This is a genomic window from Streptomyces sp. NPDC059851 (assembly GCF_042732005.1).
Lineage (GTDB): Bacteria > Actinomycetota > Actinomycetes > Streptomycetales > Streptomycetaceae > Streptomyces.
The window spans coordinates 56080-110058 of sequence record NZ_JBHWJJ010000009.1 but is presented as its reverse complement, the minus strand read 5'-3'; the positions used below and the strand labels follow the sequence as shown (position 1 = coordinate 110058).

Sequence of the window (53979 nt, the reverse complement as noted above, 5' to 3'; positions counted from 1 at the left end):
ACCAGGTCGGGTGGGGTGGGGGTGCCCGCCAGCAGGGAGAGGGGGGAATCGGGGCCGCCGCACAGGTCGGCGCCGTCGAGGGAACGGTCCACCTCCAGGGCCGTCGCCAGGCGGGCCGGGCCTTTGGCCAGTTCCTTGTCGCTTCTGGCTGAAAGTCGACGTTTGCGAGCCAGGTCGCTGCCCACGACGATCTCTCCCGCGCGCAGCAGCACCCCGCTCGCACGGCCCGGTGGACCGCACACCAGGTTGAGGCTGAACCACATGCCGTAGATGAAGTAGACGTACGCGTGTCCGGGCGGGCCGAACATCGATGCGTTGCGCTCGGTGCGGCCGCGGTAGGCGTGGGAGCCGGGATCGGCCTCGCCCTCGTACGCCTCGACCTCCGTGATGCGCAGTTCGATGGGGCCCTCGGGCGTACGACGGACCAGGATGCGGCCGAGGAGGTCCGGGGCCACCGTGAGGACCGGCCGGTCGAAGAAGGACCGGGGCAGGGGCGTACGGTCGGTGCGCGCGCTCATCCGGTCGAGCGTAGTGGAGCGGGCACGCCTGCAACCGGGGCCTAAGGTTCCGCGTTGGTAAGGGTTAGTCGAACGAGTCCTTCAAGGGGAGTCAGACATGGGGTTCAAGAAGCTGTTCGCCGCACTGGGTGCCGGTGGTGCCTCGGTGGACACGATCATCACCGAGCCGAACGTCGTGCCTGGCGGGATCGTCCAGGGTGAGGTCCGCATCCAGGGCGGCTCCGTGGAGCAGCAGATCGAGGGCCTGTCCCTGGGGCTGCAGGCACGGGTCGAGGTCGAGGGCGGCGACCAGGAGTACAAGCAGGACGTCGTCTTCACGAAGCAGCGCCTCGGCGGTGCCTTCAAGGTGCAGCCCGGCGCCCTGCACGTGGTGCCGTTCGGGCTGGAGATCCCCGCGGAGACCCCGATCACCCACTTCGAGGGTCAGCACCTGCACGGAATGAACATCGGTGTGAGCACCGAGCTGGAGATCGCGCGGGCCGTGGACGCCGGCGACCTCGACCCGATCAACGTCCACCCGGTGCCGGCGCAGCAGGCGATCCTCGACGGCTTCCGCCGGCTGGGCTTCACCTTCCGCAGCGCGGACATGGAGCGCGGGCACATCCGCGGCACCCGGCAGACGCTGCCCTTCTACCAGGAGATCGAGTTCCTGCCGCCGGCGCAGTACCGCGGTCTGAACCAGGTCGAGCTGACCTTCGTCTCGGACGGCAGAGAGATGGACGTCGTCCTGGAGATGGACAAGAAGTCGGGCTTGTTCACGGAGGGCAGCGACACCTACCGCTGCTTCCAGGTGGGCCTGCAGTCGTACCAGGGGACCGACTGGGCGGCTTACCTCAACGAGTGGATCGCGTCCGTGGGTTCGCAGCGCAACTGGTTCTAGGCTCGGGCCGGGTGCCGGGCCAGTCCGGTCCGGTACCGGTTCGCGATCAGGAGGTTCAGCAGTGGCCGAGCAGAACAGGGCGCCTCTTCCCCACGACTTCCACCCGGAGGTCGCCGCGTTCTCGGTGGTGAGCGACGACCTGGAGCCGGGCGGGGAGCTGGGCGACGGCCAGGTGCTGCGGGGTGGGAACGTCTCGCCGCACCTGCGGTGGGAGGGCTTCCCCGCGGGGACGAAGAGCTTCGCGGTGACGTGCTTCGACCCGGACGCGCCCACGGGCAGCGGGTTCTGGCACTGGGTCCTGTTCGACTTGCCCGCCTCGGTCACCGAGCTGCCTGCGGGGGCGGGCAGCGGGAAGTTCGAGGGGCTTCCGGCCGGTGCGGTGCACGTGCGCAACGACTACGGCACGAAGGACTTCGGAGGGGCGGCCCCGCCGGCCGGGGAGCGGCACCGGTACGTGTTCACGGTGTACGCGGTGGACCAGGAGAAGCTGGGGCCGGGCGGGGACGTCTCCCCTGCTGTGGTCGGTTTCAACCTGCGCTTCCACGCGCTGGGTCGGGCGCAACTGATCGGTGAGTACGAGGCCCCCCGGAACTGACCGTTCGCCTTCCGTTTGCCCGGTCCTGGTCTGAACGCGGCCAGGACCGGGCATTTTTTATTGCGTTGTCCCGCGTGGCGCGCGCGGCCAGAGTGGTTGCGGGCCCTGCAGCCAGGGTGGTCGCGGGCCTGCGCACGGGAGGTGGGCGAGAATGCGGGACACGCTGGTGCTGAATGCGAGCTTCGAGCCGCTGTCGACGGTGACGTTGAACCGGGCCGTCGTTCTGGTGCTCCAGGACAAGGCGGTCGTCGAACAGTCGCACCCCGAACTGCGTGTCCGCGGGGCCACCATGGATCTGCCGATGCCGCGGGTGATCCGGTTGTGCCGGTACGTCCGGGTTCCCTTCCGAAGACACGCGCCTTGGTCGCGGAGGGGGGTGCTGGTCCGGGACCAGCACCGGTGCGCGTACTGCGGGAAGCGTGCGACGACCGTGGACCACGTGGTGCCGCGGGCGCAGGGCGGTGGGGACACCTGGATGAACACGGTGGCGTCCTGCGCCGAGGACAACCACCGCAAAGCGGACCGGACTCCGGCGGAGGCGGGCATGCCGCTGCTGCGCGAGCCGTTCGTGCCGTCGCCGGCGGACGCGATGCTGCTGGCCCTGGGCGTGCGCGGGCAGGAGACCCTGCCGGAGTGGCTGGCGCGCTCGGCCTAGGCTCCGGCTCATGGACTGCGTCGTGGACGGCGGGTCGCGTGCGGCGCGGCCCCCGGCCGGGGCGCCTACCGGGCGGCGGCCCGTCCCTCGGGTGAGGGGCGGGCCACCGTCGTCTCGGTGCGGGCGGGATCAGTGCAGCAGCAGCTGGACGATGGCGACGGTGCCGACCACGACGATGACTGCGCGGAGGGCCGTGGGCGGCAGGCGGCGGCCGACCTTTGCGCCGATCTGGCCGCCTATGGTCGAGCCGACGGCGATGAGGACGACGGCCGTCCAGTCGAAGTCGGCGACGAAGAGGAAGAAGACGGCGGCGATACCGTTGACGAGGGCGGCGATGACGTTCTTGACGGCGTTGATGCGCTGTATGTCGTCCTGGAGCAGCAGCCCCATCAGGGCGAGGTAGAGCACGCCTTGGGCGGCGCCGAAGTAGCCGCCGTACGCGCTGGCCGTCAGCATCCCGCCGAGGAGGACGGGCCCGCCGTCGGGATGGCCTCCGTCCCGGCCCGCGGCTTCCTGGCGGCGGCGCAGGGCCGCGGCGAGGCGGGGCTGGAGGACGACGAGGACGAGTGCGAGTCCGATGAGGACGGGCACGATCGTGTCGAAGGACTCCGAGGGCAGGGTGAGGAGCAGGACGGCGCCGGCGAGTCCGCCGATGAGCGAGACGGCTCCGAGGCGGATGATGCGGCGGCGCTGGCCGCGGAGTTCCTTGCGGTAGCCGAAGGCTCCGCTGAGCGAACCGGGCACCAGGCCGAGGGTGTTGGACACGTTGGCGGTGACCGGGCTGAGTCCGGTGGCGAGGAGCACCGGGAAGGTGATGAGGGTTCCGGAGCCGACGATGGTGTTGATGGTGCCGGCGCCGACGCCGGCCGCGAACACGGCGAGTGATTCCCAGATGGACATGGACATGGACCGGGCCATCCCCTTTGCATGAGTGAGACGCCTCCCCGCCATGAAGGTCGAGGGGCCTCACTGATCATGCAGGAGGGGACGGGCCGTCGGGTCCGGGGGGTCAGTCGATCGGGGGCTGTTCGCGGCGTTCCGTGCCGTTGTTCCCGTTGTGTCCGTGGCTGCCGTTGGTGGTTCCGTTGGTAGATCCGTTTCCGGCGGTCTTCGCGGTGTTCAGCGGGTTGAAGCCCGAACCGCCGTTCACGGGGCCGAAGTTGCCCATGGCACCGGAGAGGCCCTTGAGGGCGTCACCGATTTCGCTGGGGACGATCCAGAGCTTGTTGGCGTCGCCTTCGGCGAGCTTCGGCAGCATCTGGAGGTACTGGTAGGCGAGGAGCTTCTGGTCGGCGTCACCGGCGTGGATGGACTCGAAGACCGTACGGATGGCCTGGGCCTCGCCCTCGGCCTTGAGGGCGGCGGCCTTGGCCTCACCCTCGGCGCGCAGGATGGCGGACTGCTTCTCGCCCTCGGCCTTGAGGATTTCGGACTGGCGGACGCCCTCGGCCTGGAGGATGGAGGCGCGCTTGTCGCGGTCGGCGCGCATCTGCTTCTCCATCGAGTCCTGGATGGAGGTCGGCGGGTCGATGGCCTTGAGCTCGACGCGGTTGACGCGGATGCCCCACTTGCCGGTGGCCTCGTCGAGGACGCCGCGCAGGGCCGCGTTGATCTCCTCGCGGGAGGTCAGGGTCCGCTCCAGGTCCATGCCGCCGATGATGTTGCGCAGGGTGGTGACGGTGAGCTGCTCGATGGCCTGGATGTAGCTGGCGACCTCGTACGTCGCGGCGCGGGCGTCGGTCACCTGGTAGTAGATGACGGTGTCGATGTTGACGACCAGGTTGTCCTGGGTGATGACCGGCTGCGGCGGGAACGGCACGACCTGCTCGCGGAGGTCGATGCGGTTGCGGATGGAATCGATGAACGGGACCACGATGTTGAGGCCCGCGTTGAGCGTGCGGGTGTAGCGGCCGAACCGCTCGACGATGGCTGCGCTGGCCTGCGGGATCACCTGGATCGTCTTGACCAGTGCGATGAAGACCAGAACCACCAGAATGATCAGGACGATGATGATCGGTTGCATGCGGTTCCCCGTGCCCTTCCGGCTGTCTGTGCTGCCCCGTTGAAGCGGAGTCTCGCAGACCCCGGGGCCGCGGGTCGGCTGCTTGGCTCAGAAGCTCACATCACGACGGCGGTGGCTCCGTCGATCTCCACGACGTCCACCTGCTGGCCGGGTTCGAAGGTGCTGTCCGCGTCGAGGCTGCGGGCGGACCAGATGTCGCCGGCGAGTTTGATCCTGCCCCCGGTGCCGTCGACGCGTTCGACGACGAGGGCGGTTCTGCCCTTCAACGCGTCGACTCCGGTGCGGTGTTGGGGCCGCTCGCGGTGGTGGTTGGCGATCGAGCGGACGACTGCCGTGAGCGCGACCGACACGATCACGAAAACGAGGACCTGGGCGACCACTCCCCCGCCGAGGGCCGCGGTGACGGCGGCCGCGAGCGCACCGACGGCGAACATGCCGAACTCCGGCATGGCCGTCAGAACGAGCGGGATGCCCAGTCCGACCGCGCCTATGAGCCACCACACCCATGCGTCGATGTTCACATGGTCATGGTAGGTCCGGCGGGCGCGGTCGGGACAGGGTGCGCCTAACGCAGGGGCAGGCCCTGGGCGGTCCAGCGGTCGTTGTCGTGGCGCTCGACGACCAGGGGGAGGCCGAAGCAGAGGGAGAGGTTGCGCGAGGTGAGTTCGAGGTCGATGGGTCCGGCGGTCACGACCTTGCCCTGGCGGATCATCAGGACGTGCGTGAAGCCGGGGGCGATCTCCTCGACGTGGTGCGTGACCATCGCCATGGAGGGGGCGAGCGGATCGCGGGCGAGGCGGCCGAGGCGGCGTACGAGGTCCTCGCGGCCGCCGAGGTCGAGGCCGGCGGCGGGCTCGTCGAGGAGGAGCAGCTCGGGGTCGGTCATCAGGGCGCGGGCGATCAGGGTGCGCTTGCGCTCGCCCTCGGAGAGGGTGCCGAACTTCCGGTCGAGGTAGTCGGTCATGCCGAGGCGGTCGAGGAAGGCGCGGGCGCGCTGCTCGTCGATCTCCTCGTACTCCTCCTGCCAGGTCGCCGTCATGCCGTACGCGGCGGTGAGGACGGTCTGGAGGACGGTCTGCTTCTTGGGGAGCTTGTCGGCCATCGCGATGCCGGCCACGCCGATGCGGGGGCGCAGCTCGAAGACGTCAACCTTGCCGAGGGTGCTGCCGAGGATGGTGGCGGTGCCCTTGGTGGGGAAGAGGTAGCTGGACGCGATGTTGAGCAGGGTCGTCTTCCCGGCGCCGTTGGGGCCGAGGATGACCCAGCGCTCCCCTTCCTTGACCGACCAGGAGACCTGGTCCACCAGAGCCCGGCCCTCGCGGACCACGGATACGTCCACCAGCTCCAGTACATCGCTCATGAGCGCGTTGTCTCCCCTTGCAGTCTTGTTTCGTCAGTGCACCGGCCGGCGCAGCCCCAGGGGAAAACCTACGCCACTCGGGGAGCGCTCCGGGCGTCAGCCCGGCTGCGGGGCCGGATCCGGGCTGATCCGTAGAGTGGGGGGATGCTTTTCGAACCACGTTCAGGGCGGCTGGCCGCCTGGGGGAACGCGCTGCTGGCCGGTCTGGTCTCGCCCGACGAGGCCGCGATGTCGATCGTGGGCGAGGACGCCGTGCACCGGGTGGCGGGGCTGCCGGACGAGGACGCCCCGGTGGGACTGACGCTGGCGCTGGGCCGGCTGCGGAGGCTGGGGGTGACGGGGCTGCGCGTGGCGTTGCCGGTGCCGGGGCATCCGTTGGGGCTGAGCGGGCCGCCGGAGTTCAATGCGCGGGCGTTGGAGGCCGGGGAGGCGGTGGTCGCGGTGGGGGCGGCGCTGGGTCTGGTGCCGGAGGTCAGCGAGGCGGGGCCCGCGGGGGACGTGCACGTGGAGGTGGTGTGGCACTGCCTGCCGGTGCGGGACGCCCCGCCGGCGGACGTGCCGTCGCTCGGTGAGGCGGAGCGGGAGCTGGCCGAGGGGATGCGGGAGGCGACGGTCGTGCTGGCGCGGCTGGACGTGGCGGCGTCGGGGCCGGCGGCGGAGGCTGCGCTGTCGGCGTACCGGGCGCGGGCCGAGGCCGGGCGGGAGGCGCTGGCCCCCGGGTATCCGGCGCGGGCGGTGCGGGTGCTGGCGCTGGCGCAGCGGGTGGGCCTGCTGGTGTCGCTGGCGTACGAACGCGGGCACGGGGGTGCGGTGGCGGCCTCGGAGATGGCGGCGCGGGCGGAGGCCCTGCGGCCGGTGGAGCGGGTGGCGCGACGGGCGCTGGTGGCGGCGTACAACGCGGCGGTGGAGGAGCGGGAGCGCGGCTGACGTCGCAGTGGCCGGGCGGGGCGGGCCCGGTCGGGGCGGGACGCGCTGCGGAGCCCGGTGCTGCGGCCCCGCCTCCCGGGGAGAGTGGGGGAGGCGGGGCCGGCGACGGGGGCGGCGGGTCAGTGGTTGACGCCCGCGTTGCCCCAGACGCCGTTCAGCAGGCCGACGACGGTAGCGGTGTTGCCGACCACGTTCACGGGGACGTGCACGGGGGCCTGGACCAGGTTCCCGGAGGCCACGCCGGGCGAGCCCACCGCCTCGCCGCAGGCCGAGGCACCGCTGCCGTGCGCCGAGGAGACGCCGGCCCCCGCGGCGAGGAGGCCGCCAGCGATCAGGGTGATGGCCGTGGCCTTCTTGGTGTTCTTCACGTTCTCGTCCTCCAGAGCGTCTGCCGCGGCCGTCCGCCGCAGCACGCCATGGAGAACGGTCGCCCGGCGCACGGGATACGCCATGTGGGCGACATCCACCCGACAGTATGAATTCCGTAGCGGAGCCGGACGCGGGACGGGGGCCGGCCGCGGTCAGCCGGCGGTGCCGTGCCGGACCGCCCACAGGGCCGCCTGGGTGCGGTCCGCGAGGTCCAGTTTCATCAGGATGTTCGACACGTGCGTCTTGACGGTCTTCTCGGAGAGGACGAGGGCACGGGCGATCTCCCGGTTCGAGCGTCCGTCCGCGATCAGGGCGAGGACCTCCTGCTCCCGGTCGGTCAGGGAGCCGCCGCGGCCGGACGCGGGCTGCTCCTCCTGGGAGAGGAGGGCCTCGGCCACCTCGGGCTGGAGCAGGACGTGGCCGGCATGGACGGAACGGATGGCTCCGGCCAGCGCATCGGGGTCGATGTCCTTGTAGACGTATCCCGCTGCGCCCGCGCGCAGCGCGGGGACGACGGTGCGCTGCTCGGTGAAGCTGGTGACGATGAGGACCCGGGCCGGGTGGGCGAGGGCGCGCAGCCGGCGCAGGGCCTCGATGCCGTCGGTGCCCGGCATCTTGACGTCCATCAGGATCACGTCGGGCCGCAGCTCCTCGGCGCGGGCCACCCCTTCCTCCCCGTCGGCCGCCTCGCCGACCACCTCGATGTCGTCCTGGACCTCCAGGAACGTGCGCAGACCCCGCCGGACCACCTGGTGGTCGTCGACGAGCAGTACTGCGATGCGCCTCCGCCCGGGCGTGTCAGCCACCGGGCACCTCCATCTCGATCGTGGTGCCCCGGCCGGGCGCCGAGTGCACGGTGAGGCGGCCGCCGACGCCGCCGGCCCTGTCCCGCATGGAGACCAGGCCCAGGTGGCGGCCGGCCGCGCGGACCGCCCGGGGGTCGAAGCCGCGGCCGTCGTCCACGACGGTGAGGACCGCGCCCGGGCCGCGGCGGGCGAGGACGACCTCGACGCGGTCGGCGTCCGCGTGGCGCAGGGCGTTGTGGAGGGCTTCCTGCGCGACGCGGAGCAGGGCTTCCTCCTGGGAGGCGGGCAGGGCCCGTATGCCGTCGCAGGTGAAGGTGACGTGGGCGGTGTGGGCGCGGTCGAGGACGCGGACCTGGCCGCGGAGGGTGGCGACCAGCCCGTCCTCGTCGAGGCCGGCGGGGCGCAGTTCGGTGACGGCGGCGCGCAGCTCGTCGGCGGCCTCGGCGGCGAGCGCGGCGACCTCGTGGAGCTCCTCCTTGGCGCGGGCCGGGTCGCGGTCGACGAGGGCGGCGGCGGCCTGGGCGGTCAGACGGAGGGAGAACAGCTTCTGGCTGACGGCGTCGTGCAGCTCGTGGGCGAGGCGGGAGCGCTCCTCGGCGATGGTGAGCTCGCGGCTGCGCTCGTAGAGCCTGGCGTTGGTGAGGGCGATCGCCGCGTGCTGGGCGAGGAGGCCGAGGAGTTCCTCGTCCTCCTCGGTGAAGCCGCCGGGGACGCGCTTGTTGGCGAGGAAGAGGGCGCCGAGGGTCTCCTCGCCGTCCCGGATGGGCCGGCCGAGGAAGTCGGACATCTCGGGGTGCGCGGAGGGCCACCCCTCGAAGCGGGGGTCGTTGCGTACGTCGGCCAGCCGTTCGGCGCCGTCCCGGTGGAGCATCGCGGCCAGGATGCCGTGCTGACGGGGGAGCGGGCCGATGCGGCGCCACTGGTCCTCGCTGATGCCGTCGACGACGAACTGGGCGAAGCCGCCGTGGTCGTCCGGGACGCCGAGGGCCGCGTACCGGGCGTCGAGGAGCTCGCGGGCGGAGACGACGATCGTGCGCAGGACGTCGCGCACCTCCAGCCGGCGGCTCATGGCGAGCAGTGCGGTGCTCACGGCGGCGAGGCCACTGCGCGGTCCGTTGTGCATGGGGTCACCGTACTCGCGGCGCTGACCTGCGGGATCGGGCCGCGGGCCTAGGCCCGGGGTCGGGGCCGGGGTCCTCCTCGGGGAGGAGGCGGCGGGTTGATGGCCCGGACCGTGGGAGGAGGCGGGGCGGGATGAGTGGTCCGCAGGTCGCAGAAGCGTGACGGATTGAATTGCAGCGGCAACGGATGGTGAGACCGTTACGGGGCCGATGTGAGCCCGCGCATAGGACCCACATCACTTACGAAGACGCCTAGTGGAGACATAAGGGTCGCATCAGTGCTGCTCTGCGCAGCACGGGGGCCGGAATTCTGGGCCGGAGGCAGGCCCGTGATCCACTAAGCGGGATCGTACGTCACACCTTTGCACCAGAATTTTGCCGCCGCTAAGAATTGCTCTCGCCGCACGGCACCGGGGATCCCCCCGGATCCACACGGAGCCCACCTGCGGCCCCCGCGATTCGAAGAGGTTGCTAACGCATGTCCAAGACCAACATTCGTGGCCGTCGTCTGACGAAGAAGCACAAGATGTCCTTCGCCGCCGTCGCCACCGTCGGTGCCGCTGCCGTCGCCGCCACTCTCGTTCCCGGCGGTGCAGGCAACACCGGTACGGCCGAGGCCGCCGTCGCCCCCGTGGCACTGACCCAGGTCCTGGACGCGCAGACCAAGGCCGCCCAGGGCAGCCTGGCAGCGCAGCAGGCCGTCGCCGCCCAGCGCGCCCAGGACGCGGCCGCCGCGGCCAAGGCCAAGGCCGCGGCCGCGGCGAAGAAGGCGCGCGAGGCGGAGGCCGCCAGCCGTGCGGCCGCCCGGAAGCCGGTCTTCGCGAACAACCTGGACGGCTGGATCAAGGAAGCCCTCTTCATCATGAAGAAGGAGGGCATCCCGGGCACCTACGCGGGCATCCACAAGAACGTGATGCGCGAGTCCTCGGGCAACCCGCTCGCCATCAACAACTGGGACATCAACGCCAAGAACGGCGTCCCGTCCAAGGGCCTGCTCCAGGTCATCTACCCGACCTTCAAGGCCTACCACGTGCCGGGCACCAAGTTCGACCAGTACGACCCGGTCGCCAACATCGTCGCCGCCTGCAACTACGCGGCCGACCGCTACGGCACCATCGACAACGTGAACAGCGCCTACTAGGCCTCTCGCGGAAGCTTCCGCGGCACCTCTTCGAACGCCTCAGGGCGGTACCCGGATCCGGGTACCGCCCTGAGGCGCTTGTGCGTCACGGCGGGTACTGCTAGTTGCGCATGACCTCGGGCTCGTGGCGGCGCAGCAGGCGCTGGACGGCGAAGCCGCAGGCCACGCCGAGGGCGAGCAGGACGATGATGTTGAGCGTCCACTGGCCGGCCGTGGCGTCCCACAGGGGGTCGGTGTTGGTCGGGTTCTCAATGTCCCACGGCGCCATCAGCTTGCCGAGGTTCAGGGTGGTGCCGGCGGCGGCGATGGCCCAGCGGGAGGGCATCAGCCAGGCGAACTGCTCCAGGCCGGGCTTGTCGTAGAGCTGGAACAGGATGCCCGTGAACACGACCTGGACGATCGCGAACATGACCAGCAGCGGCATGGTCTTCTCGGCGGTCTTCACCAGCGAGGAGATGACGAGGCCGAACATCATCGAGGTGAAGCCGAGCGCGATGACCGAGATGCAGAGCTCGGTGGCCGGGTCCATGAACAGGCCCTCGGCGGGGAGCTTGCGCGGGGTGAAGGCGATCGCGCACATGATCGCGCACTGGAGGGCGGTGATGACGCCGAGGACGATCACCTTCGACATCAGGTACGCCGAACGGGACAGGCCCGTCGCGCGTTCCCGCTCGTAGATGACCCGCTCCTTGATCAGCTCTCGGACCGAGTTGGCGGACCCGGAGAAGCACATGCCGACCGTGAGGATCAGCATGATCGTCCCGGCGTCGCCGTTGAAGCGGCTCGGCGGGGTCGGCGGCGCGAGGCCGAACTTCGCCGGGATCACCGTGGAGACGATGCCGATGACCGCGGGCAGGATCAGCATGAGGGCCATGAAGCCCTTGTCCGAGGCGATGACCGACAGGTAGCGGCGGATCAGGGTCCACAGCTGCGAGCCCCAGGCCTGCGGCTTCGGCGGGATCATCTGCTGCGGCGGCATGGCGACGGACTGCGGGGCGACCGCGTCGAGGTCGGCTGCGTACAGCTGGTAGTGCTGCGAGCCCTTCCAGCGGCCGGCCCAGTCGTAGTCACGGTAGTTCTCGAAGGCCGAGAACACGTCCGCCCACGTGCTGTAGCCGAAGAAGTTCAGCGCCTCGTCCGGCGGGCCGAAGTAGGCGACCGAACCGCCCGGGGCCATGACCAGCAGCTTGTCGCACAGGCCCAGCTCGGCGACGGAGTGGGTGACGACCAGGACCGTGCGGCCGTCGTCGGCGAGGCCGCGCAGCAGCTGCATGACGTCGCGGTCCATGCCCGGGTCGAGGCCGGAGGTCGGCTCGTCCAGGAAGATCAGCGAGGGCTTGGTGAGCAGTTCGAGGGCCACGGACACGCGCTTGCGCTGACCACCCGAGAGCGCGGTGATCTTCTTGTCCTTGTGGATGTCGAGCTTGAGCTCGCGCAGTACCTCGTCGATGCGGGCGGCGCGCTCGGACTCGGCGGTGTCGCCAGGGAAACGGAGCTTGGCCGCGTACTTCAGGGCGGTCAGGACCTTCAGTTCCTTGTGCAGGATGTCGTCCTGCGGGACCAGGCCGATGCGCTGGCGGAGTTCCGCGAACTGCTTGTACAGGTTGCGGTTGTCGTAGAGGACCTCACCCTGGTCGGCGGGCCGGTAGCCGGTCAGCGCCTTGAGCAGGGTCGACTTGCCGGAACCGGAGGGTCCGATGACGCCGATCAGCGACTTCTCCGGGACGCCGAAGGTGACGTCCTTGAGGATCTGCTTGCCGCCGTCGACCGTGACCGTGAGGTGGCGGGCCGAGAAGGAGACGTCGCCGGAGTCGACGAACTCCTCCAGCCGGTCGCCGACGATCCGGAACGTGGAGTGACCGACGCCGACGATGTCGTTCGGGCCGAGCAGCGCGGAGCCCGACTTGGCCAGTGGCTGGCCGTTGACGTAGGTGCCGTTGTGGCTGCCGAGGTCGTGGATCTCGAAGCGACCGCCGGTGGAGCGGAACTCCGCGTGGTGCCGCGAGACCTGGAGGTCGGAGACGACGAGCTCGTTGTCCAGGGCACGACCGATCCGCATGACGCGGCCGACGGCGATCTGGTGGAAGGTCGTCGGGCTGCGGTCGCCGCCGTAGCCGGCGTGCGCTCCCTGGGCGGGCTGGGCCGCGGCGGCCGCGCCCTGCTGCTGCGGGAAGTGCTGCTGGGCGGGCGCCTGCTGCTGGTGCGGCTGCGGCCACCCCTGCTGCTGGGCCGGAGGCTGGTACGCCGGGGCGCCCTGAGCCTGGGCCGGGGCCTGGTAGGCGGGGGCCGGGGCCTGGTAGGCCGGGGCCTGCTGCTGCGGCACTGCGGCCTGCTGCGCACCGGCAACGCTCAGATCCAGCCGCGGGCCGTCGGTGGCGTTGCCGAGGTGGACCGGCGTGCCCGGCACCAGCTCCGCCTGCTGGACCCGCGCACCGCGCACGTAGGTGCCGTTGGTGCTGCCGTGGTCCTCGATTCCCCAACCCCGGCCGTTCCACGCGATGGTGGCGTGCCGCCAGGACACCCGGGCGTCATCGATCACCACGTCTCCCTGGGGGTCGCGCCCCAGGGAGTACGACCTGGACGGATCCAACGTCCAGGTCCTTCCATTCAATTCCAGTACGAGTTCCGGCACTCCAGCCCCACTTAGGTCCCCCGAGAATCTCCCTGGCCGTCAGGGAGTCCGACGCCAGGGAGTCTAGGGATGGCTAACATCCGGGGGAACTATTTCAGGCCCGCGGCCACATGTGGAATCGGGGCCTTCCCGGGGCCCGGCTGATCGCTGGCGCAAGTCGCCCGTCGAGTGCGATACGGGACTTCTCGATCAGCCGACCGGTCCCGGCCGCCGCCTCTGAGCGGGGGAAACCGGTCCCGGTGGGTGGGACGGGCCTCCGCCCCCGCGGGACGGGAAGATACGGTGAGAGCACCATGAGCGCTTCGCAGACCTCAGACGTCCCCACCCTCCTCGTCAAGATCTTCGGCAAGGACCGTCCCGGGATCACCGCGGGACTGTTCGACACCCTCGCCGCCTTCTCCGTCGACGTGGTCGACATCGAGCAGGTCGTCACCCGTGGCCGCATAGTCCTGTGCGCCCTCGTCACCATGCCCTCCCACGGCACGGAGGGCGAGCTGCGGGCCACGGTCCACAGCTGGGCCGAGTCGCTCAAGATGCAGGCGGAGATCCTCTCCGGCACCGGTGACAACCGGCCGCGCGGCACCGGCCGCTCCCACGTCACCGTGCTCGGCCACCCGCTGACCGCCGAGTCCACGGCGGCGGTGGCGGCCCGGATCACCGCCACGGGCGGCAACATCGACCGTATCTTCCGGCTCGCGAAGTACCCGGTGACGGCCGTCGAGTTCGCCGTGTCCGGCTGCGAGACGGGGCCGCTGCGGACCGCCCTGGCCACCGCCGCCGCGCACATCGGCGTCGACGTGGCGGTGGTGTCGGCCGGCCTGCACCGGCGGGCCCAGCGCCTGGTCGTGATGGACGTGGACTCCACCCTGATCCAGGACGAGGTCATCGAGCTGTTCGCCGCGCACGCGGGCTGCGAGGCAGAGGTCGCCGAGGTGACCGAGCGGGCCATGCGCGGGGAGCTGGACTTCGAGCAGTCGCTGCACGCCCGGGTGGCGCTGCTGGCGGGGCTCGACGCCTCGGTGGTGGAGAAGGTGCGGGCCGAGGTGCGGCTGACGCCCGGGGCGCGGACCCTGATCCGCACCCTCAAGCAGCTCGGGTACCAGGTGGGCGTGGTCTCCGGCGGGTTCACGCAGGTCACGGACGACCTGCGGGAACGGCTGGGGCTGGACTTCGCCTCCGCCAACACCCTGGAGATCGTCGACGGCAAGCTGACCGGCCGGGTCACGGGCGAAATCGTGGACCGGGCCGGCAAGGCCCGGCTGCTGCGCCGTTTCGCGGAGGAGGCCGGCGTGCCGCTGGAGCAGACGGTGGCGATCGGCGACGGCGCCAACGACCTGGACATGCTGAACGCGGCCGGGCTGGGGGTGGCCTTCAACGCCAAGCCGGTGGTCCGCGAGGCCGCGCACACCGCGGTCAACGTGCCGTTCCTGGACACGGTGCTGTACCTGCTGGGGGTCACCCGCGAGGAGGTCGAGGCCGCCGGCCTGAGCTGAGCTGGTTCGCACGTACCTGCGCGGGACGCGCGGGGACGTGCACGGGGACGGGGACGTGCACGGGGACGGGGACGTGCACGGGGACGGGGACGGGCCCCGGCAGATCTTCCGCCGGGGCCCGTTCGCGTACGCGGGGTCCGCCGCGGGCGGTCAGTGGTCCGCGGGGGTCCAGTAGTCGAGCAGCGTGCCCACGCCGTGCTCCACGGACTTCCAGGACCCGGCGAAGGAGACGACGGCCAGCGCCGCGGTCGGGAAGCCGCTGCCGGTCATCCGGGCCAGGGCGTCGCCCTCCACGCGGCCGGCGAGGGCGTCGGCGAGGGCGTGCATGCCGGGGTTGTGGCCGATCACCAGGAGGTCCTCGACCTCGTCGGGGGTCTCGTTGAGGAGGGCGATGAGCTCGCCGAGGGAGGCCTCGTACAGCCGCTCCTCGTACACGGTCTTCGGGCGCTGCGGCAGTTCCTGGACGGCGAGCTTCCACGTCTCGCGGGTGCGGGTGGCGGTGGAGCAGAGGGCCAGGTCGAAGGTGATGCCGGTCTCGGCCAGCTTCAGTCCGGCGGCCGGTGCCTCCTTGCGGCCGCGTTCCGCCAGGGGGCGGTCGTGGTCGGCGACCTGCGGCCAGTCGGCCTTGGCGTGCCGGAGGAGGACGATCCTGCGGGGTGTGTCGGCGCTCATGGCCCCAGCTTCGCACGGATCGGGCCGTCGGGCGGAGGGTGTTGTGGGGGCTCGTCCGCCGGCCGGGGGCGCACCCGCGGTGTGCGCGGCTCGCGCGGACGCGTGGGCCGGATCAGCCCGCGACGCGCAGCCCCTGCTCGCTGAACTGGAGCAGGGGCGCGGTCTCGGCGGCGGTGGCCCGGACCTCGCCGGATCCGGCGAGGAGCAGCAGCAGGAGGGCGAAGGCGAGCGCGGGCAGGGCCAGCGCCCACCAGTGCAGCCGGGCGTCGGCGCCGGCGGTGCGGTGGACGGGGGTGGGCGTGGTGGCCGGCATGGGGGCCTTCCGTGGGTGCGCGGACGGGACTGGCATCGCGTCTTCGAATCTAGGGATCCGAAGGCGCCGTTCCCATCAGGGGCGCACCCCACCCGACCCTGAACCCGGCCCCCTAGGGGTTGGTGGGGACAGCCCCACCCGCGGCCGGGTCAGGGGGAGACGGCGGTCGCGATGACGGCGATGATCACGCTGACGGCGAGCATCGCGCCGAGTACGAGGCCGAGCTTCTTGCGGCCGTGCTGGGGGTCGGGTTCGAGTACGGGCGACATGCCGTTCAGTCTCGCATGCCGCGTTCGTCCTCGATCGTGCGGTCCCGGCCGGCCAGCACGCCCAGGGCGATCTGCGGGAGCAGCAGGCAGGTCATCAGGGTCAGCGGCAGGTCCCAGCCTCCGCTGTGCTGGTAGAGGGCGCCGATGAGGAGGGGGCCGGGGAGGGAGACGAGGTAGCCCGCGCTCTGGGCGAAGGCGGAGAGGCGGACGACGCCGCCCGGGGTCTTCGCGCGCAGCCCGATCATGGTGATGGCGAGCGGGAAGGCGCAGTTGGAGATGCCGAGCAGGAGTGCCCACGCCCAGGCGCCGGCGGCGGGGGCGAGGTGCAGGCCGCTGTAGCCGATGAGGCCGAACACGCCGAGGCCGGCGGCGATGGGGCCCTGGTTCCGCATCCGTCCGGCCAGGTTGGGGATGACGAAGGCCAGCGGGACGCCCATGAACATGGTGACGGCGAGCAGGACGCCCGCGGAGCCGGCGGAGACACCGGCGTCGCGGAAGATCTGCGGGAGCCACCCCATGGTGATGTACGCGCCCGTGGCCTGGAGGCCGAAGTAGCCGGCCAGGGCCCAGGCGGTGCGGCTGCGGACGACGCTGGGGCCGGCCGGCGGGGCGGGGGCGGCGGCTTCGGCGGCGGCCCGCCGCTCGCGCCGTGCGGAGGCGGCTACGGGTAGCCAGGGCAGTACGGCGGCCACGGCGAGCCCGGCCCAGACCAGCAGGCCGGTGCGCCAGCTGCCGCCGAGGGCGGAGGTCAGCGGGACGGTCGCGGCGGCGGCCAGCGAGGTGCCGACGGCCAGGGCCATGGAGTACAGGCCGGTCATGGTGCCGAGGCGGTCGGGGAACCAGCGCTTGACGATCACCGGGAGCAGCACGTTGGTCAGGGCTATGCCCGCCAGGGACAGGGCGCTGGCGGCGAGGAAGCCGGCGGCGCCCCTGGCGAACGGGCGGATCAGCAGACCTGCGGCGACGGCGGCCATGCCCGCGCAGACGACGGCGGCCGGGCCGAAGCGGCGGGAGAGGCGGGGTGCGGTGACGCCGAAGACGGCGAAGCAGAGGGCCGGGACGGAGGTGATCAGTCCGGCGACGGTGCCGCTCATCCCGAGGCCGGTGCGGACCTCCTCGAACAGCGCGCCGAGGCTGGTGATGGCGGGCCGCAGGTTGAGGGCGGCCAGGACGATGCCGACGACGAGGACCGGGCCGTGCCAGCCGGGCCGGTCGGCCCCGGCGGTAGGGGCTGGGGCCGCGGCCGGGCGGGGGGTCGGGGTGGCGGCGGGGTGCGCGGGCGCCGGCCGGTCGAGCGTCTGGGTCTCATCGTCCAACATTCATCCATCATAGAATCATGGGATGATTGGCTGTCCAATGCCCCAGCCCCGTCCAGCACCGGAGAGGACTCCCGCCCGCATGCCGCTGACCTCGCCCCGCCGATCCGCCCTGGTGGACCAGGTGATCGCCCAGCTCAGGAACCAGATCACGTCCGGCGAGTGGCCGGTCGGCGCCCGCATCCCGACCGAGCCGGAGCTGGTGGAGATGTTGGGGGTCGCCCGCAACACCGTGCGCGAGGCCGTCCGGGCCCTGGCCCACAACGGGCTGCTGGACATCCGCCAGGGTTCGGGGACGTACGTCCTCGCCACGAGCGAGCTGGCCGGGGTGATGCACCGCCGTTTCGCAGGGGCGGACCCGCGGCACGTCGCCGAGGTCCGCTCGACGCTGGAGTCGGCCGCGGCACGGCTGGCGGCGGAGCGGCGCACCGAGCGGGACGTGGCGCAGCTGGACGCGCTGCTGGCGCGGCGCGAGGAGGCCTGGGCGAGCGGGGACGCGGAGCTGTTCGTGGCGGCGGACGTCGCCCTGCACATGGCGGTGGTGGCCGCCTCGCACAACGAAGTGCTGATCGAGCTGTACGCGGACCTCGGCGACCTGGTGGCCGAGTGGCTGCGCGCCGACGTCGGCGCGGACCTGGATCCGGCGGCGCACCTGGACCACGCCCGACTGATCGAGGCGGTGCGGCGCGGTGACGGGGACGCGGCGGCGTCGGAGGCGGCGGGCTACCCGTTCGTCTGCCTCGGCCGACAGCTGCAGGGCCCTGCGGGCCCGGCGGGAGGTACGGGGGCGGGGGCCGGGGTCACGCCCGCCGGTGACTGACCCAGGTCGAGCGGACTTCCTTCCAGCACCGGCCGACGAGCTCGGCCCGGCCGGCCGGCCCCACGGCGACGGCGTTGCCGTCCCCGTCCAGGTCCCACCAGCGGTCGCATTCGACGTGCAGCCGGACCAGGTCGGTCTGCGGGTAGCTGTTGTGGCAGTACGCCGTGACCAGGGAGCCCTCGATGACGGTGTCGCAGTCGGCGCCGAACAGGTCCTCGGCGGGCGTGGGCAGGGGCCGTACGGGGGCGGGGGGTTCGGCGGGGATCTCGGCAAAGTCAGCGGCGACGGGAGCGGCCGCCTCGGACCCGGTCGCCGGGTCTCCGTCCTCGGGCCGGGCGAGCACTCCCGGGATCAGGAACCCCGTCAGGACCGCCGAGGTCACCAGCAGTGACACCGCCCGGCTCGGCCTCGCACGCACGCCCGTACCTCCTCCCCGCCAGCCGGGAAGATCCCGACCCGGTCAGTTTGCAGGCTTATGCTCCGGTTTTCGACTCGGGAAGATCCGGTCGGCCCTCGTAAATCTGATCGAACCCGCTGTTCGGCCCCGTCGGGGCCCGCCCCCGCCCGGGACGCGGAACGGCGGCGGCCGCGCCCCCCGGAAGGAGGCACGGCCGCCGCCGTACGCCGTACGCGTGCCGGTCAGGCACCCATCGCGTGCAGACCGCCGTCCACGTGGACGATCTCGCCGGTGGTCTTCGGGAACCAGTCGGACAGCAGGGCCACCACGCCGCGGCCCGCGGGCTCCGGGTCGCTCATGTCCCACTCCAGCATGGAGCGGGTGTTCCAGACCTCCGCCAGCTCCGAGAAGCCCGGGATGGACTTCGCGGCCATCGAGCCGATCGGACCGGCCGAGACCAGGTTGCAGCGGATGTTCTCCTTGCCCAGGTCTCGGGCGAGGTAGCGGTTGGTCGCCTCCAGGGCGGCCTTCGCCGGGCCCATCCAGTCGTACTGCGGCCAGGCGTACTGGGCGTCGAAGGTGAGGCCGACGACGGCCGCGCCCTCCGCCGGGAACAGCGGCTTGCAGGCCATGGTGAGCGACTTCAGCGAGAACGCCGAGACGTGCATGGCGGTGGCGACCGACTCGAACGGGGTGTTCAGGAAGTTGCCGCCGAGGGCGTCCTGCGGGGCGAAGCCGATGGAGTGGACGACGCCATCGAGGCCGCCGAGCTCGTCGCGGACCAGCTGCTCCAGGCGGGCCAGGTGCTCGTCGTTGGTGACGTCGAGCTCGATGACCTTGGCCGGCTTGGGCAGCTTCTTGGCGATGCGCTCGGTCAGCGTCGGACGCGGGAACGCGGTCAGGATGACCTCGGCGCCCTGCTCCTGGGCCAGCTTGGCGGCGTGGAAGGCGATGGAGGACTCCATCAGCACACCCGTGATCAGGATGCGCTTGCCGTCGAGGATTCCGCTCATGGTGATCAGTGACCCATGCCCAATCCGCCGTCAACGGGAATGACGGCTCCGGTGATGTACGCGGCGTCGTCGGACGCCAGGAAGCTGACGGCAGCCGCGATCTCCTCCGGCTGCGCGTAGCGCGCGAGCGGCACGTTCGCCACGATGGCCGCACGCTGCTCGTCGGTGAGCACCTTCGTCATGTCGGTGTCGACGAAGCCGGGGGCCACGACGTTGAAGGTGATGTTCCGCGAGCCCAGCTCACGGGCGAGGGAGCGGGCGAAGCCGACCAGCGCGGCCTTGGAGGCGGCGTAGTTGGCCTGACCGGCCGAGCCGAGGAGACCGACGACCGAGGAGATCAGGACGACGCGGCCCTTCTTGGCGCGCAGCATGCCGCGGTTGGCGCGCTTGACCACGCGGAAGGTGCCGGTGAGGTTGGTGTCGAGGACGGAGGTGAAGTCGTCCTCGGACATGCGCATCAGCAGCGTGTCCTTGGTGATGCCGGCGTTGGCCACCAGCACCTCGACCGCGCCGTGCGCGTCCTCGATCTCCTTGTAGGCCTGCTCCACCTGCTCGGAGTCGGTGATGTCGCAGCGGACCGCCAGGACGCCGAGCGCGGTGAGCTCCTGCGGCGGCTCGCCCGAGCGGTACGTGATCGCGACCTTGTCGCCGGCCTGCGCGAAGGCTCGGGCGATGGCGAGGCCGATGCCCCGGTTTCCTCCGGTGACGAGAACCGAGCGGCTCAACGGATCACCCTTTCGACTAGCGGTCTGAGTACCAGAAACCTATAGGCCGCTCCTGCCGCGCGCAGAATCGGTCTCCCACAGGGCCGCGGGACGGGCTCTGTCGAGTCCCTACAGAAAGTGGTAGGCACGGGCGGCCCGGGCGCGCCATGATCGGGGGGACCGGCCCCGACCCACGGGAGGACTTCCGTGCCCCATTCCATCGACGCGGCCTTCACCGCGCTGCCCTTGCGGGCGCTCGCCGACGCGGCGCTCGCCCGGGCCCGAGCGCTGGGCTCCGAGCATGCCGACTTCCGGCTGGAGCGGATCCGCAGCGCTTCCTGGCGGTTGCGGGACGCCAAGCCATCGGGCGGGTCCGACACCACCGACCTCGGGTACGCGGTCCGGGTGGTGCACGGGGGCGCCTGGGGCTTCGCCTCCGGCGTGGACCTGACCATGGACGGCGCCGCCCGCGTGGCCTCACAGGCCGTGGCCATGGCCAAGCTGTCGGCGCAGGTCATCAAGGCCGCGGGCGCCGACTTGGGGGTACCCCCCGGACGAAGTCTTGGGGGGAGGGTGGAGCTCGCCGACGAGCCCGTGCACGCCGACAAGACGTGGATCTCTGCCTACGACGTGAACCCGTTCGACGTGCCGGACGGGGACAAGGCCGCCCTGCTCGCGGACTGGAGCTCCCGGCTGCTCGCCGCCGACGGCGTCGCGCACGTCGACGCCTCGCTGCTCGCCGTGCACGAGAACAAGTTCTACGCCGACACCGCCGGCACCGTGACCACGCAGCAGCGGGTGCGCATCCACCCGCAGCTGACCGCCGTCGCCGTGAACGGCGCCACCGGCGAGTTCGATTCCATGCGCACCATCGCCCCGCCGGCCGGCCGGGGCTGGGAGTACCTGACCGGCACCGGCTGGGACTGGAACGCCGAGCTGGAGGAGATCCCCTCCCTGCTCGCGGAGAAGATGCGGGCGCCGAGCGTCGAGGCCGGCCGGTACGACCTGGTCGTGGACCCGTCCAACCTGTGGCTCACCATCCACGAGTCCATCGGCCACGCCACGGAGCTGGACCGGGCGCTGGGCTACGAGGCGGCGTACGCGGGGACCTCCTTCGCCACCTTCGACCAGCTGGGCACGCTGAAGTACGGCTCCCCGATCATGAACGTGACCGGTGACCGCACCGCCGAGCACGGGCTCGCCACCGTCGGCTACGACGACGAGGGCGTCGAGGCGCAGAGCTGGGACCTGGTCAAGGACGGCACGCTGGTCGGCTACCAGCTGGACCGGCGGATCGCGCGGCTGACCGGCCTCGGCCGGTCCAACGGCTGCGCCTTCGCCGACTCCCCCAGTCACGTGCCGGTGCAGCGGATGGCGAACGTCTCGCTCCAGCCGGATCCCGGCGGGCTGTCCACCGAAGACCTGATCGGCGGGGTGGAGCGCGGGATCTACGTGGTCGGCGACCGCTCCTGGTCGATCGACATGCAGCGCTACAACTTCCAGTTCACCGGGCAGCGGTTCTTCCGGATCGAGAACGGCCGACTGGCCGGCCAGCTGCGCGACGTCGCCTACCAGGCCACCACCACCGACTTCTGGGGCTCCATGGAGAAGGTCGGCGGCCCGCAGACGTACGTCCTGGGCGGCGCCTTCAACTGCGGCAAGGCCCAGCCGGGCCAGGTGGCGGCGGTCTCGCACGGCTGCCCCTCCGCGCTGTTCCGCGACGTCAACATCCTGAACACGACCCAGGAGGCCGGCCGATGAGCCGAACGAAGCCCCACGAGATCGTCGAGCGGGCCCTGGAGCTGTCCACCGCCGACGGCTGTGTCGTCATCGCCGACGAGGAGTCGACGGCCAACCTGCGCTGGGCGGGCAATGCGCTCACCACGAACGGCGTCACCCGCGGCCGGACCCTGACGGTCATCGCCATGGTCGACGGCAAGGAGGGCACGGCCTCGGGGGTCGTCTCGCGCTCCGCCGTGACCGCCGAGGACCTGGAGCCGCTGGTCCGGGCCGCCGAGGCCGCCGCCCGGAACGCGGGCCCGGCCGAGGACGCGCAGCCGCTGGTCACGGGGGCCCCGGTCTCGCCGGACTTCACCGACGCCCCGGCCGAGACCTCCTCGGCGGTGTTCGCGGACTTCGCCCCGGCGCTCGGCGAGGCCTTCGCCCGGGCCCGGGCGGGCGGCCGGGAGCTGTACGGCTTCGCCAACCACGAGCTGGTCTCCACGTACGTGGGCACCTCGACCGGGCTGCGGCTGCGACACGACCAGCCCAACGGCACGCTGGAAGTCAACGCCAAGTCCCCGGACCGGCAGCGCTCGGCCTGGGCCGGCCGCTCCACCCGGGACTTCAAGGACGTCGACCCGACCGTGCTGGACGCGGAGCTGGCCGTACGGCTGGGCTGGGCGGAGCGGCGCTTCGACCTGCCGGCCGGGCGGTACGAGACGCTGCTGCCGCCGACGGCCGTGGCGGACCTGCTGATCTACCAGATGTGGTCGGCGGCGGCCCGGGACGCGGTGGAGGGCCGGACGGTGTTCTCCAAGCCCGGCGGCGGCACCCGGCTCGGGGAGAAGCTGTCCGGGCTGCCGCTGACCCTGCGCAGCGACCCGAACGCGCCCGGCCTGGAGTCGGCGCCGTTCGTGATCGCGCACAGCTCGGGCGACGACGCCTCGGTGTTCGACAACGGCCTGCCCGTCCCGGCGACCGACTGGATCAAGGACGGTGAGCTGACCCGGCTGACCACCACCCGGCACAGCGCGGGCCTGACCGGGCTGCCGGTCTCCCCCGGCTTCGGGAACCTGCTCATGGACGCCGGCGGCGACCGGTCGCTGGAGGAGATGGTGGCCGGCACCGGGCGGGGCCTGCTGCTGACCTGCCTGTGGTACATCCGCGAGGTGGACCCGGCGACGCTGCTGCTGACGGGGCTCACCCGGGACGGCGTCTACCTCGTGGAGAACGGGGAGGTCGTCGGCGAGGTGAACAACTTCCGGTTCAACGAGTCCCCGGTGGACCTGCTCTCGCGGGCCTCCGAGGCGGGCCGCGCCGAGAAGACCCTGCCGCGCGAGTGGAGCGACTGGTTCACCCGGGCCTCGATGCCCGCGCTGCGGATCCCGGACTTCAACATGAGCTCCGTCAGCAGGGGCGTCTGAGGCCCCCCGGGTCCGCCCTGCCCGGCAGCGCCCGCCGCTGCCGGGCGTCCGAGGGGGCTCCCCGCCCGCCTAGACTGGCGGGGAAACCCCTCAACACCTGTTTCATCTCGTTCAAGGAGTGTCACGACCGTGACGGACATCGTCGACGAACTGAAGTGGCGCGGGCTCTTCGCCCAGTCCACCGACGAAGAAGCGCTGCGCAAGGCGTTCGCGGACGGTCCTGTCACGTTCTATTGCGGGTTCGACCCGACGGCGGCCTCGCTGCACGTGGGGCACCTGGTGCAGGTGCTCACCGTACGCCGCCTCCAGCAGGCCGGGCACCGGCCGCTGGCGCTCGTCGGCGGGGCCACCGGCCAGATCGGCGACCCGCGTCCGACGGCCGAGCGCACCCTGAACGACCCGGAGACCGTGGCGAACTGGGTGACGCGGCTGCGCACGCAGATCGAGCCGTTCCTGTCCTTCGAGGGCGAGAACGCGGCGGTCATGGTGAACAACCTGGACTGGACGGCCGGCCTGTCCGCCATCGAGTTCCTGCGGGACATCGGCAAGCACTTCCGCGTCAACAAGATGCTGACGAAGGACTCCGTGGCCCGCCGCCTGGAGTCGCAGGAGGGCATCAGCTACACGGAGTTCAGCTACCAGCTCCTCCAGGGGATGGACTTCCTGGAGCTGTACCGCCGCTACGGCTGCACCCTCCAGCAGGGCGGGTCCGACCAGTGGGGCAACCTGGTGGCCGGACTCGACCTGATCCACAAGCTGGAGCCGCAGGCACAGGTGCACGCCCTGGCGACGCCGCTGATGGTCAAGGCGGACGGCACCAAGTTCGGCAAGACCGAGAGCGGGGCCGTCTGGCTCGACCCCGAGATGACCACCCCGTACGCGTTCTACCAGTTCTGGCTGAACGTGGACGACCGGGACGTCTCCACCTACATGCGGATCCTGTCCTTCAAGTCCCGCGAGGAGCTGGAGGAGCTGGAGGCGCAGACCGCCGAGCGGCCGCAGGCGCGTGCGGCGCAGCGCGCGCTGGCGGAGGAGCTGACGACGCTGGTGCACGGCGCCGACCAGTGCGCCGCCGTGATCGCCGCGTCTAAGGCCCTGTTCGGTCAGGGCGAGCTGGCGGACCTGGACGCGCCCACGCTGGCCGCGGCCCTGTCCGAGCTGCCGCACGCGAAGGTGGCGGAGCTCGCCCCCGTGGTGGACCTGTTCGCGGAGACCGGGCTCGTCGCCAGCAAGTCGGCCGGCCGCCGGACCGTTAAGGAGGGCGGCGCCTACGTGAACAACGTGAAGGTCACCGCCGAGGACGCGGTACCGGCCGGGGCGGACCTGCTGCACGGGCGCTGGCTGGTGCTGCGCCGCGGCAAGAAGAACCTCGCCGCGGTCGAGGTCACGGGCGCCTGACCCGGAGGCACCGCTGCACGGCGCAGGGGCCGGTCCGGACACACCGTCCGGGCCGGCCCCTGCCGCGTCCGCGGGGCACGCGCCCCGCCCGTCCTCAGGCCGTGCCCCTCTTCCCTCCGCGCACCGACGTGTAGATCATCTCGCCGAGGGCGACGATCAGGACCGCTCCGGCGAGCTGGAGCAGGTGCCGGGTCCAGTCGATCCCCCGGGTCTCCGCGACGCCGAGCCAGCCGGCCACGGCATTGCCGAGGACGGCGCCGACGATGCCGAAGAGGGTGGTCAGCCAGAGCGGCTGGTGCTGTTTGCCCGGTAGGACGGCCTTGGCGATGAGGCCCAGCACGAAACCTACGATGATCGCCCACAACCACTGCATGTCGAGCCTCCTCGTGGGGCGTGGTGCGCAGCTGGGCCCAGTTTCGATCCGTGCGGCGCACTGCGCACCACGGGCACGACCGTTCAGGGGCGCCCCCCTTTCCTGGCCGCGGCGGGGTCGGCGTACCGTGGAGGGACCGGGCTGGCCAGGAAGTACCCGGGAGTCGGATCGGGCGGTGGAGCGATGCTGCGGAGGAAACGGAACGGGACCGAGGTCTTCCGGATCACCGGGGCCCGGATGGGCCTGGATGAGGACGTGCGGGGGCGGCAGCGCCGGTACGTGATCTCGATGGTGATCCGGACCCTGTCGGTCATCGCCACGGTGCTCCTGTGGAACGTGGAGCGGCACCTGGCGGTGGTGACCCTCATCGCGGGCGGACTACTGCCGTACGTGGCGGTGGTCATCGCCAACGCGGGGCGCGAATCGACACCGAAGCTGCCCTCCAGCTTCCTGCCCCCACCTGCGCGTCCGGCGCTGGAAGCGGGAAACCTCAGGAAAACCTCAGATCAATCATGAAGTTCCGGTGCACCGCACCGGGTCGTGCGTGACATACTGCGTACGCGCTCCGCATCCCCCGTCGGAGCGACGGACCGACGCCGGGCAGCTCCCCCCGTGGCTGCTCGGCGTCGCCTTTTCCCGGGGTCGGTTTGTAGGGTTGAGCCGTGAACTCCCCTGACTCCCCCGAGACTCCCACTTGTTCCGCCAAGGGCTGCCGCGCGGCGGCCGTCTGGGTCCTGGCGTGGAACAACCCGAAGCTGCACACGCCGGAGCGGCGCAAGACGTGGCTCGCCTGCGAGGAGCACCGCGAGCACCTGTCGCAGTTCCTGGGGGTCCGCGGTTTCCTCAAGGACGTGGTGGAGCTGACGGAGTGGGTACAGCCGGAGGGGTCGGAGCGCCGCTAGCCGGCGCGGGCTCCGCCGGGCCCCCGATGACGCTCCCGGCTAGCCGCCGATCGCCGACATCGGGCGGTCGGGCTGCAGGAAGGACGGGTCGTCGAGCCCGGACCCGGCCTTCTTGCCCCACATCGCCGTCTTCCACAGTCCGGCGATCTCCTCGTCCGGGGCGCCGGAGCGGAGGGCTCCGCGCAGGTCCGTCTCCTCGGTGGCGAACAGGCACGTACGGACCTGGCCGTCGGCGGTGAGCCGGGTGCGGTCGCAGGCGCTGCAGAAGGGCCGGGTCACCGAGGCGATGACCCCGACGGTGGCCGGGCCGCCGTCGACGATCCAGCGCTCGGCGGGGGCGGAGCCGCGCTCCTCGGCGCCCTCCTCGGTGAGGGTGAAGCGGGTGCGCAGGGAGCTGAGGATGTCACCCGCCGTGATCATGCCGTCGCGCTTCCAGCCGTGCTGGGCGTCCAGCGGCATCTGCTCGATGAAGCGGAGCTCGTAGTCGTTCTCGACGGCCCAGCCCAGCAGGTCGGGGGCCTCGTCGTCGTTCAAGCCGGGCATCAGGACGGCGTTGACCTTGACCGGGGTGAGGCCGGCCGCGCGGGCGGCGGCCATGCCGTCGAGGACGTCCTGGTGCCGGTCACGCCGGGTGAGGGTCTTGAAGACCTCGGGGCGCAGGGTGTCCAGCGAAACGTTCACGCGGTCGAGGCCGGCGGCCTTGAGCGCCTGCGCGGTGCGTTTGAGGCCTATGCCGTTGGTGGTCAGCGACATCCTGGGACGGGGCTCCAGGGCGGCACACCGTTCCACGATCCCGACCAGGCCCGGGCGCAGTAGCGGCTCCCCGCCGGTGAAGCGGACCTCGGTGATCCCGAGCTGGGTGACGGCGATGCGAACCAGCCGGACGATCTCCTCATCGGTCAGCAGGTCCGATTTGCCCAGCCATTGCAGGCCTTCTTCGGGCATGCAGTACGTACAGCGCAGGTTGCACCGGTCAGTGAGCGAAACGCGCAGGTCAGTGGCCACGCGGCCATAGGTGTCGAGAAGCACTGTGGGCCCCCTCCCCGTCCGGTTCCTGTCAGATGTGCGCCGCCTGGGTGGAGAGTGCATGCGCTGTGATCGAGCCTACGCGAGAGAGGCGGCGGGCAGGGATACCCGTTTCGACGCAAGACGGCGCGGCCGTGTCGTACGGACATACGACACGGCCGCGCTGCGCACGCCGGCGTTCGGCGGCAGGGGGGTCAGTGGGCGCCGGTTCCGGTGAGGGAGCGGACTTCGAGCTCCGCGAACTTCTGCGGGTCGGCCTTCTCCTTGGACAGGACCGTGCCCAGCCAGCCCAGCAGGAAGCCGAGCGGGATGGAGACGATGCCGGGGTTCTCCAGCGGGAACCAGTAGAAGTCGGCGTCCTTGAACATGGACGTGGGCTTGCCGGAGACGACCGGGGAGAACAACACCAGGACGACCGAGGAGACCAGGCCTCCGTAAATGGACCACAGCGCGCCCCGGGTGGTGAAGCGCTTCCAGAAGAGGCTGTACAGGATCGTCGGCAGGTTGGCGGAGGCGGCGACCGCGAAGGCGAGGGCGACGAGGCCGGCGACGTTGAGGTCGCGGGCCAGGGCGCCGAGGAAGATGGCCACGGCGCCGATGACGACGGTGGACCAGCGGGCCGCCCGCACCTCTTCCTCCTCGGTGGCGTTGCCCCTGCGGATCACGTTCACGTACAGGTCGTGGGCGAAGGAGGAGGACGAGGCGAGGGTGAGCCCGGCGACGACGGCGAGGATGGTGGCGAAGGCCACCGCGGAGATCACGGCGAGCAGGATCGCGCCGCCGGTGGAGCCCGCACCGCCGCCGAGTTCCTGGGCGACCAGCGGGGCCGCGGTGTTGCCGGCCTTGTTGGAGGCGATGATGTCGGTCCGGTTGAGCAGGGCGGCGGCACCGAAGCCGAGGGCGATGGTCATCAGGTAGAAGGCACCGATGATGCCGATGGCCCAGTTCACGGACTTGCGGGCGGCCTTGGCCGTGGGGACGGTGTAGAAGCGGATCAGGATGTGCGGCAGGCCGGCGGTGCCCAGGACGAGGGCGATGCCGAGGGAGATGAAGTCCAGTTTCGAGGTGGGGTCCTTGCCGTACTTGAGCCCCGGCTCCAGGAACTTGGCCCCCTGGCCGCTGTTCTCCGCGGCGGCACCGAGCAGGTCGGAGATGTTGAAGTCGAACTTGAGCAGCACCAGGAAGGTGATCAGCAGGGCGCCCGCGATCAGCAGCACCGCCTTGATCATCTGGACCCAGGTGGTGCCCTTCATGCCGCCGACGGTCACGTAAACGATCATCAGGACGCCGACCAGGGCGACCACGGCGATCTTGCCGCCGTCGCTGGTGATGCCCAGGAGCAGCGAGACGAGCACGCCCGCGCCCGCCATCTGGGCGAGCAGGTAGAAGATCGAGACCACGATGGTGGAGGTGCCGGCGGCGGTGCGCACGGGCCGCTGGCGCATCCGGAAGGCCAGGACGTCGCCCATCGTGTAGCGGCCCGAGTTGCGCAGCGGCTCGGCGACCAGCAGCAGGGCCACGAGCCAGGCGACGAGGAATCCGATGGAGTACAGGAACCCGTCGTAGCCGAAGAGGGCGATGGCGCCGGCGATGCCGAGGAAGGACGCGGCGGACATGTAGTCGCCGGAGATGGCGAGGCCGTTCTGGAAGCCGGTGAACTGGCGCCCGCCCGCGTAGAAGTCGGCGGCGTCCCGCGTCTGGCGGCCGGCCCGGACCGTGATGATCAGGGTGGCGACGACGAACAGGCCGAAGAGGGTGATGATCAGCGGCCGGTGTTCGCCGGCACCGGCCGCGGCCGTGGTGTGCGGCGCCGTAGCCGCCGTGAGGTGCAGCGTGCCGGTCATGCGCCGTTCTCCATCCGCGCCTTGATGGCCTCCGCCTTCGGGTCGAGCTGCTGGGCCGCGTGCCGCGAGTACAGCCAGGCGATCAGGAAGGTCGTGGCGAACTGGCCGAGGCCGAGGACGAGCGCGACGTTGATGTTGCCGAACAGCTTGGTCCCCATGAAGCCGCCGGCGTAATTGGACAGCAGGACGTAGAGCAGGTACCAGGCGATGAAGGCGACGGTGAGCGGGAAGGCGAACGAGCGGTGGGAACGGCGCAGTCCGGCGAACTCGGCGCTCTGCTGGACGGTGACGAACTGCTCGGCGGTGGGGCTTGCCGTGGACGTTCCCGCGCTGCCCGGCGGCGGCGCTGCTTCGGTGGTCACGGGGGACTCTCCTTGTGACGCTGGTGCGGTGGGGACGGACAAATCAACCTCCGTGCGGGGGCCCGGCGAACCGGTCCCCCTGACAACGGCACGGACGGGAGGCCGGGACGGTTCAACGTCCCCGGATTCTTTGGAAACTGATTCCTCGAACTGATGGCGCAAAGGCGAGCACCGGCATTAGGTTCACCTGTCATGAACCCGTCGTCCTGCGCGACCGCGCGCGGACGACTTTTTCACGGATGATGTGGAGAACCCATGGCTCATCTGGGATCCGGCCGCCGGCGCCTCGCCGTACCGGTCGGCCTGGCGCTCACCGCCTCGCTCGCCTTCCTGCCCTCGGTCGCGGCCTCCGCCGCACCGCTGGGCACCACGGCGGGCGCCGCGGCGGCGGCGAAGACCGACACCACCGGCCCGAAGCTGTCGTACGTGGCGAACCTGACCGCGTACGGGACGGTGAAGCAGGCGAAGAAGGCCATCGAGCGGGCCGGTGGCACGGTGGTGATCGCCTATGAGCAGATAGGCGTGGTCATCGCGCACTCCCAGAACCCGGAGTTCGCCAAGACGCTGCGTGCCCAGCGCAGCCTGTTCGTGTCCGTCGGCGCCACCCGCACGGCCCCCCTGCAGGCGGTGCAGACCACCGACGAGGGTGCCACGCAGAAGCTGAGCGCAGCGGACGCCGCCAAGGCCGCCGCGGCGGCGCAGGCGGGGCAGGAGCCGCTGGAGCCCAACCAGTGGGACCTGCGGACGATCAAGGCCGACCAGGCTCACAAGATCAACGATGGCAGCCCCGACGTCACGGTGGGCGTCATCGACACGGGTGTCGACGACACCCACCCGGATCTCGCACCGAACTTCTCCAAGACGCAGTCGGCCAACTGCGTCGGCGGCGTCGCGGACACCTCCGAGGGCGCCTGGCGTCCGTACCCGGACGGCAGCGACCACGGCACCCACGTGGCCGGCACCATAGCCGCGGCCCGCAACGGCGTGGGCATCAGCGGTGTCGCCCCGGGCGCCAAGGTCGCCGGCATCAAGGTGAGCGAGCCCGGCACCAGCCTCTTCTACACCGAGGCGGTCGTCTGCGGCTTCATGTTCGCCGCCGAGAAGGGGATCGAGGTGACCAACAACAGCTACTACGTCGACCCGTGGCTCTACAACTGCAAGTCGGACAGCGACCAGGGCGCGCTGGTGGAGGCCCTCACCCGGGCCACCAAGTACGCGGAGCGCAAGGGCGTCCTCAGCGTCGCTTCGGCCGGCAACTCGAACCACGACCTGGCCGCGGACTCGATCCTCGACGACTCCAGCCCGAACGACACCACCCCGGGCCCGCGCACCATCGACCCGAAGGTCTGCCTGGACCTGCCGACGCAGCTGCCCGGCGTGGTCACGGTGAGCGCGACCGGCGACAAGGGCTTCAAGTCGTACTACTCCAGCTACGGCCTCGGCGTCGTCGACGTGGCCGCCCCCGGCGGCGACAAGTGGCAGGTCCCGGCCACCCCGGACGCCAACGGCCGTGTGCTGTCGACCGTCCTGGGCGGCGGCTGGGGCTACAAGCAGGGCACCTCGATGGCCGCCCCGCACGCGGCGGGTGTCGCCGCACTGCTCAAGAGCGCGCACCCGGACGCCTCGCCGGCCCAGCTGCAGCGCATGATGAAGTCCCAGGCCACCAAGACGGACTGCCCGACTCAGGTGTACGACGCCACGGGCGCGCTGGTCGACGCCACCACCTGCGCGAGCAAGTGGGGCCAGACGGGCTACTACGGCTACGGCGTGGTCGACGCGCTCAAGGCCGTGAAGTAACCGCACGCCGGACGGCGCACGTCGGTCGTACGGGGCCGGCCGGGGAGGGATCCCCGGCCGGCCCTTCCGTCGTTCGGGGCGTCAGGGCTTGATGATCACCTTGAGTGCGGTGCGGTCGTCCATCGCGCGGTAGCCGTCCGGGACCTCGTCCAGGACGACGCCGCGGTCGAAGACCGGCGCCGGGTCGATCACGCCGCTCAGCACGTCCTGGAGGAGCTCGGGGATGTACGCGCGCACCGGGGCCACGCCGCCGCGCAGGCTGATGTTGCGGTCGAACATCACGCCGAGATCGAGGCCGGTTCCGCTGCCGTGCGGGACGCCGACGTAGCCGACGGCGCCTCCGTCGCGGGTGATGTTGACGGCAGTGCGCATCGACTGCTCGGTGCCGACCGCCTCGATGACGGCGTGCGCGCCCTGGCCGCCGGTGAGCTCGCGCACGGCGGCCTCCGCGGCCTCGCCGCGCTCGGCGACGACGTCCGTGGCCCCGAAGAGCTTGGCGATGTCGGTACGGGCCGCGTGCCGACCCAGGGCGATGATCCGCTCGGCGCCCAGCCGCTTCGCGGCGAGGACACCGCACAGGCCGACCGCGCCGTCCCCGACGACGGCCACGGTGGAGCCCTCGCGGACCCCGGCGCCCAGCGCCGCGTGGTGGCCGGTGCCCATCACGTCGGACAGCGCGAGCAGCGCGGTCAGCAGGTGGTCGTCGGAGGCGGCCTCGGCGGGCAGCTTCACGAGGGTGCCGTCGGCGTGCGGGACGCGGACGGCCTCGCCCTGACCGCCGTCATGGCCGACCGAGCCCCAGAAGCCACCGTGCACGCAGGAGGTGAACAGGCCCTCGGAGCAGTAGTCGCAGGTGCCGTCCGACCACATGAACGGCGCGACGACCAGGTCTCCGGTGCGCAGCCCCGACACCTCGGAGCCGGTCTCCTCGACGATGCCGAGGAACTCGTGGCCGATGCGCTGGCCGGGCTGCCGCTGGGCTTCGCCGCGGTAGGCCCACAGGTCGCTGCCACAGATGCAGGCGCGCAGGACGCGGACGACGGCGTCCCCGGGGTGCCGGACCACCGCGTCGGGCACCTCCTCCACGCGTATGTCGTACGGGGCGTGGATGACGGTGGCGCGCATGCTGGTACAGCTCCGGGTCAGGGTTCGGTTCGCATCCGGCCGTCGTTGGCCGATACAGCTTCCCTACCGTACGCCTGCCCGGTCGCGGCGAGCGCACCGGTGGTCAGCAGGTACTGGGCGGCTGCGTACGTGGCCATGATCCAGAAGTCGGGGCGGGGCAGCTGGGGCCAGGCGGCGACCCCGCTCGCGATGAGCGAGTCGGACAGCAGGAACAGGGCCCCGCCGATGCCCGCGCGCAGGCCGGCAACGCCCGCCCGGCAGGCCATCGCGGTGAGCAGCAGGCTGTAGCAGGCGACCGGGATCCGCAGGTCGGCCGGCAGGTCGCCCCACAACAGCCCGACGGTGCCGAGCAGGGCGGCGGCGTACGCGGCCGCCAGGGCGGGGTGCGTCCGGCCCCGACCGAAGAGGACGAGGTAGCAGACGTGCCCGACGGCGAAGGAGCCCATGCCGACGAGGAAGGCGGGCTCGGCGTCGAAGAGCAGGGCCAGGTCGCCGCCCCAGCCGAACAGCAGGGCCGCGAGCAGCAGGCGGGGCGCGCGGCGGGTGACGGCGTACGCCACCAGCAGCGGCATCAGCAGCGGCTTGAAGAGGACGTGCCCCGGGTGCCAGTCGGCGAGCAGGGACACGAGGTCGGCGGCGGTGGCGGCGGCGAAGGCGGCGAGCAGGAACCGGCCGGCGGTCGCCCGCGCGCCGCAGGCCGCGCCCGCGCCGTGGGCGCCCGGTCCCGCGGCCGCCGGGGCTGCGGCGCTCACGCGGTCCGCTCCGGCGCGGCCGGTGCCGCCGGTGCCGCGGGGGCGGGGACGGCGGGGACGGGGACGGAGGCGGAGGCGGAGGCGGAGGCGGAGGCGGGCTGCCAACCGGGGCCGCGGAAGACCCGTCCGGCGCGCTCGCGCCAGCTGCGCGCGGCGCGCACGTCGCGGGCGATGGCGGCGTACTCGTGGGTGGCGACGCGCAGCGGGTTGTACGTCGTGATGTTCTTCGTCAGCCCGAAGACTGGCTTGTCCGTCTCGGGGACGAAGGAGCCGAACATCCGGTCCCAGACGATCAGGATCCCGCCGAAGTTGCGGTCCAGGTAGCCGCCTTGGGAGGCGTGGTGGACGCGGTGGTGGGAGGGGGTGTTGAAGACGTACTCGACCGGGCGGGGCAGCTTGTCGATGCGCTCGGTGTGGATCCAGAACTGGTAGAGGAGGTTGACGGAGTAACAGAAGGCGACGGCCGCCGGGTGCACGCCCAGGGCGATCATCGGCAGGTAGAACGGCCAGGAGGTGGCGCTGGTCCACGGCTGGCGCAGTGCGGTGGTGAGGTTGAACTTCCGGCTGCTGTGGTGGACGACGTGGCAGGCCCACAGGATCCGGATGACGTGGTGCCCGCGGTGCTGCCAGTAGTAGAAGAAGTCCTGGGCGAACAGCATGAGCAGGAAGGTCCACCACAGGAACGGCACCCTCAGCGGGGTCAGTTCGTAGACCGCGGTGTAGATCGCGACGACGGGGATCTTCCACAGGAAGTCGAAGAAGATGCTGCCGATGCCCATGGTGAGGCTGGTGACGGCGTCCTTGGCCTCGTACCCGGCGGCGTCCTCGTCGGGATGGATCCGGTAGCTCACCACCTCGATCACGGTGAGCAGGACGAAGGCGGGTATGGACCACAGCACGACATCGGGCAGATTTGGCATGGGCGCACCTTAGGGCGAGTTCAGGGGTGCCGCTAGGGGTTGTTACCGATCAGTATCCGATGGGGTTACCACGGGTACAAGGGGGAGGACGCGTGACGGGACTCGAAACGGCCGCCTTACGGGCGGCGGCTGCGGCGGCGAGCCGGCTGTGGAGCTCACGGCTCGGGCAGGTACCCGGTGCAGGCCTCACGGAGCGGCCGGTGCGACCGGTGCCGCACTGGCAGCGGCCGGCGGAACTCGGCGGACCGGAACTGCGCCGGCTCGCCGAACGGCTCGCGGAGCGGCTGGGGGAAGCGGCGTCCCGGCTGCCGGAACACGAACGGCTGGCGGCGCTCGACGCGGTCGCGGACGCCTTCGCCGGACGGGGCCGGCTGGACGCCGACGCCCTCTTCGCGGCGGACCTCGACCCGGCGGAGCTGGCGGCGAGCGCGGGCCTGGGCCCGGCGGCCGAGGCCGTGTGCCGGGATCTGATCCGGCTGGCTCGCGGAGCTGTCAGGGCTGACCGTCCACGTGCACCGCGACACGGCCGTGCGCGGCGCCGAGCTGTTCCCGCCGGAGCGGCTCCTGTTCCAGTAGGAGCCGCCCCGGCGAAGGCTGGCGTGGTCACCAGACCCGGACCGAGCCCCCGCGGGCGAAGGCCGGGCTGGTGGCGTCGGGCGGGGGCTCCGCCAACGGCTCGGCGATCTCCGCGACCGTCGGGCCGTGCTTCGCCGCCAAGGCGTCCAGCAGGGTCAGGTCGAAGCCGTAGACGCGGGCCGCGTTGCCGCCGACCATCGCGGCGACCTCCTCCCGCGGAAGGCCCGCGTACGCGATGCGCAGGCCCTCGCGGGAGTACGGGGTGGTGCCCTCGTCGTGGGGGTAGTCGCAGCCCCACATGATCTTGTCGAGGCCGATCCGGTGGCGCAGCGGCACCTCGTGGGGGCGCATGAAGCTGGCGCCCACGAAGCAGTTGTCCCGCCAGACCTCGCTCGGGCCCCTGCCCATGGCGTCGGCCAGGCCCGCGCCGAACTTGGACTCGGCGGTCGCGGCCCCGGCAGCGGCGGCGCCGACCAGTCGGCCGTGGTAGTAGTCCAGCATCTCCAGGACGCCCGGGATCCAGCCGGAGCCCTGCTCGGTCAGGACCAGCTTCAGGCCGGGGTGGCGGCGGAAGGCCCCGCCGAAGACCAGGTGCCACAGGGCCCGGTGGGAGAACCACGTGGTCTCCACCATGAACACCGCCCGGGCCGCCGGCTCCTCCCCCAGCGGCGGCGAGGCCGAGCCGCCGTGGTGGTTGACCGGGACGTCCAGCTCGTCGCAGACCGCCCAGATCGGGTCGTAGGCCTGCGCGTACAGCTCCGGGACGCCACTGCCGGGAGGGGCTCCCGGGAGCAGGATGCCGCCGGTCAGGCCGGCTTCCTTGGTGCGGCGGATCTCCCGTACGGCCTCGTCGACGTCGTTCAGGAGGATCTGGGCCACGCCCGCGCGGCGGCCCGGCGCCTGCGCGCAGAATTCGGCGAGCCAGCGGTTGTGTGCCCGCAGGCCCGCCCAGCGCTGTTCGAACTCGGCCCGGGTCGGGGCCGGCGCCATCAGGGAGGCGCTGGGAAAGAACGGCGGGATGGTGTTGGGGTACACCACCTCGGCGACGATGCCGTCGGCCTCCAGTTCGGCCAGCCGCCGGTCGGAGTTCCAGTTGCGGTCGGCGGTGTCGGCGAGGAGGTCCTCGTACGGGTTGACGTAGCCGGCCGCCCAGGCGTCGAAGTCGTCGTGGTGCTTCCGCTCCAGGTACGGCCTGTAGTCGAGCAGGTCGGCGCCCGCGTGGCAGTCGGCCGAGATGACCGTGTAGCGGTCGCCGTTCACGGGTTCACCCCCAGGACCGGGAAGTCGTTGCCGGTCAGCCAGTGCCGGCCGGTCTCGCGGGAACGGGTCCAGGACGCCTCCACCGCCGCCTGGTCCGGGGACTGGCCCAGGTCGGCGGGGGTGGGGCCGATGCGTCGGGCGATCGGGGCGAGTTCCTCCGTGTCGAAGCCGAAGACCTCGGCGGCGGCCAGGCCCAGCATGCGGCGGGTCTCGGCGACCGGGACGTCGTGGAAGGTGTTGCGCAGCCACTGCCGGGTGGCGGGCCAGGTGCCCTCGGGGTGCGGGAAGTCGGAGCCCCACAGGATGTTGTCGACGCCGATCTCGTACCGCTGGGCGAGTTCGCGCCGCTTGGTGTTGGTCGCGCAGATGAACACCTGGCGGTCCAGGTACTCGCTGGGGGGCCGCTTCAGCCCGGCGAACGGGGAGAGCTTCTTGCCGCCGTGCGCGCCGAGGTAGAGCCGGTCCATGAACCACAGCTGGTTGGGCAACCACCAGCAGCCGGCCTCGGCGACCCCGAACCGCAGCCCCGGGTGCCGTTCGAAGACGCCGGACCAGAGGAGGAACCACAGCGGGCGGGAGGGCCACCAGGTGACTTCGGAGACGTAGATCCCGAGGTGGTCGCCGTACTCGTGGCGGGGCGCGGCCCCGGAGTGGGTGACGACCGGCATCCGCGTCTCCGCGGCGGCCGCCCAGACCGGGTCGTAGCGGCGGTCGTGGTACGGGGCCTTGTCGACCCACATGGAGGGGATCATCAGGGCGCCGAGGCCGGACTCCTTGGCCCGGTGGATCTCGGCGACGACCCTGTCCGGCTCGGCCGTCACGGGCAGCAGGGCCACCCCGCAGTGGCGTTCGGGGTGCTCCGAGACGAAGTCGGCGAGCCAGCGGTTGTGGGCCCGGGCGCCGGCCATGCCGAGCTCCGGGTCCTGGTCGCCGGAGAGGCCCAGGCCCACGCCGAAGGGGGCGGCGGTCTGGCTGTCCACGGCATCGGCGTCCGGGAAGACGACCTCGGCGGCCACCCCGTCGCCGTCCAGTTCCTTGAGCCGTTGACCGGTGTCCCAGCCGCCCTTGAGGCCCTCCTCGTGGTCGTGGAACCACTTGGTGGCGAAGGCCTCGTTGCGGATGCCGAGACGGGTGGCCTCCTCGCGGCGGGCGTCGCGCTGCCCGAGGAACTCGTCGAACGCGCGGTGGAAACGGGAGTCGAGGTACGGGCGGTACTGCTCGGTGGGCAGTCCGGCGTGGCAGTCGGAGGAGATGATCAGGTACGGGTCGTCGTACGCGCTGTCGTCCACGGTGGCTCCTCAGTCGAGGATGAAACTCTCCAGGTAGGTGGGGTTGGCGCGGTCGAGCATGGACTGCGATCGGGCACGGATCTGCCGGTCGCTGTGCTCGCTCGGCGGCAGCATCCAGAAGCGGCCGGCCCGGATCCCCTCGACCACGTGTGCGGCGACCTCCTCGACCGGGGTGAACCGCACCTCGCGGCCGGCGGCCCGCATGGCGGCCTCGTACTGGTCGAGGGTGCGGTACGGGGTTGTGCGCGGGCGTTGCTTGGCGAACCGCTCGGGGCGGTTGCGGTGGGACTCCCACAGTCCGGTGCGCAGCATGTGCGGTCCGGGGAAGAGGACGGAGGCGTCGATGGGCACGCCCTCGGCCTTGAGGTGGGCGTAGAGGGACTCGGTCATGGTGACGACGGCCGCCTTGGTGACCGCGTAGACCGAGGCGGTGGGCAGGGGGGCGATGCCGCCGTCGCCGGAGGAGGTGTTGACGATGTGGCCGGGGGTGCCGGCCGCGATCATGCGGGGGACGAAGGCCTGGATGCCGTGGAAGACGCCCCAGACGTTGACGGAGAAGGCCCACTGCCAGTCGGCCGGCTCGTGCTCCCACATCCGGCCTTCGGCGCCGGAGCCGACGCCCGCGTTGTTGCAGAGCACGTGGACGGCGCCGAAGGCCTCGTACGCGGTGTCGGCCAGGGCGAGGACGGCGTCGCGGTCGCCGACGTCGACGCGGACGGGGAGCACGTCGGCGCCCTCCGCGGTGAGCTCGTCGGCGGCCTTGTGCAGGGCTGCCTCCTCCACGTCGCCGAGGACGACCCGGAGGCCCTCGGCGGCGAAGCGGCGGGCCATGGCGAGTCCGATGCCGCCGGCGGCTCCGGTGACGACGGCGGTCTGGCCGGCTTCGAGCCGCATCTCACGCACCCCCGTCGGGCGGGCCGTCGAAGGCCTGCCGGGGGTCGTCGTAGCGCTGGTGGAGGTAGGGCAGGAGGGCCTGGGCGCTGACCCGTTCGACGGCGCGGCCCTGCTGGTCGGTGGTCTTCTCGCCGATGGTGATCTCGACGATGCGGCGGACGGTGAGGTCGGCGACGGGGTCGAACATCGACTCGCGCAGGACGACGTCACCGGTGACGTGCTCCAGGGTGCGGACCTTTTCGTTGCGGGTGCAGTGCACGAGCACCGGATCGTCCTCGAAGCCGGAGCCGTCCACCGCGGGCAGGAACTTGAAGTAGAAGTCCGTCCTGCGGGCCGGTGCGGGCGGCGGCAGCTCCCGGTCGACCGCCCCGCGCACCTCCACGAAGGCGATGCCGTGCCGGGCGAGCGAGGCCCGTACGACGAGTCCGTCGCGCTCGACGGTGACCTCGCCCAGCTTCTTCGGCTCGCCGAAGACCTCACGGCCGCCGGTCAGGGCGCGCTCGTGGGTCATGGGCATCACGAGCGGGTACCAGCCGTCGACCCCGCCGTGCCGGGCGGCGACCGCCACCGATCCGGCGCCCAGGGGGTAGCCGGGCAGGTCGACCCGGCTGATGGCGGCCCGGACCAGGGGCCGTTCGGCCGGCTTCAGCGGGGGCGGTAGGACCGCCGCCACCACGTCGGGGTCGCTCTCCCAGACGGCCACCACACCGGTGGACCAGATGTCGGGCAGGCTGGAACTCCTCGCGCGCGAGGCCGCGATCTCGGCCTCGGTGAGCGCTCCGTACCGTACGCGTGCCATGGCTCGCACCACCCTTCTGGGGTCCCCCGGACGAAGTCCGGGGGAGGTTCTGTAACACAGTTACACCGCGGTCGATGAGGGGTGAAGACCCCCGCACACAGCGGAATTGAGGACTCGACAGATTCCGATTGGCGGCGACCACCCATGGCCAGGTCCGCGCTCACCCGCGAGAAGGTGCTGGAAGCAGCCGTCCGCCTGGTCAAGCAGGACGGCCCGGGTGCCCTGACCATGCGCCGGCTCGCCGCCGAGCTGGGCACGGCCGTGACCTCCATCTACTGGCACGTCGGCAACCGCGAGTCGCTCCTCGACGCGCTCGTGGAGCTCACGGTGCGGGAGATGGGCGCGATCCGGCCGGCCGGCCGCTCCCCCGCCGAACGGGTCGTCTCCGTGGCCCGGTCCCTGCGCCACGAGCTGCGCGAGCACCCGCACCTGATCGCGATGGTGCACGAGCGCGGGCTCACCGACCGGATGTTCCTGCCCGCCCAGCGGGCACTGGTCCGGGAGGTGCACGCGGCGGGGTTGCGCGGGGCGCGGGCGGCGGACGCGGTCCGGGCCGTCCAGTTCCAGGTGGTGGGCTTCGTCCTGGTCGAGCGGAACCGGGAGCGCTCACCCGCCCAGTCACCGGCGGAGGGCGAACTGTGGGACCTTCAGGCCGCCGGGGACCCGGCCCTGTCGCGGGCGCTGGCCCGCCCCGCGGACCCGGAGCGGCTGTTCCTGCTGTCCGTACGGGCCCTGGTGGCCGCGCTGCTGGGGCCGGGCGGGGGGTCGGGGGCGGGGACGGATCCGGACCCGGGGGCGGGGCCCGGCGGGAGCGGACCGGGTCGACCGCGGCCGGAATCCGACCCCGGCGGGGAACGGGCTGTCGGTGCGGGCCCGTATTCTCTTTGACCATGCTCGACGACCGTACGACCGCAGAGAAGACGTGGCCGACCGCGTACCCGAAGGGGTACGCGGTCGTCGACGTGGAGACCACCGGGCTCGCGCGCGACGACCGGATAGTCTCCGCTGCCGTCTACCGGCTCGACGCGCAGGGCAACGTGGAGGACCACTGGTACACGCTGGTCAACCCGCAGCGGGACCCCGGCCCGGTGTGGATCCACGGCCTGACCAGCGAGATGCTCCAGGACGCACCGCTGTTCAAGGACGTCGCCGGGGAGTTCGCCGAGCGCCTCGCCGGCCGGGTACTGGTCGCCCACAACGCCATGTTCGACTGGCAGATGATCGCCCGGGAGTACGCACGGGCCGCCGAGACCGCGCCGGTCCGTCAGCGGCTGTGCACCATCGCCCTGTCGAAGGAGCTGGACCTCCCGCTGCCCAACCACAAGCTGGAGTCGCTCGCCGCGCACTTCGGCGTGGTCCAGCAGCGCGCCCACCACGCCCTGGACGACGCCCGGGTCCTGGCGGAGGCTTTCCGTCCGTCGCTGCACGCCGCCGCTCGGGGCGGGGTGCGGCTGCCGCTGCTGGAGTGCCGGCCGCTGACGGAGTGGTCGGACTCCCCCGTCACCGCGCGAATCGGCCACCAGGCCTCGTACCGCGGCAACAGCTGGCGGCCCTCGCGCAAGCGCCCGCCGTGCCCGCACCCCAACCCGGGGCGCTTCCAGGACGGCGAACCGCTGAAGCAGGGCATGCGGGTCGCGTTCTCGGGCGACACCTCGGTCGACCGGGAGCTGCTGGAGGACCGGGCGGTCGAGGCCGGACTGCACGTCGCGACGAGTGTGTCGAGGCTCACGAGCCTGCTGGTGACGAACGACCCCGACTCGGCGACCTCGAAGACCGTCAAGGCGAAGGCCTACGGCACGCCGGTGGTCGACGAGGCGGCCTTCACCCAGCTGCTGCGGGACGTGGCTGCGGCAGACGGGTGAGCGTCGGGCGACTCGCCCGGCGCCCACTTCCCCGGCCCGCCCCGCGGTCCCACCCTGTGGCGCATGGCACGTTGTGAGGTCTGCGGAAACGACTACGGCATGTCCTTCGAGGTTCATGCACAAGGAGCGGTTCACGTATTTGACTGCTTCGCCTGCGCCATCCACCGCATGGCGCCGATCTGCGAGCACTGCCGGGTACAGATCATCGGGCAGGGCGTCGAGGCCGAGGGCCACTACTACTGCGGGGCCCACTGCGCCCGTGCGGAGGGGAAGGTGGGCATCGTCGACCGCGTCTAGCCCTCCAACACCGCCGGACAACGGGAAGGCCCCTCCCGCAAGGGAGGGGTCACGTCTTCGACTGCTTCGCCTGCGCCATCCACCGCATGGCGCCGATCTGCGAGCACTGCCGGGTACAGATCATCGGGCAGGGGGTCGAGGTCGAGGGCCAGTGGTACTGCGGGGCGCACTGCGCCCGCGCCGAGGGAAAGGTGGGCATCGTCGACCACGTGTGACGCACGCACCGCACGTTCCCCCCACCTCGCCCCTCCCTTCCCTCCGGTTCCCCTCCCGACCCCGGACGGCCACCCGGCCGCCGGGGTCTTCGCGGCTGGGGGTACCGTCGTGGACGTGTACCGCTTCGTGCTGACCCGGCAGTGGGTGACCCTCACCCTCTTCGCCCTCGTCCTCATCCCCGTGATGATCAAGCTGGGGTTCTGGCAATACCACCGCCACGAGCACCGGGTCGCACAGAACGAGCTGATAGCGGCCAACCTGACCGCGCAGCCGGTTCCGGTCACCGAGCTGACGTCCCCCGGCCACCGGGTCCCGCGGTCCGACTACTGGCGGGCGGCCACCGCCACCGGTACGTACGACACCGCGCACGAGGTGGTCGTCCGGATGCGCACCTCCAACAACGACAAGGTCGGCTTCCACGTGGTGACCCCGCTCGTGCTGGCCGACGGCCGGGTGGTGCTGGTCAACCGCGGCTGGGTGGCGGGCGGCGACGACCCCCGCGCCTACCCTCCGGTGCCGGCCGCGCCCCCCGGCGAGGTGACGGTCACGGGCCGGCTGAAGGCGGACGAGACCAGCGGCGGCAGCGGCATCAAGGACCGCAAGGGGCTGCCGGACCGCCAGGTCATGCTGATCAACAGCGGGCAGCAGGCGGCGTCCCTCGGCCGGCCCGTCCTCGGCGGCTACCTGGAGCTCACCTCCCCGGCCCCGGCCGACGGCGTGCCCGAGCCGGTCGCCGACCCCGACCACGACTCGATCGGCGCCCACATGGCGTACGCGGTGCAGTGGTGGCTGTTCGCTGCCTCGGTGCCGGTGGGCTGGCTGGTCCTGGTACGGCGGGAGAAGCGCGACCGGGAGGCCGCTGCGACCGCGGCCGGTGCCCCCGGGCGGGAGCCGGCGCCGGCGGCGTAGCCGGCGGCAGGACGCGAACCCCTGCGCCGCGACCCGTTACGGTGCGGGCCGGCACCGCGTAGGTTGTCGGACATGGATCTTGGACTGAAGGACCGTGTCTACATCGTCACCGGGGCCACCCGCGGCCTGGGCTTCGCCTCCGCGCGCGAGCTCACGGCGGACGGCGCCCGCGTCGTGCTGACGGGCCGCGACGAGAAGCGGGCCGCCGAGGCCGCGGCCGCGCTCGGCCCGAACGCGGTGGGCGTCGCCGCCGACAACTCCGACCCGGAGGCAGCCGACCGGCTCATCGCCACGGCGAAGGAGCGGTTCGGCCGCTTCGACGGCATCCTCGTCAGCGTCGGCGGTCCGGCGCCGGGAACGGCGGCCGACAACACGGACGCCCAGTGGACGGCGGCCTTCGAGTCGGTGTTCCTGGGCGCGGTGCGCCTGGCCCGGGCGGCGGCAGCCGAACTGGGCGAGGGCGGGGTCATCGGCTTCGTCCTGTCGGGCTCGGTCCACGAGCCGATCCCGGGCCTGACCATCTCCAACGGGCTGCGGCCCGGGCTGGCCGGGTTCGCCAAGTCCCTTTCACTGGAGCTCGGGCCGCGGGGCATCCGGGTGGTCGGGCTGCTGCCGGCCCGGATCGACACGGACCGGGTGCGGGAGCTGGACGCGTTGTCCGGTGATGCGGAGGCGGCCCGTGCGGCCAGCGCGGCCCACATTCCGTTGGGCCGCTACGGCACCCCCGAGGAGTTCGGCCGGACAGCGGCGTTCCTGCTGTCGCCGGCGGCCTCGTACCTGACCGGGGTGATGCTGCCGGTGGACGGCGGCTTCCGGCACGGCTTCTGACCGGCCGGCGGGCGTCCTGTTTCCAGGGGCACGTCAGGTGACGCGCCTGGCGCGGTGCCCGTGCACGCGGAGGCGGGCCTCGGCCGGGAGCCCGGCCACGCCCGCCGAGGTGCGGGCGTGGCCGAGCACCGGCCCGGACAGGGCGGCGAGCGCATCGGCCGGGACGGCGTACGGCTCCAGTTCCAGGGCCACCCGCAGGCTCGGCGCGCCCCGCCGCCCGCGCAGCACGACCCGGCACCGGGAAACCCCGTGCAGGGCGCCGGCCTCCGCGGCCACCGCCTCCTCCAGGGCGCGGCCCCGGAGTACGGCGAACGCCCCGTCACCGGTGTCCACCAGCACGGACGGCAGCCTCGGGCGGCGCAGCTGGGCCAGCAGCCACCACAGGGCGAGCAGTACGCACAGCGCCAGGCCGGCGGCCACGGCCCACCACCACCAGCCCTCGGCCTGCCAGTGCTCCCGCCGGGTCTGCTCCGCGAGCAGCGGCGCGTGTCGGCCGCCGAGCGGTGGCACCGCCGCCAGCACCCCCACCCCGGCGGCGAGCAGGACGAGCCCCACCAGACCGAGCAGGATCCGGTTGACCGTCCGGAGCATGCGGCTCACCTCTTCCCGTCGGCGGCCCGGGTGACGCGTACCCGCGTCTGCGGCGGGTGGGCGAGGCCCAGTTCGCCGATGCCGACGGCGAGTACGGCCTCCAGGTCGGCCCGTACGTCGTCCAGTGCGCGGAAGTGCGAGGCGGCCCGCACGGCGACGGCCCTGCGACCCACCCGCACGCGCGCGGACCGCACTCCGGACACTTCCATCGCACGGTCCCGCAGGACCAGTGCGGCGTCCTTCCGGCCGAGCCCCGCCCGGACCCCGGCAGCGGTGCCGGCCCCGGGCCCGTCCCCGGGCGGCAGCATCGGCAGGACGCCGCGCAGCCCCGGGGTGAGGGCCAGCACCAGCAGGACCACCCCGGCCACGACCAGGATCCCGGCGGCGATCACCACTTCCGGGTCGGCGGGGGTGTGTTCGGCGAGGCGGGCGGCGAGGTCGCGGCGCCACTGCATGCCGGGCCGGCGGGCCCGTAGGGCGGCGAGGTCGTAGAGGAACGTGCCGGCCGCCCCGAGCAGGACGAGGGCGGTCAGCGCTGCCGGGATCCGCCGGGACGACCAGAACCGGCCGACGGCCGGCGGTCGGCCGGGGACGTGGTCGCCGCGGCGGCCGCCACGACCGCGCCGCCCCGCCCCGCGCCCGTCCGGCCCCGGGCCTGATGACGCGCGGCCTGACGACGCGCGGCCTGACGACGCGCGGCCGGACGGCGGGGGCCCGGACGGCACGGGGCCGGGGGACGCGGGAGTCGGCGGGGGCGTCGGGTCGGGGGCCGTCACCGCAGCTTCCGGTTCCGTACGGCGGCACTGCGGGTGTGCACGGAGTGCAGGTGCTCGATGTCGATGTCGACCTCCGGTACGGCCATGCCGGCGCACTCCTCGACGCGCCGGACCACTTGGCGGCGCACGGCCGCGCAGCTCTCGGCGAGGTCGGACGGGTAGTCGAGCTCCAGGCTCACCCGGACCCGCGCGATGTCGTGGTGCACCGTCACGGTGGCGTGCGGGGCGGCCGCACCCCCCGGCCCGGCGCCCCTGGGCGACCCACCCGGCCGTACGGCCAGCGCCTCCCCGGCGGCCCGGGCCGCGATCTTGGCCACGACCCGGTCGGCGATGTGAGTGGCCCCCCGCTCGGCGGGCGGGACCCTGGGCAGTGTCTCCCGCGCCGTCCCGGCGGGGGGCGCTGCGGTGGTGGGCGCTCCGGCGGGGTACGGGCTCGTCGGCGGCGTGCTCATCGGCGGCTCACCTTCACCGGCCGCGGTGACGCGGGCGGAAGAGGTCGCCGGGCTCCAGTTCCCCGTCGAGGAACCGGCCGGCGACGAAGCCGATGGCGCCGAGCGCCGCCACGAGCAGGAAGGCGCCGAAGCCACCGAAGTAGCCGGCGAACGCCAGGGCGATGCCGGCGAAGAGGCCGACGACCGACATGCTCATGCGGGCTCCCTCACTGGAGTCGGGGCTCCGGTTGCTCCTCGTCCGGCTCGTCGGGGAGTTTGACGTCGCTGACCGCGATGTTGACCTCGACGACCTCCAGGCCGGTCATCCGCTCCACGGCGGAGATCACGTTGAGCCGGACGGCCCGGGCCACGTCGCGGATGGACACCCCGTAGTCGACGACGATCTCCAGGTCGAGGGCCGTCTGCACCTCACCCACCTCGGCCTTCACGCCGCGGGTGACGGAGGACTTGGCCCCGCCGGGGACGCGTTCGCGGACGGCCCCGAAGGTGCGCGACAGGCCGCTGCCGCTGCCCATGGCGTGGACGCCCTCGACCTCCCGGGCGGCGAGCCCGGCGATCTTCTCGACCACTCCGTCCGAGATGGTCGTACGGCCGCGGTCGGCGGGGTCGCGTGCGGCGCCCCCGGAAGCGGATTCGGTCATCGCGTGTCCCTTCGCGCGGATGGACTCACTCGCACCACCACGGTAAGCGCGGGGACGCCGCGGCGCCCCGGGACGCCCCGGGACTACGCCGGTCGGCCCGTCGGCCCCGTTGCGGGGTGCACGGGGCCGGCGGGCAGAGCCGGGCGGCCGGACCGTTACGGCAACGCCGGCCCGGCCGGCGCGGGGCCGGGCCGGCGATCGGGGGAGAGTCTGCCCTCAGTCGGAGAGGCCGGCCAGGTCGCGCAGGCGGCGGGCCTGGGCCGCGCGCTCGGCGGCGCGCTGCTCGTCGTACGCGCGCGAGGGGGCTCCGCGGAGCAGCGCCTTCGTCTCGACCACCGCGTCCCGCGGCGGGGCCAGCAGCGCCGAGGTGAGGTCCTGGACCGCGGCCTCCAGCTCGGCGGGGGGAACGACCAGGTTGGCGAGCCCGATCCGCTCGGCCTCCTCGGCGTGCACGAAACGGCCCGTCGCGCAGATCTCCAGGGCGCGGGCGTAGCCCACGAGGGAGGTCAGCGGCTGGGTGCCGGCCAGGTCCGGGACCAGCCCCAGGCTGGTCTCGCGCATGGCGAACTGGACGTCGTCGGCGACCACGCGGAGGTCGCAGGCGAGGGCGAGCTGGAAACCGGCGCCGATCGCGTGCCCCTGGACGGCGGCGATGGAGACGATGTCATTGCGGCGCCACCAGGTGAAGGCTTCCTGGTACTCGGCAATGGTGGAGTCCAGCAGTTCGTCCGATCCGCGCGCCAGATCGAGGAAGGAGGGTTCACCCTCGAAGCCCTCGGGGGTGAACGCCTGCCGGTCGAGTCCGGCGGAGAAGGACTTGCCCTCGCCGCGCAGCACCACGACCCGGACGGTACCCGGCAGCGACCGTCCGGCCTCCGTCAACGCCCGCCAGAGCGCGGGGGACTGAGCGTTTCGCTTGGCCGGATTGGTCAGTGTCACCGTGGCGACCGCGTCGTCCACGGTGAGCCGTACGCCATCCTTGTCGAGCAGAGCCATCTGGTGCCTCCGGTGGTGTGCAGTCGGCCGCAGTCTCGGCCCAAGTGACTGCACAGTAACCACCCGGTCGACCGGTCGGCCGACCGGGGGTCACCGAAGGAACCGCGGTTCAGGCAGGCAAGCGTTGTCCCTCCCGGCCCCGGGCCTCGCGGCCGGGGCCGGGATCAGATCGAAGCCGCTTTCTTGCCGCGTGTCGCGCCACCGCGACCGCGCAGCACGACTCCGGACTCACTGAGCATCCGGTGGACGAATCCGTAGGACCGGCCCGTTTCCTCGGCCAGCGCACGGATACTCGCACCGGAGTCGTACTTCTTCTTCAGGTCTGCCGCGAGCTTGTCGCGCGCGGCGCCGGTCACCCGGCTGCCCTTCTTCAGAGTCTCGGCCACCCGTGCCTCCTCATGGGAAGTGCGCTCTGGACTTCTCATGATCACCCCTCCCCGGCTTCCTGGCCACCCATTCAGCAAGGTCGGTACGACGGCATTTCCCGGGGCGGGGACGCTCACGCAGAGCGGAATCTCACCTTCCGCTGCATGACGTCCGTCACATTTCCTCACCCGCGCGAGGAATCACCAGGTCAGAGGGCGGAAACCGGAAAATCGCGGCCCCGGGGCGCCTTCGTGGGAAAGCGCGGCCGGGGCCGTCGTACAGAGCACAGCGGTACGAGACCGTCTCACTCAGATGATGGAGAACGCCTGAGCCGAATGATCCATAAGGAACTGGATCAGCCCGCCGGCCGGCCGCAGGGCGGTCGTCGGACCCTGCCGGGCGCCGCCCGGCCTGCGTCAGGCGAGGGCGACGAGGTCCCGGTAGTCCGGGCCCCACATGTCCTCGACGCCGTCCGGGAGCAGGATGATCCGCTCCGGCTCCAGGGCGTCGACCGCGCCCTCGTCGTGCGTGACGAGGATGACGGCGCCCTTGTAGGTGCGCAGCGCGCCGAGGATCTCCTCGCGGCTCGCCGGGTCCAGGTTGTTGGTGGGCTCGTCGAGGAGCAACACGTTCGCCGAGGAGACGACCAGCGTCGCGAGCGCGAGGCGGGTCTTCTCGCCGCCGGACAGGACGCCCGCCGGCTTGTCCACGTCGTCGCCGGAGAACAGGAAGGAGCCGAGCGTCTTGCGGACGTCCACCAGGTCCATGTCGGGTGCGGCGGAGCGCATGTTCTCCAGGACGGTGCGGTCCGGGTCCAGGGTCTCGTGCTCCTGGGCGTAGTAGCCGAGCTTGAGGCCGTGGCCCGGGGTGACGGAGCCGGTGTCCGGCGCCTCGGTGCCGGACAGCAGGCGCAGGAGGGTGGTCTTGCCGGCGCCGTTCAGGCCGAGGATGACGACCCGGGAGCCCTTGTCGATGGCCAGGTCGACGTCGGTGAAGATCTCCAACGAGCCGTACGACTTCGACAGGCCCTCGGCGGTGAGCGGCGTCTTGCCGCAGGGCGCGGGCTCGGGGAAGCGCAACTTGGCGACCTTGTCGTGGGCGCGCACGGCCTCCAGGCCGGCCAACAGCCGGTCGGCGCGCTTGGCCATGTTCTGCGCGGCGACGGTCTTGGTGGCCTTGGCGCGCATCTTGTCGGCCTGCGCGTTGAGGGCGGCCGCCTTCTTCTCGGCGTTCTGGCGCTCGCGCTTGCGGCGCTTCTCGTCGGCCTCGCGCTGCTGCTGGTAGAGCTTCCAGCCCATGTTGTAGACGTCGATGACCGAGCGGTTGGCGTCGAGGTAGAAGACCTTGTTGACCACCGTCTCGACGAGGTCGACGTCGTGGGAGATCACGATGAAGCCGCCGCGGTAGGTCTTGAGGTAGTCCCGCAGCCAGATGATCGAGTCGGCGTCGAGGTGGTTCGTCGGCTCGTCGAGGAGCAGGGTGTCGGCGTCCGAGAAGAGGATCCGGGCGAGCTCGACGCGGCGGCGCTGACCGCCGGACAGGGTGTGCAGCGGCTGGCCGAGGACCCGGTCGGGCAGGCCGAGGGCGGCCGAGATGGTGGCGGCCTCGGACTCGGCGGCGTATCCGCCCTTGGTGAGGAACTCGGTCTCCTGGCGCTCGTACTGGCGCAGGGCCTTCTCGCGGGTGGCGCCGGAGCCGTTGGCGATGCGGTCCTCGTTGGCGCGCATCTTCTTGATCAGCACGTCGAGGCCGCGGGCGGACAGGATCCGGTCGCGGGCGAGCACGTCGAGGTCGCCGGTGCGCGGGTCCTGCGGCAGGTAGCCGACCTCACCCGAACGGGTGACGGCGCCGGCGGCGGGCTGTCCTTCGCCCGCGAGGCACTTGGTGAGGGTGGTCTTGCCGGCTCCGTTGCGGCCGACCAGGCCGATGCGGTCGCCCTTGGCGACACGGAAGGAGGCGGACTCGATGAGGATGCGGGCGCCGGCGCGCAGCTCGATGCCGGTGGCGGTGATCAAGGAAATGCTCCAGGGCGGTGGGAACGGCGGAAGGGGGCGGGCTGCGAGCTTCGACGCCGCTAATCCGCGAGGAGATTTGCCATGGGATTCATTCTACCGGGGGTGCGCAACCCGTTTTCCGGGTCGCGGGCGCCGTGCGGGGCGCGGGCACGGGTGGCGCGGGTCGGGGCGCGCGGCCCGTCGGCGCAGGCCGGCCGTGGTCCTCCAGGTGTTCGGGCCGGGTGACACGGGCCGGTGCAACAACCTTCCGGTGACTGCCTTCCGGTGACTGCCTTCCGGCCGCTGCGGGTGCCGCAATGCCATGCTGTTGCGCGGATCACGTTCACGCGCACACGCACGAGCCGACAAGGGGTGATCGTCATGGCCGGACAGCCGTCCGTGTTTCCCGCTCTCGTCTACCGCGACGCCAAGGCCGCCATCCGGCAGCTGACGGAAGCCTTCGGATTCACCCGGGTCGCGGTCTACGAGGGCGAGGACGGCACGGTCAGACACGCCGAGCTGTCGTACGGCTCGGGCGCGGTCATGCTCGGCAGCAAGGGGACGGGCAGCACCTTCGACGAGGCGATGGAGCAGGCCGGGCCGACCGGGGTCTACGTCGTGGTCGACGACGTGGACGCCCACCACCGGCGCGCCGTGGAGCACGGGGCGGAGATCGTGATGGAGCCCACCGACCAGGACTACGGCTCGCGGGACTACATGGCGCGGGACCTGGAGGGCAACGTCTGGAGCTTCGGGACGTACGCGCCGCAGCTCTGACCGCCGCGGCGCACCCGTCCGACCGCCCGACGGCCCTCCCGGACCGTCCGTCCGCTCCGCCGCCCCGTGTCAGGCCCCGCCGGTGTGGACTTGGAACGCGGCCCGGCGGACCGCCTTGGCCAGGGCCGGGTCCGGGTGGGCGGCGGCCAGCGCGACCAGGACCTGCACGGTGCGCGGGTGACCGACGGCGCGGACCTCGTCCAGCAGTCGCGGGACCGTGGTCCGGACGGCCGAGTCGAGGTGGCGGGCCAGCAGGTCGGCCTCGCCGTGGTCGGCGATCGCGGCGGCCGTGTCCACCCAGAGCCAGGTCGACTCCTCGGGGGTGAGGACGTCCTGGGCCTCGTCGGGGTCGACCCCGTCGTGCTCGGCGAGCCAGAGCAGGGCGTACGGCCGCAGGGCGGGCTCGCGGGCGGCGGCGCGGACCTCCGGCTCGGCGGGGGCGCCGACCACTCGGAGGGCCTCGAAGGCGAGGCCGCGCAGCAGGGCGTCGTCGCCGCGTGCGGCGTCCAGCAGCTCACCGACGGCATGGCCGACGGGGCGGGCGGCGAGCCAGGCCCGGTACTCGGCCCGGGCGGGGCCGGGGGTGAGGCCGGCGCAGCCGTGCAGCATGGCGGCGGCGGACTGTTCGATGTTCCCGGCGGGGCTCTGCGCTGCCACGCAGATCTGCTCCAGCTTGACCCAGACGGCCCAGCTGCCGAGCGGGGTGAGCGAGGCCTGCGCCGGGCCGAGGACGACGGCGTCCACGGCTGCGAGGCCGCCGAGCGCCCAGCGCAGCAGCCGGGAGAGCGGAACCGCTGCCACCGGGGCGCCGGCCGCGGGGGCGCCGGCCGCAGCGGTCGCGGGGGCGGGTTCCGGTGTGCCGTCCGGCACGGCGCCGGCGGGTGCGCCCGCTCGCGCGGGGGTGTCGTACGGGACCTCGCAGCGCTCGTCGCGGAGTTCGGCGACGCGCTGGCCGAGCAGGTCCAGCAGGTCCGGGACGGTCACGGGGCCGGCGGACAGCTGGAGCAGGGAGAGCAGCTGGGGCATCGCCTCGACGACCTCGGCGACGACGGCGGGCGCGATGTCGGCGGGCGCGGGGTGCACCAGCGACCAGGCGTCGAACAGGGCGACCCAGCCGCGCAGGACGGCGCTGTCGTCACTGTCCCAGGCCCGCAGCCGCCAGCCCGGCCGGGCGTGGCCGCCGTGCACCTCGACGAGCCCGGCGAGGCGGGCCCGGTCCCAGCCGGCCCGGATCTGTCCGTGGGTCAGGCCCAGTTCCTCGGAAGCCGCTTCGACGTCCACGGTGGGCAGGGCTCCGGCCGGGGCGGGCCGCCCTCCGTCGCCGGCTCCGAGGTTGCGTTCGGCCCACCGGGAGAGCCGTACGGCGTCGGCGAGCGAGGCCCGGGCCCGGTTGGCGAGTTCGGCCGGGGCGGGGGTGCCCGCCGGGGGCCTGGAGGCCGGCCGGGTGCGCCGGTCCGTCACCGCCTTGCGGGCCGTTGCGACGGAGCGCGGGGAGACGAGTCGGAGTCTGGAGTCGCGAACCAACTGCTCATCAGGCTTTCGGGACGTCACGGAAGAAGTCTCGCCCGTCACTGGCCGAAAGCCCAAACGGAATGGGCCGTTGTCCGAGCCCGGCGCGGGGGCATTCCTGACATATCACCACCCGTGCCCCTGTGGGCGCACGGGCATCACATCAGGGGGGTGAGGAAGCGGCGCAGGGCTTCCTCGTAGCCCTGCGGGTCGACGTTCCACATCGCCCCGTGCGGGGCGTCCCGGACGGTCCGCAGGGTGACGAGGTCGGGCCGGGCGGCGGCGAGCCGGCGGGAGTGCTCCCAGGGGGCGAGGGTGTCGTCGGGGCCGTGGAAGATCAGCACGGGAACGCGCAGCGCCCCCGGATCGTCCCCGGGCGGCCGGTGGCCGGCCCGCAGCCCGGCGCGCCCCTCGGCGGCGCGCACGGTCAGCGGCAGCAGGGCGGCCGGGGTGTTCCGCGCGGCGACGAGCGCGCGCAGGGTGGTGTGCCAGTCGAGCACCGGCGAGTCGAGGACGAGCCCGCCGATGCGGTCGGCGAGGGCGGAGCGCTCGGCGGCGCGCAGGGCCATGGCGGCGCCGGTGGACCAGCCGTGCAGGACGACGCGGCGGGCGCCGTAGCGCAGGGCGTAGCGGATGGCCGCGTCCACGTCGCGCCATTCCGATTCACCGAGGTGGCCGAGGCCGTCCGGGGAGGCGGGGGCGCCGAGGTCGCCGCGGTAGGCCAGGGAGAGGACGGGCAGCCGGAGGCGGTGCAAGAGGGGCATGACCACCATCGGGTGCTCGCGGCTGGTGCCGAGCCCGTGCACGGCGATGACCCAGGTGCCGCGTGCGGCGGGCAGGAACCAGGCGGGCAGGGCGCCCAGCTCGCCGGGGACGTCCACGTCGGCGTGTTCGAGTCCGAGGGCGGTGCCCGGGTCGCCCACGTGGACCTGGGGGGTGAGGGAGACAGGGGCCCCGGGGTCGAGACTGCCGTGGGTGACGGCCAGGAGCCGGCGGACCACGGTGTCGGGGTCGTGGGCGACGTCCTCCAGGACGGAGCCGACGACGGCGTGCACCCCGGGCGCGGTCAGGCCGTAGGTGCCGGGGCGGAGCGAGGCCAGGGAGCGGGTCAGTGCGACACGGCCCGGGGCGGTGGAGTGGACGCTCAGCCCGGGCCCGTCCGGCAGGGGGCGGCCGGGCCGGGGGCGCAGGGCGGCGTCCGCGGCGTAGCGGCCCGCCGCGACCGCTGCCGCGCCGGCGCCGACGAGGGTGGTGGCGACGACTGCGGCCGTCGCTGTGGCGGTACGCACCGCTCCAGTGTCGAGGCGGGAGCGCGGGCGGGCCACCGGGGAAACGGGCCGGTTTCCGGGGCGCCGGGAAGCGGAACGCCGGCCGAGCTGCCGGATGGGGTTCGCGGGGCGGGCCCGGCAGGGCATCCGGAGGGCGTGATGTGGATCACTTTCGGCTCCGCTTCCGGGCGGATCCAGGGGCCGGCGGGCCGGGCGGGAGGGTTGGTCAAGCCCGCTTTGACATGCATTAATCGACATATAGACCCTGAAAACGGGACGACGATCAGGGTGGGGCGCCACGCCGGTACATCGCACCGACGGTGCCAGTTCATCTTCCGTTCACCCAGGTTGCCTACGGTCGCCTAGCCACTGACGCCAAACAGAAGCCTGGGTAAATGGAGCACATAACGCTTCTCCTCGGGATCGTGATCATCACCGCTCTCGTGTTCGACTTCACGAACGGTTTCCACGACACAGCCAACGCGATGGCGACCACCATCTCGACCGGCGCCCTCAAGCCCAAGACGGCGGTGGCGATGTCCGCCGTGCTCAACCTCGTCGGCGCTTTCATGTCCGTGGAGGTCGCCAAGACGATCTCCAAGGGCCTCGTCAACGAAGAGGGCATCCAGCCCGAAGTGATCTTCGCCGCCTTGGTCGGCGCGATCCTCTGGAACCTCGTGACCTGGCTGGTCGGCCTGCCCTCCAGCTCGTCGCACGCCCTGATGGGCGGCCTGATCGGTGCCGCGGTCGCCTCCGCCGGCATCGGCGCCGTCAACGGTGACGTCGTCGTCACCAAGGTGCTCATCCCCGCCGTCGCCGCGCCGGTCGTGGCTGGTGTCGCCTCGATGCTGGCCGCCCGCGTCACGTACAAGCTCGGCGGCCGGGTCGGCGAGAAGACCTCCGCGAAGGGCTACCGCGCCGGCCAGATCGCCTCGGCCGGCCTCGTCTCCCTCGCGCACGGCACCAACGACGCGCAGAAGACGATGGGCATCATCACCCTGGCGCTCGTCGCCGGCGGCGCCCTGGACTCGGGTGCGAACCCGCCGGTCTGGGTCATCGTCTCGGCCGGCGTGGCCATCGCCCTCGGCACCTACCTCGGCGGCTGGCGCATCATCCGCACCATGGGCAAGGGCCTGACCGACCTCCAGCCGCAGCAGGGCTTCGCCGCCCAGACCTCGGCCGCGAGCGTCATCCTGGCCTCCTCCAGCCTCGGCTTCTCCCTCTCCACCACCCACGCCTGCTCCGGCGCGGTCATGGGTGCCGGCCTCGGCCGCAAGGGCGGCGTGGTCCGCTGGTCCACCGCCACCCGCATGTTCGTCGCGTGGGGCCTGACCCTGCCGGCCGCCGCCCTGGTCTCCGCGCTCGCCGAGTTCGTCATGCGCACCGGTGACGTCGGCATCGCCGCGGTGACGGTCTTCCTCGTCGGCTCCTGCCTGGCCATCTGGCTGATCTCGCGCCGCAAGGTCGTCGACCACAACAACGTCAATGACGTCCAGCCGGCCGACGCCGAGGCCCCGGGCGTGGTCACCACGGCCATGGCCGCCGTCACCGTCCCGCCGACCGCCGCCGCCGTGGCGGGCGAGGAGCTGAAGGCCACCATCCCGGCCCCCGCCTCGACCAGCCCCACGGCCCCCGCGGCCACGGTCTGACCCCCGCGAACGACAGAGGAATCCGCAGTATGAAGATCGACTGGGCAGCCCTCGGCTCCGTCTTCGGTGTCAGCCTCTCCGCCACCGTCGCCCTCGTGGCCCTGTTCACCCTGGGCCTGGTGGGCCTGTCGAAGCACGAAGCAGCCGTCGAGCAGGGCGGCGCCGCCACCCTGGCGCGCAGCGGCGCGTACGCCTGCTTCGCGGTCGTCACCGCGGCCATCGCCTACGGCATCTACCTGATCGTCAGCTGACGGCCCGGGCCAACACCGGGCAACACCGGGCAACACGCGCGAAAGCTCCCTCCGGGTCCTCCGGGGGGAGCTTTCCCGTGCCCCCGGCCGGATCCCGACGCGTCCGCGAC

General features: G+C 72.3%; 59 protein-coding genes and 1 pseudogene (1 of these 60 only partly in view). 23 read left to right on the top strand and 37 right to left on the bottom strand.

Annotated features, from left to right (window positions below):
• A protein-coding gene (locus ACFV7Q_RS05005; RefSeq protein WP_385423667.1) for a DNA-3-methyladenine glycosylase crosses the window boundary here: on the bottom strand, positions 1-518 show its 5' portion. It extends 124 nt beyond the left edge of the window; only the first 518 of its 642 coding nucleotides appear in the window; it begins with the start codon at positions 516-518; its stop codon lies off the left edge, out of view.
• Between the two features lie 97 nt (positions 519-615).
• On the opposite strand from ACFV7Q_RS05005, the gene ACFV7Q_RS05000 reads away from it, so the two are divergent.
• The 3 genes from ACFV7Q_RS05000 (at position 616) to ACFV7Q_RS04990 (ending at position 2648) form a co-directional block, all read left to right on the top strand.
• Positions 616-1398 carry a sporulation protein gene (locus ACFV7Q_RS05000; protein ID WP_385423665.1) on the top strand — a complete coding sequence of 261 codons (783 nt, stop codon included), beginning with the start codon at positions 616-618 and terminating at the stop codon, positions 1396-1398.
• Positions 1399-1459: 61 nt separating this feature from the next.
• Positions 1460-1993, top strand: coding sequence for a YbhB/YbcL family Raf kinase inhibitor-like protein (locus tag ACFV7Q_RS04995; protein ID WP_385423663.1), 534 nt, complete (start codon positions 1460-1462; stop codon positions 1991-1993).
• Positions 1994-2144: 151 nt separating this feature from the next.
• Positions 2145-2648 carry an HNH endonuclease gene (locus ACFV7Q_RS04990; RefSeq protein ID WP_385423661.1) on the top strand — a complete coding sequence of 168 codons (504 nt, stop codon included), beginning with the start codon at positions 2145-2147 and terminating at the stop codon, positions 2646-2648.
• A gap of 129 nt (positions 2649-2777) precedes the next feature.
• Here ACFV7Q_RS04990 and ACFV7Q_RS04985 read toward each other — a convergent pair whose 3' ends face one another.
• The 4 genes from ACFV7Q_RS04985 to ACFV7Q_RS04970 all read right to left on the bottom strand — a co-directional run bounded on the left by ACFV7Q_RS04985 (position 2778) and on the right by ACFV7Q_RS04970 (position 6031).
• On the bottom strand, positions 2778-3554 hold the full coding sequence (locus tag ACFV7Q_RS04985; protein WP_385423659.1) for a sulfite exporter TauE/SafE family protein: 777 nt from the start codon (positions 3552-3554) through the stop codon (positions 2778-2780).
• 103 nt (positions 3555-3657) lie between these two features.
• On the bottom strand, positions 3658-4671 hold the full coding sequence (locus ACFV7Q_RS04980; RefSeq protein WP_385423657.1) for an SPFH domain-containing protein: 1014 nt from the start codon (positions 4669-4671) through the stop codon (positions 3658-3660).
• Positions 4672-4766: 95 nt separating this feature from the next.
• A complete protein-coding gene (locus ACFV7Q_RS04975) occupies positions 4767-5192 on the bottom strand; it encodes an NfeD family protein (protein ID WP_385423655.1) in 426 nt (141 codons plus the stop codon).
• A 44-nt stretch (positions 5193-5236) separates the two neighbouring features.
• Positions 5237-6031, bottom strand: a complete 795-nt coding sequence (locus ACFV7Q_RS04970) for an ABC transporter ATP-binding protein (RefSeq protein WP_385423653.1) — start codon at positions 6029-6031, stop codon at positions 5237-5239.
• Between the two features lie 144 nt (positions 6032-6175).
• Between ACFV7Q_RS04970 and ACFV7Q_RS04965 the strand changes: the two genes are divergently transcribed.
• On the top strand, positions 6176-6958 hold the full coding sequence (locus ACFV7Q_RS04965; protein WP_385423651.1) for a hypothetical protein: 783 nt from the start codon (positions 6176-6178) through the stop codon (positions 6956-6958).
• 119 nt (positions 6959-7077) lie between these two features.
• Here the strand turns inward: ACFV7Q_RS04965 and ACFV7Q_RS04960 are convergent, their stop codons facing one another.
• The 3 genes from ACFV7Q_RS04960 to ACFV7Q_RS04950 form a co-directional block, all read right to left on the bottom strand.
• Positions 7078-7326 carry a chaplin gene (locus tag ACFV7Q_RS04960; RefSeq protein WP_385423673.1) on the bottom strand — a complete coding sequence of 83 codons (249 nt, stop codon included), beginning with the start codon at positions 7324-7326 and terminating at the stop codon, positions 7078-7080.
• A 153-nt stretch (positions 7327-7479) separates the two neighbouring features.
• Positions 7480-8133, bottom strand: coding sequence for a response regulator (locus tag ACFV7Q_RS04955; RefSeq protein ID WP_385423649.1), 654 nt, complete (start codon positions 8131-8133; stop codon positions 7480-7482).
• The gene (locus ACFV7Q_RS04950) at positions 8126-9256 is read right to left on the bottom strand and encodes a GAF domain-containing sensor histidine kinase (protein ID WP_385423647.1); all 1131 of its coding nucleotides are present in this window, start codon (positions 9254-9256) and stop codon (positions 8126-8128) included. Before ACFV7Q_RS04950 ends, ACFV7Q_RS04955 begins: the two co-directional genes overlap by 8 nt.
• 476 nt (positions 9257-9732) lie before the next feature.
• Between ACFV7Q_RS04950 and ACFV7Q_RS04945 the strand changes: the two genes are divergently transcribed.
• Complete coding sequence (locus ACFV7Q_RS04945) at positions 9733-10395, top strand: transglycosylase SLT domain-containing protein (RefSeq protein ID WP_385423645.1); 663 nt, start codon at positions 9733-9735, stop codon at positions 10393-10395.
• A 100-nt stretch (positions 10396-10495) separates the two neighbouring features.
• Here the strand turns inward: ACFV7Q_RS04945 and ACFV7Q_RS04940 are convergent, their stop codons facing one another.
• Positions 10496-13006 (bottom strand): FHA domain-containing protein, encoded by a 2511-nt coding sequence (locus ACFV7Q_RS04940; RefSeq protein WP_385423671.1) that lies wholly within the window; start codon positions 13004-13006, stop codon positions 10496-10498.
• 314 nt (positions 13007-13320) lie between these two features.
• Here ACFV7Q_RS04940 and serB point away from each other — a divergent pair, with 314 nt between their 5' ends.
• Positions 13321-14520, top strand: coding sequence for a phosphoserine phosphatase SerB (serB, locus tag ACFV7Q_RS04935; protein ID WP_385423643.1), 1200 nt, complete (start codon positions 13321-13323; stop codon positions 14518-14520).
• A gap of 150 nt (positions 14521-14670) precedes the next feature.
• Here the strand turns inward: serB and ACFV7Q_RS04930 are convergent, their stop codons facing one another.
• The 4 genes from ACFV7Q_RS04930 to ACFV7Q_RS04915 all read right to left on the bottom strand — a co-directional run bounded on the left by ACFV7Q_RS04930 (position 14671) and on the right by ACFV7Q_RS04915 (position 17093).
• The gene (locus ACFV7Q_RS04930; protein WP_385423641.1) at positions 14671-15192 is read right to left on the bottom strand and encodes a SixA phosphatase family protein; all 522 of its coding nucleotides are present in this window, start codon (positions 15190-15192) and stop codon (positions 14671-14673) included.
• Between the two features lie 112 nt (positions 15193-15304).
• Entirely contained in the window at positions 15305-15505 is a 201-nt protein-coding gene (locus ACFV7Q_RS04925) for a hypothetical protein (protein ID WP_385423639.1), read from the bottom strand.
• 149 nt (positions 15506-15654) lie between these two features.
• Complete coding sequence (locus tag ACFV7Q_RS04920; RefSeq protein ID WP_385423637.1) at positions 15655-15774, bottom strand: SGM_5486 family transporter-associated protein; 120 nt, start codon at positions 15772-15774, stop codon at positions 15655-15657.
• Positions 15775-15779: 5 nt separating this feature from the next.
• A complete protein-coding gene (locus tag ACFV7Q_RS04915) occupies positions 15780-17093 on the bottom strand; it encodes a CynX/NimT family MFS transporter (protein ID WP_385423635.1) in 1314 nt (437 codons plus the stop codon).
• Positions 17094-17172: 79 nt separating this feature from the next.
• On the opposite strand from ACFV7Q_RS04915, the gene ACFV7Q_RS04910 reads away from it, so the two are divergent.
• Positions 17173-17910: a FadR/GntR family transcriptional regulator gene (locus tag ACFV7Q_RS04910; RefSeq protein ID WP_385423633.1), complete on the top strand. Its 738-nt coding sequence runs from the start codon at positions 17173-17175 to the stop codon at positions 17908-17910.
• On the opposite strand, the gene ACFV7Q_RS04905 is transcribed toward ACFV7Q_RS04910, so the two are convergent.
• From ACFV7Q_RS04905 to fabG, 3 genes are all read right to left on the bottom strand, one after another.
• Positions 17891-18328: a hypothetical protein gene (locus ACFV7Q_RS04905; RefSeq protein ID WP_385423631.1), complete on the bottom strand. Its 438-nt coding sequence runs from the start codon at positions 18326-18328 to the stop codon at positions 17891-17893. The two genes, ACFV7Q_RS04910 and ACFV7Q_RS04905, sit on opposite strands and share 20 nt — an antisense overlap.
• Positions 18329-18549: 221 nt before the next feature.
• Positions 18550-19320 carry an enoyl-ACP reductase FabI gene (gene fabI / locus ACFV7Q_RS04900; RefSeq protein ID WP_385423629.1) on the bottom strand — a complete coding sequence of 257 codons (771 nt, stop codon included), beginning with the start codon at positions 19318-19320 and terminating at the stop codon, positions 18550-18552.
• Between the two features lie 5 nt (positions 19321-19325).
• The gene (fabG, locus tag ACFV7Q_RS04895) at positions 19326-20045 is read right to left on the bottom strand and encodes a 3-oxoacyl-[acyl-carrier-protein] reductase (protein ID WP_385423627.1); all 720 of its coding nucleotides are present in this window, start codon (positions 20043-20045) and stop codon (positions 19326-19328) included.
• Positions 20046-20231: 186 nt separating this feature from the next.
• Between fabG and ACFV7Q_RS04890 the strand changes: the two genes are divergently transcribed.
• The 3 genes from ACFV7Q_RS04890 (at position 20232) to tyrS (ending at position 24568) form a co-directional block, all read left to right on the top strand.
• Positions 20232-21785, top strand: coding sequence for a TldD/PmbA family protein (locus tag ACFV7Q_RS04890; protein ID WP_385423625.1), 1554 nt, complete (start codon positions 20232-20234; stop codon positions 21783-21785).
• Complete coding sequence (locus tag ACFV7Q_RS04885) at positions 21782-23170, top strand: metallopeptidase TldD-related protein (RefSeq protein WP_385423623.1); 1389 nt, start codon at positions 21782-21784, stop codon at positions 23168-23170. The genes ACFV7Q_RS04890 and ACFV7Q_RS04885 overlap by 4 nt, the downstream gene beginning before the upstream one ends.
• A 129-nt stretch (positions 23171-23299) precedes the next feature.
• The gene (gene tyrS, locus ACFV7Q_RS04880; protein WP_385423621.1) at positions 23300-24568 is read left to right on the top strand and encodes a tyrosine--tRNA ligase; all 1269 of its coding nucleotides are present in this window, start codon (positions 23300-23302) and stop codon (positions 24566-24568) included.
• Between the two features lie 94 nt (positions 24569-24662).
• On the opposite strand, the gene ACFV7Q_RS04875 is transcribed toward tyrS, so the two are convergent.
• Complete coding sequence (locus ACFV7Q_RS04875) at positions 24663-24941, bottom strand: GlsB/YeaQ/YmgE family stress response membrane protein (RefSeq protein WP_385423619.1); 279 nt, start codon at positions 24939-24941, stop codon at positions 24663-24665.
• A 183-nt stretch (positions 24942-25124) separates the two neighbouring features.
• Between ACFV7Q_RS04875 and ACFV7Q_RS04870 the strand changes: the two genes are divergently transcribed.
• Both ACFV7Q_RS04870 and ACFV7Q_RS04865 read left to right on the top strand, forming a co-directional pair.
• Entirely contained in the window at positions 25125-25457 is a 333-nt protein-coding gene (locus ACFV7Q_RS04870; protein ID WP_385423617.1) for a DUF3099 domain-containing protein, read from the top strand.
• Between the two features lie 146 nt (positions 25458-25603).
• Positions 25604-25843, top strand: coding sequence for a hypothetical protein (locus tag ACFV7Q_RS04865; protein WP_360634830.1), 240 nt, complete (start codon positions 25604-25606; stop codon positions 25841-25843).
• A gap of 39 nt (positions 25844-25882) precedes the next feature.
• On the opposite strand, the gene moaA is transcribed toward ACFV7Q_RS04865, so the two are convergent.
• From moaA to ACFV7Q_RS04850, 3 genes are all read right to left on the bottom strand, one after another.
• On the bottom strand, positions 25883-26872 hold the full coding sequence (gene moaA / locus ACFV7Q_RS04860; RefSeq protein ID WP_385423615.1) for a GTP 3',8-cyclase MoaA: 990 nt from the start codon (positions 26870-26872) through the stop codon (positions 25883-25885).
• A 191-nt stretch (positions 26873-27063) separates the two neighbouring features.
• Positions 27064-28713 (bottom strand): cation acetate symporter, encoded by a 1650-nt coding sequence (locus ACFV7Q_RS04855; protein ID WP_385423613.1) that lies wholly within the window; start codon positions 28711-28713, stop codon positions 27064-27066.
• Positions 28710-29075 carry a DUF485 domain-containing protein gene (locus ACFV7Q_RS04850; RefSeq protein WP_385423611.1) on the bottom strand — a complete coding sequence of 122 codons (366 nt, stop codon included), beginning with the start codon at positions 29073-29075 and terminating at the stop codon, positions 28710-28712. The genes ACFV7Q_RS04855 and ACFV7Q_RS04850 overlap by 4 nt, the downstream gene beginning before the upstream one ends.
• A 255-nt stretch (positions 29076-29330) precedes the next feature.
• Here ACFV7Q_RS04850 and ACFV7Q_RS04845 point away from each other — a divergent pair, with 255 nt between their 5' ends.
• Positions 29331-30872 (top strand): S8 family serine peptidase, encoded by a 1542-nt coding sequence (locus ACFV7Q_RS04845; protein WP_385423609.1) that lies wholly within the window; start codon positions 29331-29333, stop codon positions 30870-30872.
• Between the two features lie 81 nt (positions 30873-30953).
• Here ACFV7Q_RS04845 and ACFV7Q_RS04840 read toward each other — a convergent pair whose 3' ends face one another.
• The 3 genes from ACFV7Q_RS04840 to ACFV7Q_RS04830 are packed head-to-tail and all read right to left on the bottom strand — an operon-like array spanning position 30954 to position 33669.
• Positions 30954-31997: a zinc-dependent alcohol dehydrogenase family protein gene (locus tag ACFV7Q_RS04840; RefSeq protein WP_385423607.1), complete on the bottom strand. Its 1044-nt coding sequence runs from the start codon at positions 31995-31997 to the stop codon at positions 30954-30956.
• 17 nt (positions 31998-32014) lie between these two features.
• Positions 32015-32749 (bottom strand): lysoplasmalogenase, encoded by a 735-nt coding sequence (locus ACFV7Q_RS04835; RefSeq protein ID WP_385423605.1) that lies wholly within the window; start codon positions 32747-32749, stop codon positions 32015-32017.
• A complete protein-coding gene (locus ACFV7Q_RS04830; protein ID WP_385423603.1) occupies positions 32746-33669 on the bottom strand; it encodes a sterol desaturase family protein in 924 nt (307 codons plus the stop codon). Before ACFV7Q_RS04830 ends, ACFV7Q_RS04835 begins: the two co-directional genes overlap by 4 nt.
• A 59-nt stretch (positions 33670-33728) precedes the next feature.
• Between ACFV7Q_RS04830 and ACFV7Q_RS04825 the strand changes: the two are divergent.
• Positions 33729-34067: pseudogene (locus ACFV7Q_RS04825) on the top strand (hypothetical protein); the annotation flags it as partial.
• Between the two features lie 205 nt (positions 34068-34272).
• Here ACFV7Q_RS04825 and ACFV7Q_RS04820 read toward each other — a convergent pair.
• Genes ACFV7Q_RS04820 through ACFV7Q_RS04805 form a run of 4 tightly spaced genes read right to left on the bottom strand, consistent with a single transcriptional unit; the run spans position 34273 to position 38487 of the window.
• Positions 34273-35505: an amidohydrolase family protein gene (locus ACFV7Q_RS04820; protein WP_385423601.1), complete on the bottom strand. Its 1233-nt coding sequence runs from the start codon at positions 35503-35505 to the stop codon at positions 34273-34275.
• On the bottom strand, positions 35502-36794 hold the full coding sequence (locus tag ACFV7Q_RS04815) for an amidohydrolase family protein (RefSeq protein WP_385423599.1): 1293 nt from the start codon (positions 36792-36794) through the stop codon (positions 35502-35504). The genes ACFV7Q_RS04820 and ACFV7Q_RS04815 overlap by 4 nt, the downstream gene beginning before the upstream one ends.
• A 9-nt stretch (positions 36795-36803) precedes the next feature.
• Positions 36804-37688 carry an SDR family NAD(P)-dependent oxidoreductase gene (locus ACFV7Q_RS04810; protein WP_385423597.1) on the bottom strand — a complete coding sequence of 295 codons (885 nt, stop codon included), beginning with the start codon at positions 37686-37688 and terminating at the stop codon, positions 36804-36806.
• A 1-nt stretch (position 37689) separates the two neighbouring features.
• Complete coding sequence (locus ACFV7Q_RS04805) at positions 37690-38487, bottom strand: acetoacetate decarboxylase family protein (RefSeq protein ID WP_385423595.1); 798 nt, start codon at positions 38485-38487, stop codon at positions 37690-37692.
• 144 nt (positions 38488-38631) lie between these two features.
• On the opposite strand from ACFV7Q_RS04805, the gene ACFV7Q_RS04800 reads away from it, so the two are divergent.
• From ACFV7Q_RS04800 to ACFV7Q_RS04775, 6 genes are all read left to right on the top strand, one after another.
• Positions 38632-39375, top strand: coding sequence for a TetR/AcrR family transcriptional regulator (locus ACFV7Q_RS04800; protein ID WP_385423593.1), 744 nt, complete (start codon positions 38632-38634; stop codon positions 39373-39375).
• Positions 39372-40349 (top strand): DEDDh family exonuclease, encoded by a 978-nt coding sequence (locus ACFV7Q_RS04795; RefSeq protein WP_385423591.1) that lies wholly within the window; start codon positions 39372-39374, stop codon positions 40347-40349. Before ACFV7Q_RS04800 ends, ACFV7Q_RS04795 begins: the two co-directional genes overlap by 4 nt.
• A gap of 63 nt (positions 40350-40412) precedes the next feature.
• Entirely contained in the window at positions 40413-40646 is a 234-nt protein-coding gene (locus ACFV7Q_RS04790) for a hypothetical protein (RefSeq protein ID WP_385423589.1), read from the top strand.
• Positions 40647-40732: 86 nt separating this feature from the next.
• A complete protein-coding gene (locus ACFV7Q_RS04785; RefSeq protein ID WP_385423587.1) occupies positions 40733-40861 on the top strand; it encodes a hypothetical protein in 129 nt (42 codons plus the stop codon).
• Between the two features lie 115 nt (positions 40862-40976).
• Complete coding sequence (locus tag ACFV7Q_RS04780) at positions 40977-41771, top strand: SURF1 family protein (RefSeq protein WP_385423585.1); 795 nt, start codon at positions 40977-40979, stop codon at positions 41769-41771.
• A 72-nt stretch (positions 41772-41843) separates the two neighbouring features.
• Complete coding sequence (locus tag ACFV7Q_RS04775; RefSeq protein ID WP_385423583.1) at positions 41844-42599, top strand: SDR family oxidoreductase; 756 nt, start codon at positions 41844-41846, stop codon at positions 42597-42599.
• A gap of 33 nt (positions 42600-42632) precedes the next feature.
• On the opposite strand, the gene amaP is transcribed toward ACFV7Q_RS04775, so the two are convergent.
• The 8 genes from amaP to ACFV7Q_RS04735 form a co-directional block, all read right to left on the bottom strand.
• Positions 42633-43190 (bottom strand): alkaline shock response membrane anchor protein AmaP, encoded by a 558-nt coding sequence (amaP, locus tag ACFV7Q_RS04770; RefSeq protein ID WP_385423581.1) that lies wholly within the window; start codon positions 43188-43190, stop codon positions 42633-42635.
• 5 nt (positions 43191-43195) lie between these two features.
• The gene (locus ACFV7Q_RS04765; protein WP_385423579.1) at positions 43196-43966 is read right to left on the bottom strand and encodes a DUF6286 domain-containing protein; all 771 of its coding nucleotides are present in this window, start codon (positions 43964-43966) and stop codon (positions 43196-43198) included.
• Positions 43963-44418, bottom strand: coding sequence for a hypothetical protein (locus tag ACFV7Q_RS04760; protein ID WP_385423577.1), 456 nt, complete (start codon positions 44416-44418; stop codon positions 43963-43965). Before ACFV7Q_RS04760 ends, ACFV7Q_RS04765 begins: the two co-directional genes overlap by 4 nt.
• Positions 44419-44431: 13 nt before the next feature.
• The gene (locus tag ACFV7Q_RS04755; RefSeq protein ID WP_385423575.1) at positions 44432-44614 is read right to left on the bottom strand and encodes a hypothetical protein; all 183 of its coding nucleotides are present in this window, start codon (positions 44612-44614) and stop codon (positions 44432-44434) included.
• A 10-nt stretch (positions 44615-44624) separates the two neighbouring features.
• Positions 44625-45059 carry an Asp23/Gls24 family envelope stress response protein gene (locus ACFV7Q_RS04750; protein ID WP_385423573.1) on the bottom strand — a complete coding sequence of 145 codons (435 nt, stop codon included), beginning with the start codon at positions 45057-45059 and terminating at the stop codon, positions 44625-44627.
• 216 nt (positions 45060-45275) lie between these two features.
• On the bottom strand, positions 45276-46055 hold the full coding sequence (locus tag ACFV7Q_RS04745; protein WP_385423571.1) for an enoyl-CoA hydratase/isomerase family protein: 780 nt from the start codon (positions 46053-46055) through the stop codon (positions 45276-45278).
• 164 nt (positions 46056-46219) lie between these two features.
• Positions 46220-46441 carry a helix-turn-helix domain-containing protein gene (locus ACFV7Q_RS04740; protein ID WP_179175146.1) on the bottom strand — a complete coding sequence of 74 codons (222 nt, stop codon included), beginning with the start codon at positions 46439-46441 and terminating at the stop codon, positions 46220-46222.
• Positions 46442-46837: 396 nt separating this feature from the next.
• Positions 46838-48436, bottom strand: a complete 1599-nt coding sequence (locus ACFV7Q_RS04735; RefSeq protein WP_385423569.1) for an ABC-F family ATP-binding cassette domain-containing protein — start codon at positions 48434-48436, stop codon at positions 46838-46840.
• 360 nt (positions 48437-48796) lie between these two features.
• Between ACFV7Q_RS04735 and ACFV7Q_RS04730 the strand changes: the two genes are divergently transcribed.
• On the top strand, positions 48797-49192 hold the full coding sequence (locus tag ACFV7Q_RS04730) for a VOC family protein (protein WP_385423567.1): 396 nt from the start codon (positions 48797-48799) through the stop codon (positions 49190-49192).
• Between the two features lie 69 nt (positions 49193-49261).
• Here the strand turns inward: ACFV7Q_RS04730 and ACFV7Q_RS04725 are convergent, their stop codons facing one another.
• Both ACFV7Q_RS04725 and ACFV7Q_RS04720 read right to left on the bottom strand, forming a co-directional pair.
• Positions 49262-50743: a hypothetical protein gene (locus ACFV7Q_RS04725; RefSeq protein WP_385423565.1), complete on the bottom strand. Its 1482-nt coding sequence runs from the start codon at positions 50741-50743 to the stop codon at positions 49262-49264.
• 116 nt (positions 50744-50859) lie between these two features.
• Positions 50860-51990, bottom strand: a complete 1131-nt coding sequence (locus ACFV7Q_RS04720; RefSeq protein WP_385423563.1) for an alpha/beta hydrolase family protein — start codon at positions 51988-51990, stop codon at positions 50860-50862.
• A gap of 374 nt (positions 51991-52364) precedes the next feature.
• On the opposite strand from ACFV7Q_RS04720, the gene ACFV7Q_RS04715 reads away from it, so the two are divergent.
• A complete protein-coding gene (locus ACFV7Q_RS04715; protein WP_385423561.1) occupies positions 52365-53618 on the top strand; it encodes an anion permease in 1254 nt (417 codons plus the stop codon).
• A 29-nt stretch (positions 53619-53647) separates the two neighbouring features.
• A complete protein-coding gene (locus ACFV7Q_RS04710; RefSeq protein WP_385423559.1) occupies positions 53648-53869 on the top strand; it encodes a hypothetical protein in 222 nt (73 codons plus the stop codon).
• Positions 53870-53979: the final 110 nt, after the last annotated feature.

Excerpts from the sequence above, each read along its gene's own strand:
- ACFV7Q_RS05000 (WP_385423665.1), top strand. The coding sequence starts at position 616 with ATGGGGTTCAAGAAGCTGTTCGCCGCACTGGGTGCCGGTGGTGCCTCG.
- ACFV7Q_RS04990 (WP_385423661.1), top strand. The coding sequence starts at position 2,145 with ATGCGGGACACGCTGGTGCTGAATGCGAGCTTCGAGCCGCTGTCGACG.
- ACFV7Q_RS04985 (WP_385423659.1), bottom strand. The coding sequence starts at position 3,554 with ATGTCCATGTCCATCTGGGAATCACTCGCCGTGTTCGCGGCCGGCGTC.
- ACFV7Q_RS04980 (WP_385423657.1), bottom strand. The coding sequence starts at position 4,671 with ATGCAACCGATCATCATCGTCCTGATCATTCTGGTGGTTCTGGTCTTC.
- ACFV7Q_RS04970 (WP_385423653.1), bottom strand. The coding sequence starts at position 6,031 with ATGAGCGATGTACTGGAGCTGGTGGACGTATCCGTGGTCCGCGAGGGC.
- ACFV7Q_RS04965 (WP_385423651.1), top strand. The coding sequence starts at position 6,176 with ATGCTTTTCGAACCACGTTCAGGGCGGCTGGCCGCCTGGGGGAACGCG.
- ACFV7Q_RS04950 (WP_385423647.1), bottom strand. The coding sequence starts at position 9,256 with ATGCACAACGGACCGCGCAGTGGCCTCGCCGCCGTGAGCACCGCACTG.
- ACFV7Q_RS04945 (WP_385423645.1), top strand. The coding sequence starts at position 9,733 with ATGTCCAAGACCAACATTCGTGGCCGTCGTCTGACGAAGAAGCACAAG.
- serB (WP_385423643.1), top strand. The coding sequence starts at position 13,321 with ATGAGCGCTTCGCAGACCTCAGACGTCCCCACCCTCCTCGTCAAGATC.
- ACFV7Q_RS04930 (WP_385423641.1), bottom strand. The coding sequence starts at position 15,192 with ATGAGCGCCGACACACCCCGCAGGATCGTCCTCCTCCGGCACGCCAAG.
- ACFV7Q_RS04925 (WP_385423639.1), bottom strand. The coding sequence starts at position 15,505 with ATGCCGGCCACCACGCCCACCCCCGTCCACCGCACCGCCGGCGCCGAC.
- ACFV7Q_RS04920 (WP_385423637.1), bottom strand. The coding sequence starts at position 15,774 with ATGTCGCCCGTACTCGAACCCGACCCCCAGCACGGCCGCAAGAAGCTC.
- ACFV7Q_RS04915 (WP_385423635.1), bottom strand. The coding sequence starts at position 17,093 with ATGTTGGACGATGAGACCCAGACGCTCGACCGGCCGGCGCCCGCGCAC.
- ACFV7Q_RS04910 (WP_385423633.1), top strand. The coding sequence starts at position 17,173 with ATGCCGCTGACCTCGCCCCGCCGATCCGCCCTGGTGGACCAGGTGATC.
- fabI (WP_385423629.1), bottom strand. The coding sequence starts at position 19,320 with ATGAGCGGAATCCTCGACGGCAAGCGCATCCTGATCACGGGTGTGCTG.
- ACFV7Q_RS04885 (WP_385423623.1), top strand. The coding sequence starts at position 21,782 with ATGAGCCGAACGAAGCCCCACGAGATCGTCGAGCGGGCCCTGGAGCTG.
- ACFV7Q_RS04875 (WP_385423619.1), bottom strand. The coding sequence starts at position 24,941 with ATGCAGTGGTTGTGGGCGATCATCGTAGGTTTCGTGCTGGGCCTCATC.
- ACFV7Q_RS04870 (WP_385423617.1), top strand. The coding sequence starts at position 25,125 with ATGCTGCGGAGGAAACGGAACGGGACCGAGGTCTTCCGGATCACCGGG.
- ACFV7Q_RS04855 (WP_385423613.1), bottom strand. The coding sequence starts at position 28,713 with ATGACCGGCACGCTGCACCTCACGGCGGCTACGGCGCCGCACACCACG.
- ACFV7Q_RS04845 (WP_385423609.1), top strand. The coding sequence starts at position 29,331 with ATGGCTCATCTGGGATCCGGCCGCCGGCGCCTCGCCGTACCGGTCGGC.
- ACFV7Q_RS04840 (WP_385423607.1), bottom strand. The coding sequence starts at position 31,997 with ATGCGCGCCACCGTCATCCACGCCCCGTACGACATACGCGTGGAGGAG.
- ACFV7Q_RS04830 (WP_385423603.1), bottom strand. The coding sequence starts at position 33,669 with ATGCCAAATCTGCCCGATGTCGTGCTGTGGTCCATACCCGCCTTCGTC.
- ACFV7Q_RS04810 (WP_385423597.1), bottom strand. The coding sequence starts at position 37,688 with ATGCGGCTCGAAGCCGGCCAGACCGCCGTCGTCACCGGAGCCGCCGGC.
- ACFV7Q_RS04805 (WP_385423595.1), bottom strand. The coding sequence starts at position 38,487 with ATGGCACGCGTACGGTACGGAGCGCTCACCGAGGCCGAGATCGCGGCC.
- ACFV7Q_RS04800 (WP_385423593.1), top strand. The coding sequence starts at position 38,632 with ATGGCCAGGTCCGCGCTCACCCGCGAGAAGGTGCTGGAAGCAGCCGTC.
- ACFV7Q_RS04790 (WP_385423589.1), top strand. The coding sequence starts at position 40,413 with ATGGCACGTTGTGAGGTCTGCGGAAACGACTACGGCATGTCCTTCGAG.
- ACFV7Q_RS04785 (WP_385423587.1), top strand. The coding sequence starts at position 40,733 with ATGGCGCCGATCTGCGAGCACTGCCGGGTACAGATCATCGGGCAGGGG.
- ACFV7Q_RS04775 (WP_385423583.1), top strand. The coding sequence starts at position 41,844 with ATGGATCTTGGACTGAAGGACCGTGTCTACATCGTCACCGGGGCCACC.
- amaP (WP_385423581.1), bottom strand. The coding sequence starts at position 43,190 with ATGCTCCGGACGGTCAACCGGATCCTGCTCGGTCTGGTGGGGCTCGTC.
- ACFV7Q_RS04760 (WP_385423577.1), bottom strand. The coding sequence starts at position 44,418 with ATGAGCACGCCGCCGACGAGCCCGTACCCCGCCGGAGCGCCCACCACC.
- ACFV7Q_RS04755 (WP_385423575.1), bottom strand. The coding sequence starts at position 44,614 with ATGAGCATGTCGGTCGTCGGCCTCTTCGCCGGCATCGCCCTGGCGTTC.
- ACFV7Q_RS04750 (WP_385423573.1), bottom strand. The coding sequence starts at position 45,059 with ATGACCGAATCCGCTTCCGGGGGCGCCGCACGCGACCCCGCCGACCGC.
- ACFV7Q_RS04745 (WP_385423571.1), bottom strand. The coding sequence starts at position 46,055 with ATGGCTCTGCTCGACAAGGATGGCGTACGGCTCACCGTGGACGACGCG.
- ACFV7Q_RS04730 (WP_385423567.1), top strand. The coding sequence starts at position 48,797 with ATGGCCGGACAGCCGTCCGTGTTTCCCGCTCTCGTCTACCGCGACGCC.
- ACFV7Q_RS04715 (WP_385423561.1), top strand. The coding sequence starts at position 52,365 with ATGGAGCACATAACGCTTCTCCTCGGGATCGTGATCATCACCGCTCTC.
- ACFV7Q_RS04710 (WP_385423559.1), top strand. The coding sequence starts at position 53,648 with ATGAAGATCGACTGGGCAGCCCTCGGCTCCGTCTTCGGTGTCAGCCTC.